This is a genomic window from Natronomonas aquatica, assembly GCF_024449025.1.
In the GTDB taxonomy this organism is placed as follows: domain Archaea; phylum Halobacteriota; class Halobacteria; order Halobacteriales; family Haloarculaceae; genus Natronomonas; species Natronomonas aquatica.
In genome coordinates this window covers 1-57311 of record NZ_JAHLKM010000009.1, presented here as the reverse complement: position 1 = coordinate 57311, position 57311 = coordinate 1, and the positions used below count along the sequence as shown (strand labels likewise).

Annotated in this window: 51 protein-coding genes, 1 tRNA gene and 2 pseudogenes (1 of these 54 running past the window's edge); 23 read left to right on the top strand and 31 right to left on the bottom strand. The window is 64.2% G+C overall.

Translation table 11 applies throughout. The features are described from left to right. The 5 genes from KM295_RS08855 to KM295_RS08835 all read left to right on the top strand — a co-directional run. On the top strand, window positions 1-1967 hold the 3' portion of the coding sequence (locus KM295_RS08855; protein WP_256029583.1) for a VWA domain-containing protein. 133 nt of this gene lie to the left of the window's left edge; 1967 of the gene's 2100 nt are visible here — the last part of the coding sequence; its start codon lies off the left edge, out of view; the stop codon is at window positions 1965-1967. Window positions 1968-2024: 57 nt separating this feature from the next. After that, on the top strand, window positions 2025-2210 hold the full coding sequence (locus tag KM295_RS08850; protein WP_256029582.1) for a CbtB domain-containing protein: 186 nt from the start codon (window positions 2025-2027) through the stop codon (window positions 2208-2210). A 3-nt stretch (window positions 2211-2213) separates the two neighbouring features. Continuing rightward, window positions 2214-2948 carry a CbtA family protein gene (locus KM295_RS08845; RefSeq protein ID WP_256029581.1) on the top strand — a complete coding sequence of 245 codons (735 nt, stop codon included), beginning with the start codon at window positions 2214-2216 and terminating at the stop codon, window positions 2946-2948. Beyond that, entirely contained in the window at window positions 2948-3280 is a 333-nt protein-coding gene (locus tag KM295_RS08840) for a (2Fe-2S) ferredoxin domain-containing protein (RefSeq protein ID WP_256029580.1), read from the top strand. The genes KM295_RS08845 and KM295_RS08840 overlap by 1 nt, the downstream gene beginning before the upstream one ends. A gap of 63 nt (window positions 3281-3343) precedes the next feature. Continuing rightward, window positions 3344-4540: an MFS transporter gene (locus KM295_RS08835; protein WP_256029579.1), complete on the top strand. Its 1197-nt coding sequence runs from the start codon at window positions 3344-3346 to the stop codon at window positions 4538-4540. A 53-nt stretch (window positions 4541-4593) separates the two neighbouring features. On the opposite strand, the gene KM295_RS08830 is transcribed toward KM295_RS08835, so the two are convergent. From KM295_RS08830 to lipA, 7 genes and pseudogenes are all read right to left on the bottom strand, one after another. Further along, window positions 4594-5007 carry a putative toxin-antitoxin system toxin component, PIN family gene (locus KM295_RS08830; protein WP_256029578.1) on the bottom strand — a complete coding sequence of 138 codons (414 nt, stop codon included), beginning with the start codon at window positions 5005-5007 and terminating at the stop codon, window positions 4594-4596. Further along, entirely contained in the window at window positions 4991-5266 is a 276-nt protein-coding gene (locus KM295_RS08825) for an AbrB/MazE/SpoVT family DNA-binding domain-containing protein (RefSeq protein WP_256029577.1), read from the bottom strand. The genes KM295_RS08830 and KM295_RS08825 overlap by 17 nt, the downstream gene beginning before the upstream one ends. A gap of 168 nt (window positions 5267-5434) precedes the next feature. Beyond that, window positions 5435-6178 carry a DNA polymerase sliding clamp gene (locus KM295_RS08820; protein WP_256029576.1) on the bottom strand — a complete coding sequence of 248 codons (744 nt, stop codon included), beginning with the start codon at window positions 6176-6178 and terminating at the stop codon, window positions 5435-5437. Between the two features lie 100 nt (window positions 6179-6278). Next, on the bottom strand, window positions 6279-7805 hold the full coding sequence (locus KM295_RS08815) for a 2-oxo acid dehydrogenase subunit E2 (RefSeq protein WP_256029575.1): 1527 nt from the start codon (window positions 7803-7805) through the stop codon (window positions 6279-6281). 1 nt (window position 7806) lies between these two features. Further along, the gene (locus KM295_RS08810; protein ID WP_256029574.1) at window positions 7807-8805 is read right to left on the bottom strand and encodes an alpha-ketoacid dehydrogenase subunit beta; all 999 of its coding nucleotides are present in this window, start codon (window positions 8803-8805) and stop codon (window positions 7807-7809) included. Between the two features lie 10 nt (window positions 8806-8815). Next, window positions 8816-9575 (bottom strand): annotated as a pseudogene (locus KM295_RS08805) (thiamine pyrophosphate-dependent enzyme). Between the two features lie 113 nt (window positions 9576-9688). Further along, the gene (gene lipA, locus KM295_RS08800) at window positions 9689-10609 is read right to left on the bottom strand and encodes a lipoyl synthase (RefSeq protein WP_256029573.1); all 921 of its coding nucleotides are present in this window, start codon (window positions 10607-10609) and stop codon (window positions 9689-9691) included. 109 nt (window positions 10610-10718) lie between these two features. Between lipA and KM295_RS08795 the strand changes: the two genes are divergently transcribed. Then, entirely contained in the window at window positions 10719-13106 is a 2388-nt protein-coding gene (locus KM295_RS08795; RefSeq protein ID WP_256029572.1) for a DEAD/DEAH box helicase, read from the top strand. Window positions 13107-13217: 111 nt separating this feature from the next. Continuing rightward, window positions 13218-13802: a response regulator transcription factor gene (locus KM295_RS08790; RefSeq protein ID WP_256029571.1), complete on the top strand. Its 585-nt coding sequence runs from the start codon at window positions 13218-13220 to the stop codon at window positions 13800-13802. Here KM295_RS08790 and KM295_RS08785 read toward each other — a convergent pair. The 6 genes from KM295_RS08785 to KM295_RS08760 form a co-directional block, all read right to left on the bottom strand. Continuing rightward, window positions 13796-14461: a cytochrome c biogenesis CcdA family protein gene (locus KM295_RS08785; protein ID WP_256029570.1), complete on the bottom strand. Its 666-nt coding sequence runs from the start codon at window positions 14459-14461 to the stop codon at window positions 13796-13798. The genes KM295_RS08790 and KM295_RS08785 overlap by 7 nt on opposite strands. A 2-nt stretch (window positions 14462-14463) precedes the next feature. After that, window positions 14464-15033, bottom strand: a complete 570-nt coding sequence (locus tag KM295_RS08780; protein WP_256029569.1) for a TlpA family protein disulfide reductase — start codon at window positions 15031-15033, stop codon at window positions 14464-14466. Between the two features lies 1 nt (window position 15034). Next, the gene (locus KM295_RS08775) at window positions 15035-15712 is read right to left on the bottom strand and encodes an SCO family protein (protein ID WP_256029568.1); all 678 of its coding nucleotides are present in this window, start codon (window positions 15710-15712) and stop codon (window positions 15035-15037) included. Window positions 15713-15769: 57 nt separating this feature from the next. Next, complete coding sequence (locus tag KM295_RS08770) at window positions 15770-17758, bottom strand: helix-hairpin-helix domain-containing protein (protein WP_256029567.1); 1989 nt, start codon at window positions 17756-17758, stop codon at window positions 15770-15772. 32 nt (window positions 17759-17790) lie between these two features. Continuing rightward, complete coding sequence (locus KM295_RS08765) at window positions 17791-21975, bottom strand: DNA-directed DNA polymerase II large subunit (RefSeq protein WP_256029566.1); 4185 nt, start codon at window positions 21973-21975, stop codon at window positions 17791-17793. A gap of 187 nt (window positions 21976-22162) precedes the next feature. Further along, window positions 22163-22330 (bottom strand): DUF7556 family protein, encoded by a 168-nt coding sequence (locus tag KM295_RS08760; protein ID WP_256029565.1) that lies wholly within the window; start codon window positions 22328-22330, stop codon window positions 22163-22165. A 183-nt stretch (window positions 22331-22513) separates the two neighbouring features. Between KM295_RS08760 and KM295_RS08755 the strand changes: the two genes are divergently transcribed. Both KM295_RS08755 and KM295_RS08750 read left to right on the top strand, forming a co-directional pair. After that, window positions 22514-23809 carry a TIGR00341 family protein gene (locus KM295_RS08755; protein WP_256029564.1) on the top strand — a complete coding sequence of 432 codons (1296 nt, stop codon included), beginning with the start codon at window positions 22514-22516 and terminating at the stop codon, window positions 23807-23809. 93 nt (window positions 23810-23902) lie between these two features. Next, window positions 23903-24655, top strand: a complete 753-nt coding sequence (locus KM295_RS08750) for an SIMPL domain-containing protein (RefSeq protein WP_256029563.1) — start codon at window positions 23903-23905, stop codon at window positions 24653-24655. A gap of 11 nt (window positions 24656-24666) precedes the next feature. Here KM295_RS08750 and KM295_RS08745 read toward each other — a convergent pair whose 3' ends face one another. Then, entirely contained in the window at window positions 24667-25644 is a 978-nt protein-coding gene (locus KM295_RS08745; protein ID WP_256029562.1) for an NOG1 family protein, read from the bottom strand. 337 nt (window positions 25645-25981) lie between these two features. Next, complete coding sequence (gene hjc / locus KM295_RS08740; protein ID WP_256029561.1) at window positions 25982-26497, bottom strand: Holliday junction resolvase Hjc; 516 nt, start codon at window positions 26495-26497, stop codon at window positions 25982-25984. A 128-nt stretch (window positions 26498-26625) separates the two neighbouring features. On the opposite strand from hjc, the gene KM295_RS08735 reads away from it, so the two are divergent. Next, on the top strand, window positions 26626-27501 hold the full coding sequence (locus KM295_RS08735) for a phosphorylase family protein (RefSeq protein ID WP_256029560.1): 876 nt from the start codon (window positions 26626-26628) through the stop codon (window positions 27499-27501). Between the two features lie 115 nt (window positions 27502-27616). Here the strand turns inward: KM295_RS08735 and KM295_RS08730 are convergent, their stop codons facing one another. The 5 genes from KM295_RS08730 to KM295_RS08710 form a co-directional block, all read right to left on the bottom strand. Next, on the bottom strand, window positions 27617-27907 hold the full coding sequence (locus KM295_RS08730) for a hypothetical protein (RefSeq protein ID WP_256029559.1): 291 nt from the start codon (window positions 27905-27907) through the stop codon (window positions 27617-27619). Window positions 27908-28084: 177 nt separating this feature from the next. Continuing rightward, window positions 28085-28477, bottom strand: a complete 393-nt coding sequence (locus KM295_RS08725) for a cupin domain-containing protein (protein WP_256029558.1) — start codon at window positions 28475-28477, stop codon at window positions 28085-28087. 72 nt (window positions 28478-28549) lie between these two features. Next, window positions 28550-29443, bottom strand: coding sequence for an esterase/lipase family protein (locus KM295_RS08720; protein WP_256029557.1), 894 nt, complete (start codon window positions 29441-29443; stop codon window positions 28550-28552). 161 nt (window positions 29444-29604) lie between these two features. After that, on the bottom strand, window positions 29605-30930 hold the full coding sequence (locus tag KM295_RS08715; RefSeq protein ID WP_256029556.1) for an alpha/beta fold hydrolase: 1326 nt from the start codon (window positions 30928-30930) through the stop codon (window positions 29605-29607). Next, complete coding sequence (locus tag KM295_RS08710; protein WP_256029555.1) at window positions 30927-31523, bottom strand: poly(R)-hydroxyalkanoic acid synthase subunit PhaE; 597 nt, start codon at window positions 31521-31523, stop codon at window positions 30927-30929. The genes KM295_RS08715 and KM295_RS08710 overlap by 4 nt, the downstream gene beginning before the upstream one ends. 113 nt (window positions 31524-31636) lie before the next feature. Here KM295_RS08710 and KM295_RS08705 point away from each other — a divergent pair, with 113 nt between their 5' ends. After that, on the top strand, window positions 31637-32812 hold the full coding sequence (locus tag KM295_RS08705) for a sensor histidine kinase (RefSeq protein WP_256029554.1): 1176 nt from the start codon (window positions 31637-31639) through the stop codon (window positions 32810-32812). A gap of 192 nt (window positions 32813-33004) precedes the next feature. On the opposite strand, the gene KM295_RS08700 is transcribed toward KM295_RS08705, so the two are convergent. Further along, entirely contained in the window at window positions 33005-34372 is a 1368-nt protein-coding gene (locus KM295_RS08700) for a sodium-dependent transporter (RefSeq protein WP_256029553.1), read from the bottom strand. Between the two features lie 377 nt (window positions 34373-34749). Between KM295_RS08700 and nthB the strand changes: the two genes are divergently transcribed. The 4 genes from nthB (at window position 34750) to KM295_RS08680 (ending at window position 37669) form a co-directional block, all read left to right on the top strand. Continuing rightward, window positions 34750-35436: a nitrile hydratase subunit beta gene (nthB, locus tag KM295_RS08695; RefSeq protein WP_256029552.1), complete on the top strand. Its 687-nt coding sequence runs from the start codon at window positions 34750-34752 to the stop codon at window positions 35434-35436. Next, on the top strand, window positions 35433-36488 hold the full coding sequence (nthA, locus tag KM295_RS08690) for a nitrile hydratase subunit alpha (RefSeq protein ID WP_256029551.1): 1056 nt from the start codon (window positions 35433-35435) through the stop codon (window positions 36486-36488). The genes nthB and nthA overlap by 4 nt, the downstream gene beginning before the upstream one ends. Before the next feature lie 141 nt (window positions 36489-36629). Further along, window positions 36630-37169 carry a DUF7342 family protein gene (locus tag KM295_RS08685; RefSeq protein WP_256029550.1) on the top strand — a complete coding sequence of 180 codons (540 nt, stop codon included), beginning with the start codon at window positions 36630-36632 and terminating at the stop codon, window positions 37167-37169. Then, window positions 37169-37669: a hypothetical protein gene (locus tag KM295_RS08680; RefSeq protein WP_256029549.1), complete on the top strand. Its 501-nt coding sequence runs from the start codon at window positions 37169-37171 to the stop codon at window positions 37667-37669. Before KM295_RS08685 ends, KM295_RS08680 begins: the two co-directional genes overlap by 1 nt. A 686-nt stretch (window positions 37670-38355) precedes the next feature. Here KM295_RS08680 and KM295_RS08675 read toward each other — a convergent pair. Further along, window positions 38356-39327 carry a DUF7983 family protein gene (locus tag KM295_RS08675; protein WP_256029548.1) on the bottom strand — a complete coding sequence of 324 codons (972 nt, stop codon included), beginning with the start codon at window positions 39325-39327 and terminating at the stop codon, window positions 38356-38358. A 110-nt stretch (window positions 39328-39437) separates the two neighbouring features. On the opposite strand from KM295_RS08675, the gene KM295_RS08670 reads away from it, so the two are divergent. The 4 genes and pseudogenes from KM295_RS08670 to KM295_RS08655 all read left to right on the top strand — a co-directional run bounded on the left by KM295_RS08670 (window position 39438) and on the right by KM295_RS08655 (window position 43141). Beyond that, entirely contained in the window at window positions 39438-41798 is a 2361-nt protein-coding gene (locus KM295_RS08670; protein WP_256029547.1) for a DEAD/DEAH box helicase, read from the top strand. Window positions 41799-41821: 23 nt separating this feature from the next. Beyond that, window positions 41822-42064, top strand: a pseudogene (locus KM295_RS17055) (SWIM zinc finger family protein); the annotation flags it as partial. Continuing rightward, complete coding sequence (locus KM295_RS17050; RefSeq protein WP_418904774.1) at window positions 42030-42554, top strand: hypothetical protein; 525 nt, start codon at window positions 42030-42032, stop codon at window positions 42552-42554. The pseudogene KM295_RS17055 and the gene KM295_RS17050, both read left to right, overlap by 35 nt. Before the next feature lie 74 nt (window positions 42555-42628). Then, on the top strand, window positions 42629-43141 hold the full coding sequence (locus KM295_RS08655; RefSeq protein WP_256029546.1) for an ERCC4 domain-containing protein: 513 nt from the start codon (window positions 42629-42631) through the stop codon (window positions 43139-43141). Here the strand turns inward: KM295_RS08655 and KM295_RS08650 are convergent, their stop codons facing one another. From KM295_RS08650 to KM295_RS08640, 3 genes are all read right to left on the bottom strand, one after another. Beyond that, the gene (locus KM295_RS08650; protein ID WP_256029545.1) at window positions 43142-44539 is read right to left on the bottom strand and encodes an ATP-binding protein; all 1398 of its coding nucleotides are present in this window, start codon (window positions 44537-44539) and stop codon (window positions 43142-43144) included. 305 nt (window positions 44540-44844) lie between these two features. Then, a tRNA-Phe gene (locus tag KM295_RS08645) sits at window positions 44845-44918 on the bottom strand. A 735-nt stretch (window positions 44919-45653) separates the two neighbouring features. After that, on the bottom strand, window positions 45654-45980 hold the full coding sequence (locus KM295_RS08640) for a hypothetical protein (RefSeq protein WP_256029544.1): 327 nt from the start codon (window positions 45978-45980) through the stop codon (window positions 45654-45656). A gap of 317 nt (window positions 45981-46297) precedes the next feature. Between KM295_RS08640 and KM295_RS08635 the strand changes: the two genes are divergently transcribed. Beyond that, window positions 46298-47071, top strand: a complete 774-nt coding sequence (locus tag KM295_RS08635; protein ID WP_418904773.1) for a bacteriorhodopsin — start codon at window positions 46298-46300, stop codon at window positions 47069-47071. Between the two features lie 54 nt (window positions 47072-47125). Next, entirely contained in the window at window positions 47126-47353 is a 228-nt protein-coding gene (locus tag KM295_RS08630; protein ID WP_256029543.1) for a hypothetical protein, read from the top strand. Between the two features lie 73 nt (window positions 47354-47426). On the opposite strand, the gene KM295_RS08625 is transcribed toward KM295_RS08630, so the two are convergent. The 5 genes from KM295_RS08625 to KM295_RS08605 form a co-directional block, all read right to left on the bottom strand. After that, window positions 47427-49529 (bottom strand): AAA family ATPase, encoded by a 2103-nt coding sequence (locus KM295_RS08625; protein WP_256029542.1) that lies wholly within the window; start codon window positions 49527-49529, stop codon window positions 47427-47429. Next, complete coding sequence (locus tag KM295_RS08620; RefSeq protein ID WP_256029541.1) at window positions 49526-49732, bottom strand: hypothetical protein; 207 nt, start codon at window positions 49730-49732, stop codon at window positions 49526-49528. The genes KM295_RS08625 and KM295_RS08620 overlap by 4 nt, the downstream gene beginning before the upstream one ends. A 59-nt stretch (window positions 49733-49791) precedes the next feature. Further along, window positions 49792-49968 carry a hypothetical protein gene (locus tag KM295_RS08615; protein ID WP_256029540.1) on the bottom strand — a complete coding sequence of 59 codons (177 nt, stop codon included), beginning with the start codon at window positions 49966-49968 and terminating at the stop codon, window positions 49792-49794. A gap of 242 nt (window positions 49969-50210) precedes the next feature. Continuing rightward, a complete protein-coding gene (locus KM295_RS08610; protein WP_256029601.1) occupies window positions 50211-50774 on the bottom strand; it encodes a bacteriorhodopsin in 564 nt (187 codons plus the stop codon). A gap of 326 nt (window positions 50775-51100) precedes the next feature. Then, entirely contained in the window at window positions 51101-52441 is a 1341-nt protein-coding gene (locus KM295_RS08605) for an aminotransferase family protein (RefSeq protein ID WP_256029539.1), read from the bottom strand. 389 nt (window positions 52442-52830) lie between these two features. Between KM295_RS08605 and KM295_RS08600 the strand changes: the two genes are divergently transcribed. Next, on the top strand, window positions 52831-54243 hold the full coding sequence (locus tag KM295_RS08600; RefSeq protein WP_256029538.1) for an aspartate aminotransferase family protein: 1413 nt from the start codon (window positions 52831-52833) through the stop codon (window positions 54241-54243). Between the two features lie 267 nt (window positions 54244-54510). On the opposite strand, the gene KM295_RS08595 is transcribed toward KM295_RS08600, so the two are convergent. Beyond that, window positions 54511-55281 carry an SDR family NAD(P)-dependent oxidoreductase gene (locus KM295_RS08595; protein WP_256029537.1) on the bottom strand — a complete coding sequence of 257 codons (771 nt, stop codon included), beginning with the start codon at window positions 55279-55281 and terminating at the stop codon, window positions 54511-54513. 616 nt (window positions 55282-55897) lie between these two features. Here KM295_RS08595 and KM295_RS08590 point away from each other — a divergent pair. Further along, window positions 55898-57235, top strand: coding sequence for an aspartate aminotransferase family protein (locus tag KM295_RS08590; protein ID WP_256029536.1), 1338 nt, complete (start codon window positions 55898-55900; stop codon window positions 57233-57235). Window positions 57236-57311 lie beyond the last annotated feature (76 nt).

Sequence of the window (57311 nt, the reverse complement as noted above, 5' to 3'; positions counted from 1 at the left end):
AGGGGACGGCCAAATCGACGCTCGTCCGGGGGCTGGCGGATCTCCTGCCCGATCAGCGGGCCATCGCCGACTGCCCGTATAGCTGTCCGCCCGACGACCGGTCCCGACAGTGCGAGTCGTGTCGCGAGCGGGCGACGTTTCCCGTCGAGACCCGTTCCGTCCCGCTCGTGACGCTCCCGCTGGGGGCCACCAGAGAGCGCGTCGTCGGGACGCTCTCGGTCTCGGACGCGCTGGCCGGCGAGGCCTCCTTCGACCCCGGACTGCTCGCCCGCGCCAACCGGGGGCTGTTGTACGTCGACGAGGTGAACCTGCTGGACGATCACCTCGTGGACGTGTTGCTGGACGCCGCGGCCTCCGGCGAGAACCGCGTCGAGCGCGACGGCGTCAGCGTCTCCCATCCCGCCGAGTTCACGCTCGTCGGGACGATGAACCCCGAAGAGGGCGATCTCCGGCCCCAGCTCCGGGATCGCTTCGCGCTCTCGGTCGAAATCGAGGGCGAACGCGACATCGAGGACCGCATCGCCATCATCGACAGCGACCTGGAGGGTTCGGCGCCGGTCGAGGACGACACCGACCGCCACCACGAGCGTCTGCGTTCGGCCCGGGATCTCCTCGAGGCGGTTTCGCTGGCCGACGAACAGAAACGCGAGATCGCCGCCCTCTGTCTCGACGCGGGCGTCGACGGCCACCGGGCGGACATCGCGACCGCCCGGGCGGCCCGTGCGCTCGCGGCCCTCGACGGTCGCCCGACGGTCACCGACGGCGACATCCGGCGGGCGGCCGAGTACGCCCTGGCCCACCGGATGCGGTCGACCCCCTTCGAGGACGCCCCCGACGCCGCGGACGTGATCGACGATCGGTTCGACGACGAGGAAAGCGGGGCCGACGACCCGGAGCGAGAGAACGGAGATGCCGGTGAAGCCGACAACGGAGATACTGATGGGTCTGCCGGCGAAGCAGGCTCCGAGACCGATCCGTCCGGACCCGATGATCGCGATACCGACGCCGGCTCTGACTCCGATACCGATGGCGGCGATCCCGCCGATGAAGACGAAGAGAACAGCATGGAACCGCCGAGAGCCGAGGGTGCCACAGAGACGTCGTCCGAGTCCGGAGTCGGGGACGAGGCCGGCTCCGGAAACGAGGACGACGCCGACGGAGGGGACGGTAGCGAGGACGCCAAGCCCCTCGTTCCGGGCCAGCCCCGCGGGCCCGCCGACGCCGCCGCGCCGGAGATTGACCCTCCCGAGGCCGAGTCCGGAACCGGATCCGGCCGGGCGCAGGCGGCGCCCTCGACCGGAAACAGGGGGCCTCGCGTCCGGACGGAGACGGCCGACCCCGACGGCCCGATCGACGCCGCCGCCTCGGTTCGGGCCGCCGCGACCCGCGGGGGCGACCGCATCGAGAAACGCGACCTCCGGCAGTCGGTCCGGGCCGGGGCCGGCGACGCCCTCGTCGTCTTCGCGGTCGACGCCAGCGCCTCGATGCGTCCCGCGATGGCGGCGGCCAAAGGCGTCACGCTCGAACTGCTGGAGGGCGCCTACACCGAACGCGACAGCGTCGCCGTCGTCGCCTTCGCCGGCGACGGCGCGGAGGTCGTCCTCCCGCCGACCGACTCGGTATCGCTGGCTGCCCGCCACCTCAAGGACCTCCCGACCGGCGATACGACGCCGCTGCCGGCCGGCCTCCGGACCGCGGCGTCGGTGATCGACCGGGCCGCCCCCGAGACCGCGGTCGCCGTCGTCGTCTCCGACGGCCGGGCCAACGCGGCGGCGAACCCGACGGCGGAGACCCGAGAGGCCGCCGAATCCCTCGCTTCGACCGGTGCGGGCGTGGTCTGTGTCGAGGCGAGCGAGGAACGCGGCTTGCTCGCCGACGTCGTCGAGGCGACGGACGGGACGCTCGTTCCGCTCGATTCCCTGACGCCCGAACGCGTCGAGGCGGCGCTCGCCCGCTCGCGGGAGTGACTCTCACGCTCGACCCAAAGCTTTACAACCTCAGTTTCAGTAAGACAAGTATAATTTATGAACGCGAACGACACCGTCTCCGATCGGTTCGAACTCGCTCGCGGCGAACTGACGATGGCACAGATCGCGGCCGGACTGGCTTTCGGCGCCGCGATCGTCTTCGCGCTGTTGTTCCTCCAGGAGCCGCTCGCCCACGACGCGACCCACAGCTTCCGGCACGCCGCCGGCGTCGTCTGTCACTGAGGGATGATCCACGAGTACTTCCAGCGCGGCGTCGCTGCCGGGGTGATCGCGGGCCTCGCCTACGGGCTGTATATGATGTTTGTCGGCAATCCCCTCAGTGAGTACGTCGAAGCGGCGGCCGGCGGCCACGAGGGTGGCCACGCCCACGGGGGCGCCGGCAGTCTCGTCCCCGAGACGACGACGGCGGCCGTCAGCGCGACGAGCGGCGTGCTGTGGGCGGTCCTTCTCGGCGGCGCCTTCGCCGTCGCGCTCTATCTTCTCGAGCCGGCCCTCCCCGGGCGCGGCGACGTGAAAGCCTACGTTCTCGCCGGTGTGGGCTTTTTCAGCGTCTCCGTGACGCCGTGGCTCGTCTTCCCGCCCGCGGCCCCCGGTGCGGTTTATCAGTACCCGATCGACACCCGGATCGCCGTCTATCTCGGACTCGTCGTCGTCGGGGTCGGCCTCTCGGCGGCCGCCATCGGCGCCTACAAGCGCTTCGCACCGCGTCACGTCGGGCTGGGGGTCCTTGCCGGTTCGGCACCGATCCTCGTCGCCGTCGTCGTCCTGCCGGTTCTGGCACCGACCGCCGCGACACATCCGGATCTCCCCGCCGATCTCGTCGCCGCCTACCGGGGACTCGTCGTCCTCAGTCAGGCGGCGCTGTGGCTGTTGCTCGCCGGGGCGTTCACCCGACTGCGGCGGTGGGCCGACGGTGACCGGTCGGCTGCCTCGACCGAAAAGGCGCTTTCGAACCTCTGATGGAACGACGCACCGACCAACAGACGACCAGGCTCGCGGCTCACGTCTTCGTCTGTACCAACGAACGCGACTCCGAGTACGTCGCCTGCGCCGAGGTCGACGGCGAGGCGACGCTTTCGGCGGTCCGGTCGTGGCTCCGCGAACGCGACGCCTTCTGGTCGCCGATCGGCGTCTCGGCGACCGACTGTCTCGGCCTCTGCAGCGAGGGCGGGACCGCGATCACGATCCAGCCGCGAAACGAGTGGTACGCCGAGGTCCGACCGGAAGACGTTCCGGACCTCCTGGCGGACGCCTTCGGTCCGGACGCCGACCGGGTGACACGACCCGAGTGAACTCCGGAAGTTAGCAAGATTCAAGCCCCCGACGGGGGGAGTTCGGAACGGTTGATCCCACCCGTGCGCTACGTCTCTGCCCCCAAATCTGTAGCTCTCGATCTCTGGAGCGAGGGCCGCGGACCGATGCTGATCGCCATCGCGTTCGGCTGGTTCCTCTCGATCAGCGTCCGGATGATCTATCCGTCCCTGCTGCCCTATCTGCGCACCGCCTACGGGCTGTCTCTCACGACCGCCGGGCTCCTGTTGTCCGTCCTGTGGGTCGCCTACGGTCTCGGCCAACTCCCCGGCGGGCTGCTCGCCGACCGGGTCGGGGAACGGCTCCTGTTGATACTGAGTTCGCTGATCGCCGCCGGCATGCTCACGCTCGTCGTCGTCGCGGACTCGCCCGTCGTCCTGTTCGTCGGGACGTCGCTTTTCGGCCTGGGGACGGCGATGTACGGCGTCTCCCGGTTTACGATCCTGAAAGACATCTACCCCGACCGGCTCGGGACCGCGACCGGCGTGACGATGGCGGCGGGGGACATCGGCAACGCGGTGATGCCGCCCGCCGCCGGGATCCTCGCGGCCACCGTCGCCTGGCAGTACGGCTTCAGCTTCGCGGTCCCGCTTTTCCTTCTGGCGGCGGCGGGGCTGTGGCTTTTCCTCCCGGCGCGATCCGCCGTGCCGTCCCCGACCGACAGCGCGTTCGATCCCGGGGAGATCGTCTCGATGCTGCGCCAGCGGGTCGTCGTCCACGCGGCCGTCCTGCTCGTGCTATGGGAGGCGATCCTGCAGGCGTTCATCGGTTTCTATCCGACCTACCTCATCGACGTCGAGGGGCTCTCCGCGTCCGTCGCGACCGGGCTGTTCGGACTGTTCTTCGCGTTCGGCGGGCTGGTAAAGCTCCTCTCGGGGCGGGCCTACGACCGGATCGGCGTCCGGTACCCGCTGGCGGCGCTTATGAGCGTCACCGCGGTCGGCATCGCCGCGATCCCGTTCGCGTCGGGGCTCCCGTCGTTCGTCGCGATCACGGTCCTCGCGAGCGGTATCCTGGGGAGCGAGACGGTCGTCATCTCGGATCTGACCGGGCGGCTTTCGGAGAACTCGCGGGGGGCGAAACTCGGGAGCCTGCGGACCTTCTACATCATGCTCGGCGCGCTGAGTCCCGTCGTCTTCGGCGGGGCCGCCGATCTAGGGCACTTCGACGAGGCGTTCCTCGGGGTCGCCGTACTGACCGGCGGGGTCGTCCTGTACGTGCTGTACTATATCGACTACTAACCGATCGAGGGCCTCCAAAGACATAGACTCACACCGTACTTACACTGAGGCGTTCACGCTGATTCGAGCTGTTCGTAGAACGTTCGAGGATCGACGATCTCGATACCGCGGAACGAATCCAATTCGAGGAGGTGCCGATCACCGGAGACAACGTAATCGACGTTGCCAGCAACAGCGGCTTCGAGGAACTTGTCATCGTCCGGATCGGCTTCAACAGCGGTGATCTCTTCGTCCGGTTCGACGAACTCCGCGAAGTAGCGGATCGTCTCGACCTCCTGTTGGACTTCGTCCTCGTCCATTCCGAAACGATCCGGATACTTGAGGAGCGTTTCGCGAAATTCCATAAGCGTCGCGACGGAGACAATGATCTGATACTCGCCGCTGAAACCTTTGACAGCGATGTCGTGTGGGACGCCGGTCGCGATAACGCTGGAGATGAGTACGTTCGTATCAAGAACCGCCTTCATCGAAAGATCCTCGCGCTTGATGTACTAATTCACTGACCTCCTCCATCGAAAGATCGACCGTCTCAGATCGCTCCTCGACCCGCTGTTGGAACTCCTCGACGGACGGGAGTTCGAGTTTCTTCAGGACGAGCCCGTAGTCGGTCGGGACGACCATCAGCTTCGTCCCCTTCTCGAGCCCGAACTGTTTACGCAGCCGGCTCGGGATCGTGATCTGTCCCTTCGAGGTCACGGTGGTTACTTCGGGATCGTCGGTACTCATTGAGGTGTCCTCGCGTAAGAATTCCTTACGCACCGGCTTGAATCCACCGGTCGTTACACTCAAACAGGGCACAGAAAGCGAGAGCGGTCGACTAGGAACGACCGGATCGATGGCCTTGAAGCCCTCGGTAATATCTCGAACTGTACTAATCGGCTCGATACCCCCTTATCAGTCGCTCTGGATGCGCGGCGCGAGCATGAACGTCACGTGGCCGTCGCCCTCCGCGAACCCGAAGTGGAGTTTCACGGGGAACTCCTCGCCGAGTTCCATCGTCACCTCGGCGTCCTTCGGGATCGCCTTGTTCATGTCCTTCAGGTAATCCAGAGAGAACAGCGACCGGGCCTCCCCGGCGGTGAGATCGATCAGGTCCTCCTGGCCGAGTTCGAGGTGGACGTCGTCGGTGTCGCCCTCGGCGTCGACGTAGAACTGTTCGGCGTCGGCGTCGACGCCCAGAGCGATGTGATCCGAGACCATGTCGGCGGCAGTGACCGCCCGGGAGATGTCTTTGCCCTCGATGACGATCTCCGCGGAGAGATCCAGATCCGGGAGATCCGGCTCCTGTCGGATCGAGTCGGGATCGATGAGCGCGAGGGTGTACTCCAGCCCGTCCAGCGAGATGTGGAGCTTGCGCGTCTCCTCGTCGAGTTCCAGATGGACCAGCTGGCCCGAGTCGGCCATCCCGACGATGTCCTCGAGGCGATCGAGGTTGACGCCGATGATCCCGCCGTCGGTCTCGTAGGATTCGAAGGCGCTCGCCGAAAGCTCCATGTCGACCATCCCGACGTTCGCCGGATCGACCGCCCGGATCGCCAGCCCCTCCTCCTCGAGGCGGATCTTGCACTCGTCGACGAGCACGCTGACGGAGTCGAGCGCCGCCCCGAGCGTGTCCGCGCTCACGATAGCCTTGAACATATACGTCTCCCTTCTGCCCGCCCCCTAAAAAATCGTCCTATTGTGTTTCTCGTTCGCACGCGCTCGAACGCCGCCGTGTGTCGCCGATCCGCCCCGAGTCTCACTCCAAGAGCAGAAGCTCCGGCGAGCGCAGATGCTCCTTGACGGTGTTGACGAACTGTGCGGCGTCGGCGCCGTCGACGACGCGGTGATCGACCGCAAGCGACATCGTCATCACGTGGCGGGGGACGATCTCCCCGTCGACGACGCGCGGTTTCTCCTTGATCGCGCCGAGCCCGAGGATCGCCGTCTCGGGGTAATTGATGATCGGGTTGGCGTACTCGCCGCCGATCGCGCCGAAGTTCGTGATCGAGAAGGTCCCGCCCCGCATCTCATCGGGAGAGATCGACCGGTCGCGGGCCTTCCCGATCAACTCGTTCATCTCGTCGGCGATCTCGAGCAGGCCCTTCCGGTCGGCGCTTTCGACGACCGGCACCATCAGGCCGGCGTCGGTCGCCGTCGCGACGCCGACGTTGTACTCCCCGCGGAGGACGATCTCCTCGTTTTCCTCGTCGAGCTGGGAGTTGAGGATCGGGTACTCCCTGAGCCCGGCCACGACAGCCTTGATAACGAACGGCATATACGAGAGGTCGCTCCCCCGCTCTTCGGCGCGGTCCTTGAGCCGTCCCCTGGCTTCGACGAGGGCGGTCACGTCGACCTCGTCGTGGTGGGTGGCGTGGGGGACGGTCGATTTCGAGCGCTCCATCTGCTGGCCGATGGTCCGTCTGATTCCCCGGTAGGGGATCCGCTCGTCCTCGCCGGCGGCGCCGGCGGTTCCCCGGTCGGCTCCCGCCTCGCTTCCCGCCGAGACGGCCTCGGCGTCGGCCGCCTGCGCCCGCTTTTGGGCCTCCGCGTAGGCATCGATCTCGGCGGGCGTGACGAACGGCTCGCCGTCCCTCGTCCGGTCGGTCGGGACCGAGTCGATGTCGATCCCCTCCTCGTCGGCGAGCTTTCTGGTCGCCGGCGCCGCGAGCGTCCGGTCGCGGTCGGCGGCCTCGGCCGGTTGGACGTCTTCGCCCGCTTCGTCCTCGTCGACCGCCCTGACTGCCGATTCCGTCGCGTCGGTCGCCGTCGATCCCGCCGTTTCGGGTTCGCTTTCGGCGTCGGCGTCGGCCGCCTCGGCGGCGGCACGAACGTCACCTTCGGTGATCCGCCCGCCCGGCCCGCTGCCCTCGACGGCCTCGATGTCGACCTCGAGTTCGCGGGCGAGCCGCCGCGTCGAGGGCGCGGCGAAGGTCCGGCCGCCCGTCTCGGTGTCGGCGTCGGCGTCCGCGTCGGCCGGTTCCGCGCTCGTCTCGGCCTCCTGTTCGGCTTCCGTTTCGGCGTCCGCTTCTATCTCCTCTTTCTCGCCGTCGACGTCGAACGTGATTATCACCGTCCCGACCGGCACCATCTCGCCCTCCTCGGCGAGGATCTCCCTGACGGTCCCGTTCACCGGCGCGGGCACCTCGACGACCGCTTTGTCCGTTTCGACCTCCGCGACCGGCTGGTCCTCGGAAACCCGGTCGCCTTCCTCGACAAGCCAGCTGACGATCTCGGCCTCGGTCAACCCCTCGCCGACGTCCGGAAGCTTGAATTCGCGGACCATCTCAGGCCCCCACCGCCTCTCTGATGGCGTCCTCGATCCGCGTGTCCTCCGGCAGGTAGTAGTCCTCCAGGGCGTACAGGGGATAGGGGACGTCGAAGCCGGTGACGCGTTCGATCGGTGCCTCCTGGTAGTACAGCGCCTCCTCGTTGATCGTCGCGGTGATCTCGCCGGCGAGCCCGCCCGTCTTGGGCGCCTCGTGGACGATGACTGCCCGCCCCGTCTTTTTGAACGATTCGACGATCGCCTCCCGGTCCATCGGCGACAGCGTCCGCATGTCGACGACCTCACACTCGATGCCGTCACCGGCGACCGACTCGGCCGCCGCAATTGTCGGCCGCGTCATCGCGCCCCAGGTGAACACCGACACGTCCGAGCCCTCCCGTCGAACCGCGGCCTCCCCGAGTTCGACCGTGTAGGGTTCCTCGGGGACGTCCTCGCGGAACGCCCGGTAGATGAGCTTCGGTTCGAGGAAGATCACCGGATCGGGATCTCTGATCGAGGCGGCCAACAGCCCCTTGGTGTCGTAGGGGGTCGAGGGGATGACCACTTTCAGGCCGGCCTCGTGGACGTAAATGGCCTCCTTCGATTCGGCGTGGTGTTCGGGTGCCCGGATGCCGCCGCCGTAGGGGGCTCGAACGACCATCGGACAGGTGAACTGCCCCCGCGATCGGGTCCGCAGTCGGGCGGCATGCGAGACGATCTGATCGAAGGCGGGGTACATGAACCCCGAAAACTGGATCTCCGGGACCGGTCGGAGGCCGTAGGCCGCCATCCCGATCGCCGTGCCGACGATCCCCGACTCGGCGAGCGGCGTGTCGATGACCCGGTCTTCGCCGAACTCCTCTATGAGCCCTTCGGTCGCCCGGAAGACACCGCCGTTCTCGCCGACGTCCTCCCCGATGACGAGGACGTCGTCGTCGCGTTCCATCTCGCTTTTCAGTCCATCGCGGACGGCCTGTACCAGCGTCAGATTCTGTGTGCTCGCTTCCTGTGTGCTCATGATCGTACTCTCACTCCAGTAGTGTCTCGTCGCCGTAGCGGTCTCCCAGCCCTTCGAGGTGTGCGGCCTGCTCGTCGAGTTCCTCGGTCCGTTCGGCGCAGACGTGATCGAACATCGCCGCCGCGACTCGCTCGTCGTCGAGGATCCCACGCTCTCCGAGGACCGTCTCCAGCCGCGCGATCGGGTCCTTCTTTTTCTAGCGTCCGGCCTCCGCCTCCTCGCGGTAGACCGACGGATCGTCGGCCGTCGTGTGCGCGCCGGGGTGGTACTGGACCGCCTCGACCAGCGTCGGTCGCCGCGTCGGGGTGTTTCGCCTTCTGTGCCAGCGTCGCCGAGGCGGTCTGTTTCTCCCGCGGCACCGAAATTGCCCACTGGTCGTCGTTACAGAAGAAGACGGCCGGCAGGACGTTCGACCCGGTGTGTCGGCTGCCGCGCTCGTCGCCCATCCAGTACTGGAGCGCCCGCTCGAGGCCGACGTCGCGCAGGTAGACGGCGGCGTGTTCGCGGTAGCTCGGAACCACCCAGTCATCGTCCGCGAGCGCCATCGCGCTGCCGACCCGTGCGGCCTCCTGTCCGGACAGCGGTGGAGACGTCCCCATCCGGCCCTGTCGCTGGAGGCTCACTGCCCGCTGATCGAACAGGCGGGCGAGCCGCATCGTACGGTACATCTCGACGAGTACCTCGTCGTCGAGGTCCGGGACTGTCGCTCCCTCGACGGCCGATCCTTCCTCGTCGAGTACCCGAACCTGATCCCGTTCGGGCGTACTCATGGCTCGCTCTGTCGTCGCATACGTCATCTGTCTGCGCCCGGTAGCATAGTAGTTATGTCGACCTGCGCTCCGGCGGGACGCCGTCGGTCGACGTTCCCTCACGGCTCGTCACGTCACCGGGCGGCGGCGCGGGCCGCCTCGACGCTCTTTCCGTCCCGCAACAGCGCCTCGACGAAGAGTTCACCCGCCTTGAACGAGGACCGCACCATCGGCCCCGACGCACAGTACAGAAAGCCCAACTCCTCCTCGGCGACGGCCTTCCAGACGTCGAAGGTGTCGGGGTGGACGTACTCGAAGACCTCCAGGTGCGACCGGGAGGGCTGGAGGTACTGGCCGAAGGTGACGATGTCGACCCCGATCTCTTCGAGGTCCGACAGCGTCCGGTAGACCTCGTGGTCGTACTCGCCGACGCCGAGCATGAGGCTCGTCTTGGCGTAGGCCTCCGAGTCGACGATCCGTTCGAGCACCGAAAGCGACTGCTCGTAGCCGGCCCGGCGGTCCCGGACGGGCCACTGGAGCCGTTCGACCGTCTCGACGTTGTGGGCGACGACGTCCGCCCCGGCCTCGACGATCGAATCGACCGCCTCGAGATCGCCCTGGAAGTCGGGGATCAGCGTCTCGACCAGGATCTCGGGGTCGTGCCGTTTGATCGCCCGAACCGTCTCAGCGAAGTGGGCGGCGCCGCCGTCCTCGAGATCGTCCCGGTCGACGGAGGTCAACACGACGTACTCCAGCCCGATCTCGGCGACCGCGCTGGCGACGTTTTCGGGCTCCTCGGGATCCAGCGGTTCCATCCCGCCGGTTTCGACGTCACAGAAGTTACAGCCCCGCGAGCAGCGATCGCCCATCAGCATGAACGTCGCCGTCCCGGGGCCGTTCCGGCCGCTCCAGCAGTCCCCGAGGTTGGGGCAGTTCGCCTCCTCACAGACGGTATGGAGGTTCCGGTCCCGCAGCGTCGATTTGATCTCCGTGAACCGCTCGCCGCTCGGCGGGCGGGACTTCAGCCACTCCGGCTTGCGCGGCCGACTGCTCATACTTCCCCCTTCGGGCCGCCGCACAAAAACGTACGGTCCTGGTGTGTCTCGACGGCACCACTCGCCCGCGACGGAAACGCCTATAGCCCCGGCACCCTCCGTTTCCCCCGTGGCAGGTCGCACCGAATACGAGACCGGAGTCGCCGTCGACGCCGTCCTCCCGGAGTTCGCCGACGCCTTCCCCTTCGAGACGTTCAACCGGATGCAATCGGAAGCGTTGCCGGCGATCGTCGACGGCGACGACAACGACAACGTCGTCGTCAGCGCGCCGACCGCGAGCGGCAAGACGGCGCTCGCCGAGGCTGCCATCTGCCGGACGCTCGAGGCGGGCGGGACCGCGCTCTTTTTGGCGCCGCTGCGGGCGCTGACGAACGAGAAGGAATCCGAATGGGAGCGCTTCGAGTCGCTGGGGTACTCGGTCTACGTCGTCACCGGCGAACGCGAGTTGACGCCCAGCCGCGCCGAGCGGGCCGACATCCTCGTGATGACGCCCGAGAAGGCCGACTCCGCGACCCGGAAACACGACTCTCCCCGCTATTCGTTCATCACGGACGTCGACTGCTGTGTCATCGACGAGGTTCACCTGCTCGATTCGGACCGCCGCGGGGCCGTCCTCGAGGTGACGATATCGCGGCTCCGGCGGCTCTGTGCGCCCCGGATCGTCGCGCTGTCGGCGACGATGCAGAACGTCGACGACGTCGCCGAGTGGCTCGACGCCCCGCCGGCGTGTACCTTCGCGTTCGGTGACTCCTACCGGCCGGTGCCGCTGTCGGCGTCCGTCGAGACCTACGCCCACGGCGACAACGCCTTCGCCGACAAGTACCGCCGGCTCTATCGAGCGCTGGATCTCGCGGGGCCGCACATCGAGGACGGCGGGCAGGCGCTGGTCTTCGTCGCCTCCAGACAGGACACCGTCCGGGCCGCCGAGAAAGCCAGAGACGAACTCGCAGAACGGGACATCGAGATCAGTTCACGGGGCGATTACGAGTACCACACCGAGGCCCGGGAGCTGGAAAACGACACGCTCAGACAGTCGGTCGTCGACGGCGTCGGCTTCCATCACGCCGGGCTCGCCAAGGACGACAAGGACCGCGTCGAGGCGTGGTTCAAGGCCGGGAAGATCCAGCTTCTGTTCTCGACGTCGACGCTGGCGTGGGGGGTCAACCTGCCGGCGCGGTGTGTCGCCATCCGTGATACCAAACTGCACGACCCCCTCGAGGGCGAGGTCGATATGAGCCCGCTGGATATCCTCCAGATGCTCGGCCGGGCCGGCCGCCCGGGCTATGATGACGCGGGCTACGCCCACGTGATCTGCGACGGGAGCGACGCCGATCGGTACCGGCGGCTGCTCGCGGACGGCAAGCCGATCGAGTCCCGGCTGGCCGAGGAGTTAGACACCCACCTGAACGCCGAGATCGCCCTCGGCGTCGTCGACGACATCGAGGACGTGATGGCGTGGCTCGAAACGACGTTCTACTACACGCGGGCCGCCAGCGCGCCCGATCAGTACGACGACAGCGCCTCGCTCCGGGACCGTGTCTCCTCGACGCTGCAGCGGCTGGTCGATGGGGGGTTCGTCGATCAGTCGGGGCTGGAGATCGAGCCCACGGCGCTCGGCCGGCTCACCTCGCAGTTCTATCTGCGGCTCGACACCGCCGAGGCGTTTCATGCGCTGTGTGAGCGCACAAACGACGGGACGGCGATCGACGAGGCGGCCGTCCTCCGGACCGTCGCCGACGCCACGGAGTTCGACAGCGTCTCGGCGCGCAGAGACGAACGCGAGACGTTCGGGGCCGTCCTCGGCGGCGAGAGCGAGGACCTCGATCCCGGGAACAGGAAGGTGCTCGCGATCCTCCGGGCCGGGATGGCCGGGACGACCCCCGCGGAACTGCAAAGCGACGCGTGGGTCATCCGACGGAATGCGTTGCGGTTCCTGGCGGCGCTGCGGGCCTTCTGCGAGCGGTTCGCCGCCCCCCGGGACGCCAACCTCGTCCGGCGGATCGAGGCCCGGGTCGAACACGGGGTCTCGAGTGAGGCCGTCGGGCTGGTCGCTATCGGGGGCGTCGGCTCGGGGCGCGCCCACAAGCTGGCCCGTGAGGGGCTGACGGATCCGGCCGACGTCCGGGCGGCCGGCGTCGAGGGACTGGTCTCGGCGGGCCTCTCGGAGGGCGTTGCCGAGCGGATCCTCGAACAGGCCCGCGAGTTGCCGGCCCTCTCGATCGAGTGGGACGGCGTCCCCGACGCTATCGGGGCCGGCGAGAACACGATGGCCGAAGTGACGGTCCGAAACGACGGGGACGGCGACCCAGCCGGTCTCCGGGTGACGGTCAACGGCGTCGAGATGACCGCCGAAACGCGATATCTCGGCGAGACGACGCTGCCGGTCGGCGTCTTCGGCGGCGACGTCGAGGAACTCACCTACGAACTCGGGGTCGCGTTCCCCGAACTCCCGCTTTTGCCCGTCTCCGATCGCCGGACGGTCCGGGTCGATCCCTGACCGGCGGGCGCGTCCGGCCTCCGAGGTTTCCGTTCGCGGCTGTTTCGAGCGCTGAAACGGATGTCACTCGTATGTACGTCGAACGCGTCAATCCGGTATGGGGCGTTCATAATGGGTCACGGACCGACCGTCCTCGTCGTCGACGACGAGCCCGATCTCGCGGATCTGTACGCGGCCTGGATCGACGAGCAGTACGATATCAGGACCGCCTACGGGGGAGACGAAGCCTTCGACGCCCTCTGTTCGGGGATCGACGTCGCGCTCATCGACCGACTGATGCCGCGGACGTCGGGCGACGAACTGCTCTCGCACATCCGCGAGTCGGGCTACGACTGTCGGGTCGCGATCGTGACGGCCGTCGAGCCGGATTTCGATATCATCGGGATGGGGTTCGACGAGTACCTCGTCAAGCCGATCCGACGGGCGGAGATCAACGAGGTACTCGACTCCCTTGTGTCCCGATCGGAGTACGACGAAAAGCTACAGGAGTTTTTCGCCTTGGCCTCGAAACGGGCGGCGCTGCGGACTGAAAAGAACCCCCGCGAACTCGAAGAGAGCAACGCCTACGCGGAGCTAACCGCGGAGTTCGAGCGGCTCCGGGTCGAACTCGAGCGGACAGCCGACCAGCTCCGTCCCCGCGATCTCGAGGTAGAGATGCGACAGTTGCCCCAGACGACGTCCGGGTCGGATCAGTAGACGACCAAAGCGAGATACAGCTGTCCGATCCCCGCGAGTATCATCACGACGCCCGCGATCTTTTTCAGGCGCCCGGAATAGGTCATCAGCCGCCCGGCGTTCGTGAGCAGGCCCATCCCGGTTGCGACGGTGGTCGCGACCATCAGTGCGGCGACCGTCCCGGCGTAGGTGCCGACCAGCACGGCGGCGGATCCCGCCGGCAGCGTGAGCGCCCGCGCCATGATCGGGAGGAAAAACGGGGCCGAACAGCCCGCCCCGGCCAGCGCATAGCCCGCCCCGAAGAGCCCGAACCCGAACACGCTCGCCCGCCGTTTCGGCAGCGGTACGGATATCGACAGCCCGCGACCGGTCACGACCAGCAGGCCGAAGACGATGAGCAGCGCGCCGACGAGCGCCTCGAATACCGTGATATCGGAGAGCGCCGACTGGCCGACCCGGACGGCCGCCCCCGAGAGGGCGAGAAACGTCGCGAGGACGCCGATCCCCGCCGCCAGCCCGCGGGTCCCCGAACTGACGATCGAGACCTCCTCGGCGTCGGCCTGGTTCAGATAGAACCCGACGTAGCCGGGCAAAAGCGGGTACGCACACGGCGAAAAGAACGTGGCGATGCCGGCGGTGAGCGCGAACGGGACGTTGGTCGCGAGTGTCGCGTCGATCATCCCTAGAGAACGGCCTCGATCTCGGCGACGAGCTCGTCGGCGGTGTGGATGCCGGATTCGGACCACCGGAGCCGTCCGGCGGCGTCGATCACCGCCGCAGTCGGGTAGCCGCTGACGTTCGCTCTGGCGGCCAGTTCGGCGGTCGGATCCGCCCCGACCAGCCAGCCGCCGTCGTGTTCGGTCCACCACTCGGCGATCTCGGCTTCGGTCACCGACCGGCCGACGGCCTCGGTCGTGACCGAGACGAACAGAACCCGATCGCCGACCCGATCGTTGGCGTCCCCGAGTGCCGGCATCTGCTCGACGCACGGCGGACACCAGGTCCCGAAGAAGTCGACGAACGTCGGTCGGTCGGAGGCGGGGACCGCCACCTCGCCGTCCCGGCTCCCGGGTGCCTCGATCGTGTCGATCGTCATCGGTTCGACCGTCTCGGTGCCCTCGTCACTCGCCGTCGGATCGCCGGCGTCGTCGGACCCGCCGATCCCTGTGGGTGTCGCCCCGGCCGCGAACAGGGCTGCGCCGCCGATCGCGGCCGCACTCGCGACCCCGGCGACGAGTTCTCGGCGCCGCATCCTACGCGGTCACCACCCGCTCGAAGTCGGCTACGATGCGCTCGATGTCGACGGTCGAGCCGCTCGGGTACGCCCGCTCGACGACGCCCTGTTTGTTCGCGAGCAGTATGAGCCCGTAGTGGGGGAACGTGTACTCGAGGTTCTCGTAATCGCTGTCGTAGACCTTCTCGATTTTCAGCCCGAACTCCTCCTCGATAGCTGTCTGTCCGGCCTCGTAGCTCTCGGGCCGGAGGAAATGCCAGTTGCCGGCCTCGAGGTTCACACCCTGCTGGGTGGCGTACTCCTCGAGGACGGGCGCCGTGTCCCGCTCGGGGTCGAAGGTGATCGGGAGGAACGCGCTGTTCTCGATGTAACCCTCCTCGGCGGCGACTTCCTGGGCGCGCCGGAGCCGGAGGATGAGCGCCGGACAGACGCCGTCAGGACAGTTCGTATAGAAGAACGTCAACAGCATGGCTCGCTCGCCCTCGAAATCGCTCGTCGCGATCTCCTCGCCGGCGATCGGGTCGGAGAACTCGACCGCCGGCAGTTCGTCGCCGTGGCTCGGGTGGGCGGCCGCGCTCAGGTCCTGCTCGGGGGGATCGAGCACCGTCCGACCGCTTCCCCCCAGCACGCCGAGACAGCCGGCGGTCGCAACGGCGCCGGCGGCAGCGATCGATCGTAGCGAATCGCGGCGGTTCATATCCGAAGATACGGCCTGGCGCCAATGTGTGTTTTGGTCCGTTCGTCTAGGGATAGTTCAATCGCCTTCGGCGTCGAACTTCCCAAGCAGCTCGGAGTAGAACGGCGCCCCCTCGTTTTCGGCTAGCTTCTCGACGATGAGCTCCGGCGTCGACCGTGCCAGCTGGTTCTTGACCGGCGATCGGTTCACCCGCAGTTCGCCGTTTTCGAGCCCGATCGCCTCGATCCCGTCGACGGTCACGTCGACGTCCGCGGCCTCCCTGATCTCGCCGGCCAGATGCGAGACGAACACCGCCGTCGAGTCGCTCTCGGTCAACGATTCGAGGATCCCGGCGACGATCACGGCGCTGGCGCCCGGTTCAGTGATCGACTCGAGTTCGTCGACCAACACCAGCCGGGTCCGGTCGCTTTCGACCAGCGCGCCGAACTCCCGCAGCGTCGCCTCGAAGGCACCCGCATCGAGTGTGCCCTGCGTCTTGGCCTGATAGTGCAGCGCCTCGAAGCGCTGTACCCGGGCCCGTTCGGCCGGCACGGGCAGTCCCATCTGGGCCGCCACGACGACGACGCCGAGCAGATCTAGCGTCGAGGTCTTGCCGCCGCTGTTGACCCCCGAGAGCAACGAGACGCCCTCGACGGTGTAATCGACCGGTTCGACGTCCTCGAAGGGGACGTCCAGAAGCGGCGATCGCCCGCCCTCGATCTCGATGCCCTCGCCCTCGATCGCCGGGAACGTACACTCGAAGTCGCGCGCGAACCGCGAGACGGCGAGTTCGACGTCCAACTCCAGGGCGGCTCCGACGAGCGCCTCGGCCGGGTCCCGGAGCTCCCCGAGCCGTTCGGCCAGCTCCTGTTTCAGCCGGGCCGCACGGCGGTCGCGCTCGGCGATCAGTTCCTCCCGCAGTCGTTCGATCACTCGCTCGTCGTGTTCGACCGGGAACGTCGGTTCCTCGTTGAACGCGCCCCGTGCGAGCGACTCGTGGTCCGGAAGTTCGAGCGCACCCAGCAGCCGCTTTCGGGCCGATTCGATCGCGGCGGCGTACTCGTCGGCCAGTTCCCGTTCGAGAAGCGAATCGACGCCCGCGCCACGCTCGACGAGCGACAGCAGGTCCGTCCCCTCGATCGTCACGTCCCGCTTTTCGATCGCCTCCCGGAGCCGGTCGTTGGCCGCGTTTTCGGCCATCGAAACCGCGGCGTCGAGGTCGTCGATCGCGGTCCCGAGCCGCCGGAGCTGTTCGTCGCCGGTCACGCTTCCGTCCCCCTCGAGCCGTTCGAGAGCCCCCTCCAGGGCGTCGAGATCACAGGGCGCCTCCAGCCCCGCGGCGCGGTGGACGGCCGCCGCCGCCCGGAGCCGGTCGCCGTTCCGCGCGAAGAAAGCGAGCGCCCGTTCGGGGACGATCTCGGTCGGATCCGAGAGGGCGTCCGGCCGAACCCGGACGTCGCCGTCGATCTCGACGCCCGAAAACGCCTCGTCGAGGACGATAACCGTCGAGTATCCCCGGGCGAGATCCGCGATCCCGCGGGCGTCCTCGATCAACTCGACGCTCACTTCCGGAATGGCCTCCCGGGCTTCCGAGAACGTCTCGGCGTCGTTCGTCGCCAGACACCGATCTCTGACCTGTACGTCCCGGGGCGCCTCCAGCGGTTCGACGCCCGAAAGCGCTTCGAGGATTTCGGGACTCGGCTCCCGTTCGACCGCCCGCTCGGTAAACGCCCGGACCTCCGCGATCCGGTCGGCCGAGGCGCTCGGATAGAACGTCTCGAGCCGCTTTTCGCCGTACGCCGTGACTGCCCGGGCTTTGAGGGATTCGAGGATCGATCCGTAGAGTTCCTCGGCCCGATCCGTCGCAAGAAACTCCCCGGAATCGTCGTGGCGGTGTCTGATCGCCGCCCGGACGATCCGTGCGGCGCGACCGTCGGAGATCCCCGGCGCGCGTGCGATCTCTGCGACGTTTTCGGCTTCGAGAGCCTCCCGTGGATCGTCGAGTTCGGCCAGCCGTTCGGCCGTCTTCGCGCCGACGCCGTCGATCGCTTTCAGGTCCTCGAACATATCTCACGGAGCCTCCGGGTTCCCGACCATCTTTACATGAAGTCCGCGATCCCGCTTTGTTTGTTGGTGTCGTCCTCGAAGATCGATTCGACGGACCGATCGAGGATCTCGAGGCGCTGTCTCGTGTACTCCCGACAGCCGTACTCCTCGGCGACCCGGATCGCGGTGTCGATGTATTTTTTGACCGATCCCTCGTGGACGGTGAGGTTGACCCGGCCGCCGCACGCCCGACACTCCCCGGTCAGCGGTACCCGGCGGAACTTCTCGCCGCAATCGAGACACCGCGTCTCCTGTCTGGAGAAGGCCCGGAGGTTCCCGATGATATCGGGCAAAAAGTGGTACTCGATGACCCGTTCGGCGACGTCGGTCTCGTCGACGGCCCGCAGTTTCCTGGCGAGTTCCAGTTGGGCGTTCATCTTCTCCATCATGTCGCCCAGCGTCTTGTAGGCCGACAGGTCCGGCCCCGCGGCGATGTCCTCGGTGTCGTGGGTGTGATCGAAGCCGCGGTACTCCTCGTCGGTCCCGAGGGTATCCTCGCCGAGTTGGATCAGCTCCTCGACCGCGTCGGGGTCGGCCATCTCTCTGGTCGCCTCGTAGAACTCCCGGGGATACGAGGAGACGATGTCCATGTTGTGGGCCTCGTCGTCGATTTCGGCGGGGTCGATCCTCGAGGACATGACGAGGGGTGCGTCCATGCGACCACCTCTCTGATCTGGCAAGAAAGTCTTAGAGAAATTTATAAGACCGTCCATGAGGAGCATGACGCAGTCCTCGTCCCCGTCGCATTGGCCTGTATATATTCCATTAGCGGAAACTGTGTTTGTATATTTAACTGTAAGACAATAAGTATTTTCTATGTCTGATTTATTATATTTTACCGAGGTGATGGTATCGAATTCGTTCCCGCCGTCCGTCCGAACCGGTTCCGGTACCCGACCTGTTGATCCCGGGGATGTCGCTGTCTCCCATCTCTGTGTGTGTACCGGAAGCGGGTCACCGACCTCGAGTTCGCTTGCCGGTATCCGTTCGATACTGGCAGGCGAGTCCCCGTCACCACCTTCGTCAAGCCGTAACATCGTGTGATCGGGTGTGACCCGAAGCGTCCGTCCGCTTTCGGTCCCGATTTGGAGCATGTGTTCTGGCGCGACGTGTTTCGAGACGGCCGTGACTGGACGAATTACGTCTCGCCCCTCCTCGGTCACCGACGGGACGTACACGTCGCCGTCCAGTTCCTGCACCAACGTTCCGAAGTCGTCCTTTTCGGGGTTCTCCAGCCGCGATTCGACAAGTGTCTCGATCTCCTCGTAGTGCCACCCGTCGTCGTCCTGATACCAGAGTTTCGTCTCGGGATGGAAGCAGTTCCGCCGCTTCGCCGCGTGAAAGTACGGATGGGCGTATCCGACCGCCGCCGACGTAAACCCGATCACTCGACCGACAACAGCGGCGGAGGTGTGTGGCGCCATCCCGAAGACCAACTCGCCGACCAGATCCTCGCGCGTTTCGAGTTCGTAGAACGGCTCCAGCCCGTAGTACTGCTCCAACAGATCGTCGACGAAGTCGGCGGTTCGCATCATGTGTTCGGCCGCACCGTCCGAGAGCACGATGTCCTGTACACGTAGCTCGACGAGCTGGTCCTCGTGTGTCAGCGGCTCGCCGTGAATATCAGTCCCGTAGCCGAGCGATTTCAGCTGGCCGACGGAGACGTCCAGTTCCGCCGCCCGGACGGACGTCACCGGCAGGTCGGTCATGTCGTATCTGACGGTTCCGTCTTTGAACGAGGAAACCCCGTTTTTCGCCCGCAAAATACCTTTCTCGATCGGCTCCGGAACCTTGTGTTCCGAGGAGAGCCCCTTGACGCCTTTCAGGACGTCGAAGGCGTTCTCGCGTTCGCCGACGTTCTCCAGCGCCGAGCGGTACTCCCCGTGGACGTCGATCGTCGTCCGCTGGACGGCGTCGGCCTCGCTCTCACAGCGGGGACAGATCGCCCGCCCGGCCTCGTCGGGTTCGACGTCGATATCGCAGCTGTGACAGACGTAATGCGGCTCGGTCACGTCGTTGCACTCCGGACACCGCGCCCTGAAGGTCGAGGTTTCACACGACCGACACCGCCGCCGTCCGACCTGCGCTTCGAGTTCGCCGGGGGTATCCCGCATCGAGTCGGTGTGGCTCGCCGCGTCGGCGACGTTCCGCTGGGCCCCGCCGGCCTCGCCGATCGGGAACAGCGTGTGGACGGCCGGCGAGAGATCCCGCTTTTCGGACTTCTCGGGGCGGCCCATCCGGGAACCGATCCGGGTGGGGGCCCGCTCGCGGACCTCGAAGGGGGCCACCTCGTTGACGGCCCTGTGGGCGTTCCCGCCGTCGTCCCACTCACGGGCCGCCGCCGACAGCGTCCTCCAGGTCGGCTCCAGATCGTCGGTGAGCCCGAGCGAGCGGACCAAAGGCACCGCGTCCGGGACCGTCAGCGTCTCTTCGCCCTGGGTGTGTTCGACCAAAAGGACCTCCAGGGCCTCCCGGACCGGATCGGTGTTCGGGACCACGAGCGTTCGCGCTTCGGTCGTCTCCGGGGTCCCGACGGCGGCCCCGTCGGCCTCGACCCACTCGCCGCCGCTTGCGGCCTCGGCCAGCGCCCGGAAGCGCTCGATATCGAGGTCGTGCCAGAGGTAGGTGTACGCCGGATGCAGGGGAACGTCGTACTCTTCGACCCACGCGAGCGCCCGCCCGGCGCTCGGATGTTCGAGGTCGACCCGGGGGGCGTCTTCGAGCGCCTGCACGTCCGCTCCCGCCGCGGCCATGTCCTCGCGCCACCACTCGACGGTGTAGCTCGCCGGCGCAAGCGGGTGGTTGTTCTCGACGAACTCGCCGTAGTTGACGAGGTACTCGCCCGCATCGAGGATCGCCTCGACACCGTTGCGGACCGCCAGCGCCTCCTCGGGATCGTCGATCCGGCGGACGTCCCCGTTTGCGAGTTTGACCGTCGGCCCTTCGATCGTATCGACGGGGATCACGCCCGCCGCCTTGCCGGGCCGTTCGGTCTTGATCTGCGTGCCGGCCGCGAGGAAGTCATCGACCAGGTGCATCGTCGCCGGGTGGACCCCGGCGGTCGCGAAGCCGTGGTTGCGCGCCCGGCCGTACCGGAGACGGAACCCCCCCTCCTCGGAGGGGTGGCCGAACACCGGCCGCCCGGCGATCAGATCCCGGAGGAACTTCGTCTCCGGATCGGGACGGGGCGGGTCCTCGATATCGGCCGGGCCAGTTTCGGTCCCCTCGCCCGTTTCGCCGTCGCTTTCGTCCGCCTCGCCGTCGGAGTCGTCCCCTTCGTGGGTCCCGTCCTCGCCCTCGATTTCCTCACTCTCACCCTCACCCTTCGATTCCTTGTACGTCCCGTCGATGAGATCCTGGAGCCAGGGCCAATCGATCTCCTCCAGCTGGGAGGTGTACCGCTGGATCTTCGGCGCCTTCTGGGCGATCCCCTCGCCCAACACGAGACACATTCCACCGCGGGCGTTGTTGGTATCGACCCGTTCGAGGTCCCGAAAGCCCGAGACCTCCTCGTCGCCCGTCGGCTCCCCGTCGAGCATGATCGGCAGGTGTTCGGCGATAAACTTCGCCTCGGCGTCTTTGGGGGCGTACTGCAGCCCCGTCTCGTCGTCGTACAGCGACAGCTCCTCGGCGTAGCGTTCGACCTCCTCCGATCGGGGGTGATACTTCTCGATCCCCACGAGCGTGCGGGTGTAGTCGGCGACGAGCACCGAAAGCGCCTGGGCGGTCCCGCCGGCCGAGCGGATCGGCCCGGCGTAGTAGATGTTGATGAACTCCGTGCCGTCGTCGTTTTCGAGGATCTCGACGCGATCGATCCCCTCGATCGGTGCGGCGACGACGCCCTCGGTCAAGAGTGCGACGGCCGTCCGGACGGCCCCCTCGACTTTCCCGGCACGGGTCTCGTAGTCGCCGACGGTCCCCTCGGCGAAGTCGGCGGCCAACTCCAGTGCCGCCTCCTCCCGCGAGAGGTCGGGGTCGGCCTCCATCTCCCGGACCCGCGCCGCGACCCCCTCGATCCCGAGGATGTTCTCGACGCGGTCGGCCATGTCCCTGGCGATCGGGATCTCGACGCTCTCGGTCGGGTCGCCGCCGCGTTCGCGGGCCGTCCGTGCCACCGCGAGCGCGTCCTCGAGGTCGGCTTCCAGCCGCTCGAAATACCGCTCGTCGTCGGGACGCATCTACAGGGGCCAACGCCGGCGCTCGGGCTCGGTCACGTCGTCGCGTTCGCGTTCGAGCCGACCGCGAGGACGGCGGTCGGGGTCGACACGTCGGTAGCGCATATCCCGAGCAACAACCCCGGGGAGCAAAAGCCGTTCGCCTCCCGGCACGCTCGCCGGGCCGAAACCTGACCGTCCGCGATCCCGGCTACCGCCACTCGCCGACGACGACCGTCGCGTCCGTCGACATCGCGAGGTACGCCTCGTCGCTGCAGAGTTCAGCGATGATAAGCCGTTCCCCGTCGTCGCCGTCGTCGACCGAAGCCATGACCTCGCACTCGGAGACCGTCGCGGGGGTTGCCGGGTTCTGCGGCATATGTGTTAATTGTTGTCAGTGAGTATATAATGGTAACGATGTGATCACGTAACATAGTCGAAGCCGGCGGGAGCATACACCCCGTTCGGATCGTCACATTCACCGCATTGTCCCGAACCGGACACCGGTCGGCTCAACGGTACAACGGTTGGCTTTATCGCCCTCCGGTTCGACGCCACCGGTGTGCGACTCGTTCAGGTGACGATCCCGACCGGGAAACGCGAGACGGTGCTGGAACTCCTGGATGAGGAGGGGATCGACTACGTCGTCACCGACGAGACCAGCGGCCGGACCTACACCGCAGTCGCGTACTTTCCGCTCCCGACCAACGCCGTCGAGCCGGTCTTAGAGAAGCTCCGGGAGATCGGCCTCGAACGGGAGGCCTACACCGTCGTCGTCAGCGCCGAGACGGTCGAATCCGAGCAGTTCGACGCGCTCAAAGAGACCTACGCCGAGGATACGAACGAAGAGCGCATCGCGAGACAGGAACTGGAAGCCCGAGCCGAGGAACTCGCGGCCGCCCTGCCGACCTACGTGACGATGACTGTCGTCTCTGCGATCATCGCGACGGCCGGACTCCTCTTGGACTCGCCGGCGACCGTCGTCGGTTCGATGGTCATCGCCCCTCTCATCGGCCCGGCGATGGCCGCCGCCGTCGGCAGCGTCATCGACGACGGCGAACTCTTCCGGCGGGGTATCGGTCTGCAGGTTCTCGGCATCGTCCTTGCGGTCATCTCCGCGACAGTTTTCGCCCTTTTCGTCCAGACGGCGAACCTCGTTCCGCCGGGGCTGGATCCGCTCACGCTCTCGGAGGTCGAAGAGCGACTCTCCCCGAGCGTCCTCTCTTTGGCGGTGGCGCTGGGCGCCGGCGTCGCCGGCGCGATGAGCCTCATGACGGGCGTCTCGGCGGCGCTGGTCGGCGTCATGATCGCCGTCGCGTTGATCCCGCCGGCGGCGACGGTCGGCATCGGCCTCGCGTACGGGGTCCCGTCTTTGGCCGTCGGATCGGCCGTCCTCGTCGCGGTAAACGTCCTTTCGATCAACCTCGCCGCCCTCGTCGTGCTGTGGTACGGCGGTTATCGACCCGAACAGTTCTTCAGACACGACCGGGCGAAGATCGCCACGCTGAAACGCGTCGCCGCGCTCGTCGGTGCGATCGCGCTCCTCTCTGTGTTCCTCGGTGGCGTGACGTACGACTCCTATCAAACCGCCCAGACCGAACAGGAGATCCGCGAGGGCGTCGCGACCGAACTCGAGGACCCCGCCTACTCGGGGTACGAACTCCTCGAACTCGAGGTGAGGACCGAGACCGAGAACCTCCTGTTCCGACACCCGACGACGGTCGCCGTCACGGTCGGCGTTCCGCCCGACGTGCCGCGTTCGGGGCTCGCCGACGGGATCGAATCCCGCCTCGCCGACGAGTACGAACTCGCCGTCGACGTTCAGGTGCGCTACCTCGAGATCCAGTGGAGCCGCTAGCGGACGGTCGGCGTTCTCGGGCTGCCGGGCATGGGTCAAACGGCCGCTTGAGTTTTCGCTACTTATACGCTTTTTGATACCGTCCCCCTGGGTATGCAACGGGAACGACTCGCAGTGCTGGTAATCGTGGTCTCGCTTTTCGCACTTACCCTCGTCGGTGCCGCCATCGTCTCGCCGATCGGTGCCGACGCCCCGGCCGACGGCGCCGATCGAAGCATCACCGTCAGCGCAGTCGGCGGGGCGGACGCGGCCCCGGACCGGGCAGTCGTCCGGGTCGCCGCGACCGCGGCCGGCGACGACCCCGCCGCGGTCCGTGACGAACTGACCGCCGACGCCGACGCGCTCCGTTCGGCACTCGAATCGGCCGGCATCACCGAGGACGACTACGAGACGGTCTCCTACCGGATCGACGAGCCTCGCCGTCCCCGCGAGCCCGGTGCCGAGGATGAAACCCCGGCCTATCGGGGCGTCCACGCCTTCGAGATTACGTTGGATGACCCCGATCGGACCGGCGCTGTCGTCGACGCTGCCGCCGACAGCGACGCCGAGATCAACGACATCCGGTTCACGCTCTCGGAGGAACGCCGGAACGAACTCCGCGAGGAGGCGATCGGCGACGCCATGGGCGACGCCCGGACGCAGGCCGATACGATCGCCGACAACGGCGAACTCAGCGTGACGGGCGTCCACCGCGTCGACGCGGCACAGCGGAACTTCCGACCGGTCCGGCACGAGGCCGCGGCCGGTGACGGAGGCGCTCCTCCCGACACTGCGATCGAGAGCGGCGATGTCTCCGTCCAGTATCAGGTCACCGTGACGTACAACGCGACAGCCGGAACCCCGTAACCGTCGCTCGTCTACGACTCGAACGGGAGTTCGGGCTCGTAGCCGATCGCCCCGATCGCGGCGTCGACGACCCCCTCGACGCCCTCGCCCGTCTCGACGCTCATGTAGTGGTCGGCGTCGACGTCCCGCGAGCGGTCGGATTTGTTACAGACGGCCAGCACCGGCGCCTCGAAGGTCGCCTCGATCTCGGCGAGCAAATCGAGCTGACGATCGAGAGGGTACCCACAGTCGCCGCTGGCGTCGAGCAGCACCACGACCGCGTCGGCCAGGTGTGTCAGCGCCGAGACGGCCTGTGACTCGATCGCGTTCCGCTCCTCGGCCGGCCGATCGAGCAGTCCGGGCGTGTCGATCAACTGATACCGGATGCGGTCGCGCTCGAGGTGACCGATCCCGATCCGGGTGGTCGTGTAGGGATAGGCGGCCGTCTCGTTCGTGGCGTTCGTGACCCGGTTGACGAACGACGACTTGCCGACGTTCGGGTAGCCGGCGACGACGATCGCGGGCTCGTCGGCCCGGATGTCCGGCAGCGTCTTGAGGGCGTCGCGGGCCTCCCCGATCGCCAGGAGGTCCGCTTCCACCTGTTCGGTCACGTCCGCGAGCCGGGCGAAGGCCTGCTTGCGGAGCTTCCGGGCGGTGTCGGTGTCGGCGTTTCTGATCCGGCCCTGGTACTCCCCTTTGATCGAGTCAGTCTGCCGTGAGGCCCACATCACCTCCGAGAGGTGCTGTCTGAGCCGGTCGATCCCCTCGACGTCCGTGTCGGAAAGCGTCGCGTCCGCGAACTCATAATAGAAGTCGTCGACCGTATCGAAGTCGGGCCAGGAGGTGACCACGTTGCCGAGGTTATCGGAGAGGATGTTCGCCGCCGTCTGGAGCATCGACTCCTGGGCCTCCTTGCCGGATTTTGCCCGCCCCGCCCGCGCCGCCCGCGAGAACGCCTTGTCGACCAGCTCCTCCGACCGGGGCGTCGTCGGAAGGTCTTCGAAGTGCATACCCCAGTTTGTGCGCGATGACTTATAAACCGCGTGTCTCGGGCCGAGTCCGGCGATTTCGGGTGATCCGTCGATCGAGACCGGGTCGGTTCGTTTCAATAACGGCGCTCGCTGAACACGCTGAAACGGCGTTTATCGAGATATCGATCGGTGGGCCCACGTAAGATCGGGAGGACGAACTCGGCGGATCGGTACCATAGACGTTTGTGCCGAATGTATGGATGAACTGACGGGAGACTGAAACGGAAGCGGTTCGCGTTACTGTCGACTATTTTATGATTCGAAGTACGGGATTCGTGCCGTGTCTCCCGCACGCCCGCCGATTAGCCAGGGGCGTTCAAAACATTTCCAGGGCCTCGTCGACAGAGAGATCGCCGCGTTTTACCGCCTCCAGTATCTCGCGTTTGTTGTCGGCCTCGCTCCGGACTGAAATCTCTTCGAGAGTCACTTTCCGGGATTCGCCGGTGAACTCCGCGAAGTCGGTCCCCTCCGCGAGTGCCGTCTCCTTTTTTACCCGGTAGTTGCCGCCGTCGGTCTCGTAGAGATCGCCGGGATGGAAAAAGTACCACTCCTCCCGGTCGAACCGGACGCCGACGCGGGGTTTCGCGCCGAAGTTCCGCGCGAAGTACACCAGCGCCTCGATCTCCTCGCCGGAGAGGTAGATCGGATCGCCCGCCGAGGATTTCGCCTCGATCGCATAGAAGGTCTCGCCGTCGCCGGCCAGCACGTCCGGGAGTTCCCGCTCGGTCGCGCTGCCCGAGGCGGGCGCGCGCATCACCGCGAACCCCGCCTCGTCCAGCGCCGTGACGAGTTCACGTTCCCTGCGGTCGCCCTTCGCGTTCGGGTTCGCCATTACCGTCCGTTCGGGCGCCGGCACGCTTAAGCCCCGTCCTCCGTCGGCCCGTTCGGCTCTGTCTTCCCGCCTCCCCCGCCTCCTGGACCGACCGCCGCCTCTTTGTCAGAGCCACTCGAACTGACAGTATGACCCTCGACGTGGACGCTCTCGTGTTGCCGGCCTTCGACGACCTGGACGGGTTGCCCGGCGAGGCGGCCCCCTGGCGGGCGGCCTACGACCTCGAGGGGGCGATCGAAATCGACGGTGTCCCGACGCCGCTCCGGTACTCCGATCGGGGGCTGGCCGTCGTTCCGACGGGGATCGGCAAGGCCGCGGCCGCGACGACGACCGCCGCGCTGCTCTCGAGTGACCGCCTCGATCCCGCGGGAGCGCTCGTCCTCTCGGTCGGCGCCGCCGGCGGCCCGCCGACGCTTCCGGTCGGTTCGGTCGTCGTCGCCGACACGGTCGTCGACTGGGACGACAAGTGCCGGGTCGACCCGGCCGACGGGGAAGACGAGTACGATGACGAGGACGAAGACAAAGACTGGGACGGGGAGGGACCGATCGCGTTGAACCCCTACACCGACGAGCAGGGCGTCTTCGATCTCGACGCCGAACTGGTCGCGGAGGCACGGACGCTCGCCGAGGGGGCCGACCTCGCGGCCGTGGGCGCCGGGGCTAGCGATGCGCCCCGTGTCGTCGGCGGGACCAACCTCTGTGGCGACGAGATCTGGCACGGCCACGACCTCGCCGAACAGGCCGAACGGCTCGTCGAGACCCGCGCGCCCGGCCCCTACCGGGCGACGGAGATGGAGGACGCGGGGACCGCGGCGGCGCTCCAGCGGTTCGGCCGCCTCGATCGGTACCTCTCGATCCGCGGGATCTCGAACCACGACCGACCAAAACCGGGCATCTCGGCCCGGGAGTCGCTCTTCGCGCCGACCTTCGAGGACGGCTTCGAGGCCGGGATCGCAAACGCCGTTTCGGTCGCCCGGACGGTCGTCGACGACCGCCTGGACTGATCGCGGCCGGCGGTCGTTCGTTCCGTCGGCTCCCTCCTGCCCCGTTTCGTCCACTCCGCTTCGACGTCGCGGTTAGCCAACACGACCATATCGCCTACCTCGAAGTCCGTTCTGTTCACGCCGTGTCCGGATCCGGCGTCTCTTCGAGCGGCTCGACACGGAACACGTACTCAGCGTAACTCCCATCGAGATTCGTGGGACTCTCTTCGGCGGTATGCTCCCGACAGAGATGGGCCTCCGCCTCAACGGCACCGTGCCCGGTCTCTTCCTGATACCGTTCGAGGACGACAAACGTCGCCCGCTCGGTGCAGCCGCGACGGTGACACTCGGGGGGCGACGGGCTCCCGTTTTCGCGTCGGTTGTCCCCATCCGCTTGCGTCTCTCGTCCGCTTTCCGTGTCTGCCATCCTTTCTCTATAGGGAAGCAATCGCGATAATGCTGTGGGCGTTCGCGATCCCGGTGGTGCATACGCGCGTTACACAGGTCCTGGCAGATCTTGGAGAACGAGCGTACGAGACGTTCTCTATGACACGCCGAGAACGGGGCGCCGGGGTCCCCGCGGTGGCCCCTCCCTCACCATCCGTTATAAATCGGGGAACTCGCGCTGGTATTCCGTCCCGTCGAGGCGGTCCTCCCGGAGCGGCCAGAACGCCAGCAGTGTCGCGTGTTCGCCTTCGATTGGCCGCGCTGTGTGTGGGATCTCCGGCGGGATCGTCAGCGCGTCGTGGGGTTCGAGTTCGACCCACTCGCCGTCGACGTGGAACTCCAGACGTCCCTCGAGCAGCATGTTCGTCTGCTCGTAAGGATGGGTGTGGGGGTCGGCTTCCGGCTTTTCGGGGCTGATGCGAGAAAAGCCGATCAGCTGATCGATCCCCCGGAAGACCACCTGCTGGAAGCCCTCCTCGTCGCGGTACGGCGTCACGTCGCCGAGGTTGTACACCGACGGGATCTCCGAGCGGTCGTAATCGCGTGGCATGCGGTCCCGGTACAGCTATCGCGGTCATAAGTGTGTGGAACGCGACCGAACCGCCGATCGACGGCCGGCCGGTCACCGGGCGAGGCCGACCTGGTGGCGCAGATCGTAGGGGTGTTCCCCGGTGAGCCACTCGAAGAGGTACTCCTTGGTGGCCCGGGCCGTCCGGACGCCGTCGTGGCCCGTCTCGAGGACGACGTTCGTCGCTCCCTCGAGTTCGGGGCTCTCCGGGCACCGCCAGTAGAGGGCGTCGTCGGCCCCGCGGACGGTGTAGTACTCGACGTCGCCCGGGGTCTCGACGCGGTTGAGCCACGCGAGCGGGTGGTCCTCGTACTCGTCGTAGTCGGCCCGCAGGAAGGGGCTCACCCGGTAGTCCTCGCCGTCGAGTCCGGCCTCGACACACCAGGTGTTGAACACCGTGCCGTGGTTCGGGCCGGCCAGCCCGACGACCGTCTCGACCCACTCGTAGCGGCCGCGGGCCGCCAGCCAGAACCGCGTCCCCGTGACGCCGAGGCTGTGGCCGACGACCGCGACGGTGTCGGAGCCGGTGTGTTCGCGGACCCGACCGACGAAGTCATCGAGCTGGTCGGCCATCTCCGGGTGGGTCGAGGCCCCCTCGCGGAACGTGATCGCCCACAGGTCGTCGCCGCCGTAGCCGCGCTCGAGGAAGAACTCCGCGTGGGCCTCCCAGTCGCAGGCGTCCCGCTGGAGGCCGTGGACGAACACGATCGGCGTGGGCTCTCCCTCCGCGCCGGGCGCTTTCGCCGGGGCGTCGACGCCGTGGAACGCCCGCCCGCCCCAGCCGCCGTAGGCGCCGTCGGTCGACCACGGCAGCCTCGAGTCGTCGGTCCGGTCGCGATCACAGCCGATCGCACACCCGCCGTTGCGCCGGTTGTGTCGGATCCGCCGGAGGATCCGGAACAGCGCCGGCGAGAACGGCCATCCCCCCGTCGTATTTGGCGTGAACATCGTTTTTATTGGTCCTCCGCCGTCACGACGCCCCGGGAACTGTCCGTCTCCGCCGTTTCCCGCCCGGCTCTCGTTTCACACACGTTACCCCTACGTAGCGATCCTACATTATTTATATGCTGTGGTAAAAGATACCAACCGTTTCGGCTGCCGGGTGTCGATCAGCGCCTCTCCTCCCGTGCCTGCCCGATCAACCCTTCGAGACGCCCCTGGGGGACGTCGGCGTCGTCGGCGACGGTGTCCGGGTCGGCCTCCGCGAGGTCCGCCACGGTTTCGACGCCGGCCTCCCGAAGTCGCCCGGCGTAGGTCGGGCCGATCCCCTCGATCCGGCGGAGCTCGCTTTCGGCGTCGGCCGCCGTCGTGTCTCCCGTTTTTTCGCCCCCCGAACGCTCCTCGTACCAGTCACAGACCGCCGGCCACAGTTCGGCGTGTGCACGCCCCGAGACGGCCAGCCCCATGTGCCCGGTGTCGGCCTTGAAGACGGTCGTATCGTCCGGGAGCCTCCCGGTGAACTCCCGTGGTGCCGCCGGCGGGACGACGCTGTCGTAGTTGCCGATGATCTGTGCGATCGGCATATCCAGGTTCCCGAGGTCGGCGTGTCTGCCGTCGATGTACATCTCGTTGTTGTAGATCCGCTGTTCGTGGTACGTCGCATCGATGAAGTCGACCAACATTCGGCCGGGGATGTCGATGCTCTCCTCGATCCACCGCTCCATGCGGGCGAAGTTCTCGACGAAGTCCTCGTCCTCGATCCCGTCGAAAAAGCGCAGGTACTTCGTGAGGCTGTTCTGGACGGGTTCGCGCGCCGAGAAGGCCGCATCGACGATGTCCGCCGGGACGTTCCCGTAGGCGTCGACGAGCGACTCGGGATCGAAGAAGTCCTCGCCGACCCACTGGTCGACGACGCTGTCCGTATCGCGAAGGTTCACCGCCGTGGCCATCAGCCCGAGGCTCCGGACCTTCTCGGGGTACAGCGCGGCGTACAGCACTGAAAACGCCCCGCCCATGCAGTAGCCGAAGAGGCTGATCGACTCCTGGCCGGAGCGTTCCCTGACGACGTCGACGCAGTTGTCGAGATACCGGTCGACGTAGTCCTCGAAGGTGAGCGTGTGGTCCAAAAGCGAGGGCTCGTTCCAGTCGATCATGTAGACGTCGAAGCCACGATCGAGGAACGCCCGTATCACGGACCGATCGGGCTGGAGATCGAGAATAAAGGGCCTGTTGAACAGCGCATAGACGAACAGGATCGGGACGTCGTGTCGTTCGTCGGTCCGCGGCTCGTAGTGGAGAAGTTCGAGTTTGTTCTCCTCGTAGACGACCTCGCTGGATGTTTTTCCGACGTCCACGTCGGCGACCCGCCTGTTGGCGTCGTCGACCTGGGCGAGCTTTTCGAGGAAGTCGGCGGCGTTCTCCCACGTCTGTCGTTGGAGGTCGAAGGCGGCTTCGATATCCGCCGCCCCCTCCGTCGCGTTCTCCGGGTCCGTCATGCCGGTTCCTCGAGGTGCTCGAGGACACGGTCAAGTTTCGTCTCGACGTCCTCGAGCCGCCCGAGCTCCCGCTGGAGTTTCTTCTGGCGGCGTTCGAGTTCGACGAGCCGTTCGCCGACCTCCCGGACGTCGCGTTCGGTCGCAAAGCCGAACTCCCGGAGCGTCGCCTGGGCACTTTCGTCGACCGTCTCCCGTACGTCGAGGGCGTCCTCGACGCTCCGGCCGGTCATCGAGGAGAACGCGTCGGTCGAGATCACTTCCTTGAACGCCTCGTTGGCGCTGTCGAGCCACAGGTCTCGCACCTCCTCGGGATCGATCTCTCCGCCGCGGGCGGCGGCGGCCATCTTCTCGGCTGTCTCCTCGGCGGCCTCCATCCATACCGAGTGTGCCCGCGTGTTTCCCTCGGACCCCTCCCTCGAGAACTGTTCTTCGTTGATCGACTCGAAGGCGTCGAAGGCGTCGACCCACGATTCGACGAACTCCGCTTGGGCCTCCGTGCTGGCCTCCATCCCCTCGACCATCCGTTCGTTCATCCGTGCGACGATCTCGTTCCACTGCTCCGGCGTGCGGTCGGGATCGGATCCATCGGCCATGAGGAGTGTTACCTATCCTCCATATTTAGGGATTAGGTTTCCCGCCCAGCGTCCGGATGGCCTAAGGGTATCCCCCCTCAAACCCGAACGATGACAGCGAACGAGACGACGCCATGAGGGCCCGGCTTTCCCGAGGACACAGCGCGGGCGCGATCGCCGCAGTGGGGGTAGCGACCGCGCTGTCGCACCTCTATCATGCCGTCCGCGAACCCGCGATCCACTCTCTGATGGTCGGCGTGATCGTCCCGATTGCCCTGTCGGCGCTTCTGATCGGCGCCGGGGTCCGGCTCTACCGGAGCGACCTCCCGACGTCGGGGATGCGCCGCGTGGCGGGCTGGACCTGGGTCGGAGCCCTCGTCGGCATCGTCTTCGGCTACCCCGTGATCCCGTATCAGGCGGCCCACGGGATCACGATGGTCGACGTGCCGTTCGTGGTCGTCAACTGGATGACGACCGGGGGCATCGCCGGGTTCCTGATCGGGCTCTACGACGCCCGACAGGAGCAGTACCGCGACGCACTGGAGGCCGAACGCGCCGAACTCGAGGCGCGGGAACAGGAGCTAGAGCGACAAAACGAACGGCTCGATCACTTCGCGAGCGTCATTTCTCACGACTTGCGGAACCCCCTCACCGTGGCTACCGGCCGTCTGGAACTGCTACAGGAGGAACACGAAAGCGAGCACATCGAGGCCGTCACGACGGCGATCGACCGGATGGACACACTCATCGATGAGCTTCTGACGCTCGCTCGACAGGACAAATCGATCGACGACACCGAACCGGTTTCGCTGGCGTCGGTCGCGGACCGCTGTTGGACCATGATTACGGCCCCCGAGGCGACGCTCGCCGTCGAGGACGATCCCACCGTCATCGCCGACGCGAGCCGGCTCCAGCAACTGTTCGAGAACCTGTTTCGGAACGCCGTGGAGCATGGCTCCACGGGCAGTCGGACGGGGTCCGACGACAGCGTCGAACACGGTTCGACGAGCAATCGGCCGCAGGCCGATGACGCCGTCGAGCACGGCGGGGACGGGATCACCGTCACTGTCGGTGCCCTCCCGGACGGCTCGGGGTTCTACGTCGAGGACGACGGCCGGGGGCTCCCCGAGGACGACGTCGACCGGCTCTTCGATCCCGGCGAGTCCACCTCGGCGGACGGCACCGGCCTCGGGCTGGCGATTGTCGACGGCATCGTCGACGCCCACGGCTGGGAGATCTCCGCCACCGAAAGCGACGCCGGCGGCGCCCGCTTCGAGATCACCGGCGTCGAGACGGAGACGGCGTCCTGACACGGTCTTGGGACACGAAACGACGGGGTCGACGTTTTCGCTCGCACAACCTGCCCCACAGCACACCTCAGACCGCCGTTTGCCGGGGCGAACCACTGGTCAGAATCTAAACTTCCGTGACACATCTGTTATCGAATGCCACGAGACGGTGGCGTTCGGACGGTTCCCCGCAGGCGAGACAACGGCCCTCGGCTACCTCGAGGCGAGGAAGTCAGCAAAGGGCCCCTGTAGGAACTCCAGGTATCCGGTAACACCGAGATACAGCGAAACGATCAGGACGGCGACGACCGGGATCCGAACCATCCAGATCCAGAGCGTGCCGACGGCGCCGAGGTCTCCGATTCCCTCCCGGAGTTCCTCGACCGCCTCGTCCGCGTGGAGCCAGGTGATGGCGACCATCAGCAGGATCCCGCCCAGCACGAGCAGGATCTGTGCGGCGAGCATGTCATAGAGGTCGACGAACACCGTATCGACGGTGACGGGGACCCCCAGAAGGAAGATGCCGGCCCCGACGATCACGGTCGCCCTCGCCCGGTCCATACCGAACTCGTCGATCGCATAGGAGACGACGACCTCGATGAGGCTGATCGCCGAGGACAGCGCGGCGATGGCGACCGTGGCGAAAAAGAGGGTGCCGACGACGCGACCGAACGGAAGGCTACCGAGGGCATCCGCGACGCTGATGAAAAGCGCCCCGGGCCCGGAGGTCTCCGGATCCAGCCCCGCCGTGAACAGGATCGGGAAGACGATCAGCCCGGTCAGGACCGAGACGGAGGTGTTCAACACGACGATGCTCGTGCCGTCGATCGCGAGGTTCTCGTCGGAACCGAGATACGACGCGTACGTTATCATCACGCCCATCCCGAGAGACAGCGTGAAAAAGCCCTGCCCGGCCGCGGCCGGCACCAGGCTTTGCCAGTTCGCGACGATGTACTCGAAGTTTGGCGAGAGATAATACGCGTACGCTTCCCCGGCCCCCGGGAGGCTGAACGCGTACACCGAAAGCACCCCGAAGATCACGAAGATGGCCGGGACCATCACCTTGACACCGATCTCGATCCCCCGCTGGATGCCGAACGCCACGATGCCGACGACGAGCAGCATGAATATCGCATGAAAGAGAAGCGCGTCCCATCCGGACGCGATCTCGGCGAAGAACTGGGCGGCGACCGGCGGTTCACCCTGTGCGGCGTCGCCGACGTACCCGCCGGTAGCGCTCCCGACGACGTATCGGAGCACCCACCCGCCGATCACGCTGTAATACGAGAGGATGACGAACCCGATGAGGACGAACAGGCCACCGAGGTACTGCCACACGCCGCCGGCGAACTCCCGGATCGCACCGACCGCGTTCAGGCCGGTCTTCCGTCCGACGACGAACTCCGCGAGCATCGCCGGGAAGCCGATCAGCAACACGAAGGCGAGGTACATGACCATGAAGGCTGCGCCTCCCTCCTGGCCGACCTGGAACGGAAACCGCCAGATGTTACCTAGTCCCACTGCGCTTCCGACCGCCGCGAGAATGAACCCGATCCGGGTTCCCCACGTTTCACGTCCCATGTATGTGCTGAACGAACCTGCTGTTAATACTCCGTCGCTATCGGGTTGCGATCCGTGACCTACCTACTCTACTCTACTCTACTCTACTCTACTCTACTCTACTCTACTCTACTCTACTCTACTCTACTCTACTCTACTCTACTCGCTCACGAAATCGAGGATGTCCGTACGATCTCGAGGCTTTCGTGTGAACTGTGGGTGTAACGCAGCCCCCGGGTTGTGGCTCTCCGGAAGACGAACGGAGCGAGTCATTCGACTTTCCCCGAGCGAAGTGAGCGGGACCGGGGACAGTTCCTGTGGCTTCCCGTGGTGCTTCGAAGAGTACCCTCCGGGTACGCACCAAAGCTATTTGCGCCGACGGGTCGAACCCGGTTCGCATGAACGGCATCCACGATATGGGCGGGATACACGGCTTCGGGGCCGTCCCCGTCGACGACGCCCAGTTCCATGCGGACTGGGAGCGCGTCGTCTTCGCGTTAGTGCGTACGATCCGGCCACAGGGGATCTACAACATCGACGAGAGCCGCCACGGCATCGAACGGATGGCGCCAGCGGACTACCTCGCGGCGACGTACTTCGAGCGCTGGCTGGCGAGCCTCGAGCGAAACCTCGTCAAAAAAGGCCACCTCACTGAAGACGAGATCGAGGCCGCCCACCAGCGCGCGCGAGACCTCGAAAACCCCGCGGATCTCGTTCCCGAACGGCTGGATCCCGACCTCGCCGAGCGAGTCAGAGAAGCGTTCCGACGGCCGGCATCGTTCGACCGGCCGGACGACGAGCCCCAGTTCGCCGAAGGAGACGCGGTTCGAGTGCGCAACAACCATCCCGAGGGACACACCCGCTGTCCGCGCTACGTCCGGCGAACGACCGGTAAAATCCGATCCCTCCACGGGAACCACGTCTTCCCGGACGCCAGCGCCCACGGCGAGGAACGCGACGAGCCGCTGTACACCGTCGCCTTCGACGCCGACGAGGTGTGGGGCCCCGATGCCGAAGATCCCGACGATACGATTCACGTCGATCTCTGGGAACCGTATCTGCGACCTACGGAGGACGAACGATGACCGACGATCACGACCACGATCACGACCACGACCACGATTCCGGACACGACCACGACGAAACGGCCGCCGATCCACGTCCCCGCGTTCGGGCGATCCAATCGTTGCTCGTCGAGAAAGGGATCGTCTCGACGGACGCGATCGACGAGGCGATAGCCGCCTACGAACGCGATATCGGCCCACAGAACGGAGCCCGGGTCGTCGCCCGGGCGTGGACCGACCCCGCCTTCGAGGAGCGGCTCCTCGAGGACGCCCCGGCCGCGATCGATGAGTTCGATTTCGACGTCGGTATCCAGCATATCGAGGTGAAGAAAAACACCGCCGATGTCCACAACGCCGTCGTCTGTACCCTGTGTTCGTGCTACCCGTGGTCGCTGCTCGGGCTCCCCCCGACGTGGTACAAGACGCCGTCCTATCGGTCCCGAATGGTCCGCGAGCCGCGAGCCGTCCTCGATGAGTTCGGGCTCGAAATCGACGGTGGAATCGACATCGATGTCTGGGATTCCAGCTCCGAAATCAGGTACATGGTCCTGCCGAGACGCCCCGATGGAACGGAGGGATACGACGAGGACGAACTCGCGAATCTTGTCACGCGTGACTCGATGATCGGCGTCGAACGGCTCGATCACGGGACGACGGACGCGGGATCGAAAGCCGACGGGGGACACGCGGATCCCGACGGCGCCTTCGCGGACCTCCTCGGCGTCGACGCGGAGCCGACGTTCTCGGAGCCCTGGCAGGCACGCGCCTTCGGCGTAACCGTCGCCCTGTACGATGGGGGCGGCAGTTTCGACTGGTCGGCCTTCCAGCGGCGGTTGATCGAGGCGGTCGAGGCGACACCCACCGGCGCCTACGCGACCGACGACGACCGCGACCGAGGGGCCGACGCTGCGGCAACCGAACGCATCTACTACGACCAGTGGCATACGGCACTCGAACGGCTGCTCGTCTCTCATGCTATGCTTGAACCCGACGCGATCGACGCTCGAGCAGCCGCGTTCGCGGCCGGTGATCGGACGGCCGAGGAGTTCATCGAGGGCGACCGGGCCCACTGACCGATCGGTATTCTGCTTGGTCGCAGAGGAACGTCGCCTCCCAGCATCTGAACCGCCTTCCACCGAAGGACAAATCACGCCCCGTCTGAATATCTGAACCAAGATAAATTATTTGAACAGGGCCGTCCAAGACCTAGTCGAATGGCTGAATCGAAACCAGAATCGTGGACGGAGACAACGAGCGGGCGTGAGCGCGTCCGGCACGTCGTGGAGCTACTGGACGAACCAACGCCGGTGCAAGAGATCGCGGACCGAGCCGAAGTTTCCCGCGCAACAGCCGACGATGAACTAAAGCGACTGGAGAGCGACGACTGGGCCACGGAAACGACTGTCGACGGGACGAAAGCCTACGATCTGAATCCCGTACGGATGCTCTTCGACGAGGTGACCGACCTGATCGAGGTTCATTCGCGTGACGAACTGGAGAGCCAGCTCACAGAGTTAAAGGAGGAACAAGAAGAGCTGGCTGCGGAGTACGAGGTCAGTTCGCTCGATGAGTTCCGGGAACAACTCGCGGACGAGGACTTCTCGACAGAGGAGCTTCGTGAGCGTCGCAACGTGATCGCCACGTGGGAGGCGATCAACACGGAACTCGGGCTCGTGAAACATGCCCTCCAACTGTACGATGACGTCGTGGAACTCTCGTCACCGCGGACTGACTCTCCCTCGACACTCGCCTAATGGCCGTCTTCCTCGCTAACCGGGCGAACTTGCAGAGCAAGCGGCTCCACGACAGTATCCAGAATCGGCTTAGCGGTGCGTTCGAGAACGTTCGACGGCGACGTGCTGAGCCGCGTGAAGCCGGCTCATACCGGGTCGTCGCTGAGGTAGACCCACGGCAGTTCCTCGATCACGACGAGTATTCGGTAACGGCTGCGCGGATCGAGACCGGGTTTCAATTGCAGACCGGCGAGCCGCACGGATACTACTGGTTCAACTGGATCGAGCCAGACCGAAGTCTGCTGGTGGGTTGGCATCAGGACGACACGCACGACGACCTTGGGCCAGTTCATCTGCAAGTGAACGACGGCGCGACACCCGTCACGCACGAACCAGCGCCGTTCATCGACTCACATCCGCTGGACGTCGTTGAGCGCAGACTCACCTCGCTTCCAGACGCGGTCCGCGCGGTCGAATGGGAACAGGGACGACCCGTCGGACCTGGTTCTGTACGTGAGTAGGGTGAGTTCTGAGCGACTCCAGACGTCAGATAATCACTTGTGATAGCGATACGAGCGCATACCCCCGTCTTCCCGTGAGTGACGAGGGTTCCGACCGCAGTCGGAACCGAGGAGCGAGCAGGCGGGGGACGAGCGGACACTCCAGCAAACAACATATCGGCGTCGGCTGCTGGATTTCTCACCGCAATCATTTTTTGTGGCCGCTTATAGTATATGATGCTACGGATTCGGTGAGATGCCGGTTCCGAACTACAAGGAGCGGGGAACAAGCGGTGATTCCCACGGCGATGACACGGAATCCGATGGGGCCTCATTGACCGGGCCATAGCCCTACAGCGAGGGAGACAAACGAGAGTTCCTCCGGTATGCTGCCGGTTCCCTCTGAGTGCGGGTTGGAACCTCGAACGCCACCCTTGGCGGAAATCCGATGGTCGGATTCCTCCGCGTTCACACCGAGGAGGAGGTCAATTAGTATCTGTTCACAAGTGCGTATTCGAAACTCTCTGCGCAGTAACACTTGGATGGATCGCGGTACCACCACAGTCGCAGCCCGCGGCTGAGGAATCGGCTTCAACAAACCCAGGAAAATGGTCCGCACAGCACCGCAGGCATTTGAACTGTGAGTGTAATGCCGCCTCCCAGCATTTGGACCATTTTATTACTGAAGGGCATCTGATCGAACCGATTCAGCTCTGCATCTGGGTCCCGGTACTGAAACTGGTGAGGTCGTCGATACGGTCTTCGAGTTCCTCGATCTCCCGTCGCAGATCGTCGGTTTCCGCCTCTTCGCTCGCTGCCAGCCGGTCTTTCAGCCCCTGGAGGCGTGACTCTTTGACCTCCTCGTCGACCTCTGCTTTCCGGACGTACTCGCTCTTGTCGATCTCGTAAACATCGCTCTCGGAGAGCTCTGTTACGTCGAGCGCCTCGTCGACCTTGTTCGCGTCGACGGTCGTCAGTCGTTTGCGCTCGATCCCGGCAGCCTCGAAGGCATTCAACACGAGTTCGTCGTCCTTGAGCGAGCGGTTGCGGCGAGCGGTTCGCTGGACGGACCCGTACTGACCGTGGACCGGCTGGTCGTGATGCAGCCGGTCGAGCAACACATCCGCGATGTTCTGCCTGAACTCGTTTGCGTTCCGCTGGACATCCGAACACAGCGTGTAGAGATTCACCAGCGCGTTCGTCTCCAGCTCCGTGAGATCGGACACATGGTGGCGTTCGAGTGCGTCGATAAGCAGCAACGCGTCGGAGTAGACATCGAGTCCGTCGGGTTCGACGCGCTCCGTGTCGTCCGTCTCTGCGTCGTCACTCACCAGTTGCGTGGCGGTCTCGCCGTCTTGTTCCGTGATGGTCCCTCGCTGTTCGTCGATCTCGAACCGGGGGTGGAGGCTCAATACGGCGGGATACGGATCTGCGTCTGGTGGCAGGCGGTCGAGGCCGAATTTATTGTTTGTTTCCTGTATCCGACGGTAGAGCGTCTCGAACTGATCGCGCTGTAGCGGCCGCCTGTCCCCCGTCTCGGTGAACCTGACGACGACACGGTGTTCCTGCACGTCTGTGATCCGGAACCGGTCGTGAGAGAGCGGTGTGATGAGTTCCGCACCGTCAGACAGGTCGTCGAGTTCGTCGAGCAACGTGTGCCAACTGACGCTGAACGGCATGGATACCGCTATGCCACCATCGAATAAAAGGGTCGGGTGACCGGTGAACTCACTGGGCCAGACCGGGAGAGCCGTATCGATATATGCGGTCCCGTCCCTATCTTCCCACAGTGGACGAGTTCGCCGAGTGGGTGCAGGACCGGGACTACTACCACGACCAGATACAGTTCCAGCGGGAGGTACCCGCACGTAGACCTGTCACCCAATCCTGTACGATGAACCCCAAGGTCACGGACCTGCTTGGCGACTGGGGCATCGGCGAACTCTACGCACACCAGACCGACGCCATCGAAGCAGTCCGGACCGGCCAGAACGTCGTGCTGGCCACGCCGACGGCCAGCGGCAAGAGCCTGACGTACACGATTCCTGCGCTCGAACGCGCACGTGACCACGACGGTCGGATGCTGTATATCGGGCCACAGGTCGCGTTGATCAACGATCAGGAGGCGACACTCTCTGATTTTGCTGCGCCGTTTGACGACGTTTCCGTGACCCAGTATACGGGGGCACTCGCTTCGGACGAACGCCAGCAGGCCCGTGACGACGAACCGTGCATGGTTCTGACGACGCCGGATATGCTCCACTGTGGACTGCTCAGCCACGCGACCGACATCTGGCGAGACTTCTTCGAGTCACTGGAACTCGTCGTCGTCGACGAGGTGCACGAGTACCGCGGTGTCTTCGGCAGTCACGTCGGTCTGGTCTGCCGCCGGTTAGCCCGAATGTGTGACCGTCTCGGTGCCGACCCGCAGTTCGTGTGTTGTTCCGCGACAATCGGAAATCCACGGGAACACGCAGCGACGATTACCGGGCAACCAACCGACTCGTTCGTCCTCGTCGACCAGGACACCAGCGAAACCGGGCCGACACACTGGCTGTTCTGGCAACCACCGAAATACGACGAAGGCGATGCACCAGCTGGTGCAGGACAACGCCGCTCCCACCACGGCGAAACCATGCGACTGTTCGTCGACCTCGTCCAGCGGGGATACCAGACAGTGGCGTTTACGCGCGCCAGACAGACGGCCGAACGCTACGCCACCATCAGCAGCGACACACTCACAGAGCACGGCGAAAGCAATCTTGCCGAGAACGTCACGGCCTACCACGCTGGATTGCGTGACGACCGCCGAGCGGCAATCGAGACAGCACTGCACACGGACGAGTGTGCCGGCGTCTGGAGTACGAGCGCACTGGAACTGGGCGTCGACATCGGAAGTCTCGATGCCGTACTACTGGACGGGTATCCCGGGACGCAGATGTCGACGTTCCAGCGAGCCGGCCGCGCTGGCCGGGGGACGGAACCGAGTCTCGTCGCGCTCGTCGCCAGCGAGGACCAACTCGATCAGTACGTGATCAAGCACCCGCAGGAACTGTTCGAGCAGACACCCGAGCGTGCCGTCGCCAACCCATCGAATCCGCACCTCCTCCAACTGCACGCTCACGCTGCGGCCGTCGAACAGCCGCTTCGAACCGCCGACGAACAGTATTTCGGCCCGACGTTCCCCGACATCGTCAGTGGCCTCACCGAGGAGGGCGAACTGTCCCGACGGCAAACAGCCGATGGCCTCGAATGGCAACGAACCGCCAGCGGACGAGCGGTGAATCCCTACAACCAGGGGCTCCGAACGATCACCGAACGCACTGTCGTCCTTCGGGTTCGAGGCGGTCAGTCCGACAGACTCGGGGAACTCCCGTTCGACGCTGCGCTCCGGGACGTTCACCCGGGCGCGATCTACCATCATCAGGGCCAGAACTACGAAGTCCAGTCACTCGACCTGGACCGCGACGCGGCGTGGCTCACGCCGACGGAGAGTGACCACCAGACCCGCGTTCAGTACGAGGAGTCGATGACTATCGAGGAAGACGTTGCCACCAAGCCACTGGCGACGCGCGACGACGTTACGGTCCACTTCGCGGACGTGACTCGGCGCAAGCAGGTCACCGGATTCCAGCGGCGTGACCACCGAACAGGCGAGATACTGAGCGAGGAGCCACTCGACCTGCCCGAGACGACACTGTCAACGCAAGCGTTGTACGTGACACTTCCGCCGGGACTCGAACGACTGATGCAGACGATGTCCGGCTCATTCGAGGGTGGACTCCACGCCGTCCAGCACGCCCTCGTCGCCACGTTTCCACTCGTTATCCTCTGTGACCGTCGGGATGTCGGGAGCGTCTCGACGACGGACCACCCGCAGGCAGAGACAAGTGCGCTGTTCATCTACGACAGCTACCGCGGTGGTGTCGGACTCGCTCGTAATGGATACGACCACATCGAGGGACTGTTCCAACACACGTGGGAACTGCTCGCCGATTGCGGGTGTTCGGACGGCTGTCCGGCGTGTATCCAGTCACCACACTGTGGCCGAGCAAACGAACCGCTGGACAAGCGCCTCGCGGCGACGCTCACGATGGCACTGGCCGATCCGAGCCGACAGGCCGACGACGGGACACCGAAATCAGATTAATTCCCCACGTCGAACGACGAGGCATGAACGTCGATAGAGAGACCATCCGAAATCGGAGTTCCGATGCCGTGTTCGAGCGCGGCGAGAACTACCGCGACGAAAGGCGGATTCAGCGGCTCGACCGGTTCGACGACCTCGTTACCGCGGCTGTCAGTGGCTCGAATCTGTACGACGTGACTGTAGATTTCAGCGGACGGGGCATCGATACGCGGTGTACCTGTCCCTACGACGGTGGTGGCGACTGCAAGCACGTCGTCGCGGTTCTGCCAAGAGCACGACTCGGACGCGTACCGTCGCACGCTGAAAGATCTCTTTCTCGACCATACCGAGTGGGCAGCCTACGACGACCTGAAAGATGTCTGTGACGATCAAAAGTGGCAGTCACTCTACGAGGAGTTCGAGCGACAGTTCGCGGACGACCGGCAGAAGCTCATCGCCATGTACGTCCACGAAGGTGACCTCGAAAAAGCGTTTGCGGAACTGAAAGACAGCGACGATCTCTCGTCAGTGCGCCGGTATCGGGACCCGGTCGCAACCGTCGATCCGGTCGAATACTTCGAGTGCTACCACGAACTGCTCGTCCCGTTTGCCGCTGGCGAGACGGGACGGCGTCACTACCGAACGATTGCTGACCACCTCGAAGGGATGCAGCAACTCGTCCCCGAAGAGCGGTTCGAGGAGTTCGTCGACTTCCTGAAGGAGAAACACTCGAACCGCCCGGCGTTTCTCGACGAACTGGAGAAGGCCGGGTTTTGAGCGACGCCGTACTGTCATCGAGGAGTGTGGCTTCGGCGAACATTTACCCGTGATACCGAGCCCAGCCTCAACCGATGACCGAGCGACGAGAGCGGCGTCCGATTCCGACGACAGTCCTGCGGGACACGCGCGAACAGCGTCCGTGGACGTTCGATACACTCCCGGTAGAGACACGAGATGTGACGCTCTCGACAGGAGACTACGCCGTCCCGAGATACTGTACCCACGACCCGGAACTCGACACGTATCGCCCCCACTTCGCAGTCGAACGCAAGTCCGGCTGCGACTTCCTCACTGCGATTACCTGGGAGCGAGACCGATTCGAGCGTGAACTACAGCGAGCAGCCGAATGGTCACATCCCCTACCCGTTGTTGTCGAGACATCGTGGCAAACGCTGCTCGGTAATCGCGGGTGCATGGCGAGACGGGACATCCATCCTGCTCAGGTCGTCGGGACGGTCACGGCGTGGGCCCGCCACTACAACGTCGCGTTTCACTTCGTCGAGACACGCCGACGAGCCACGCTGTGTGCGTTCCTGTTGCTCGTACGGCACAGTCTGGCGCGACGACTTGCAGATACTTCGTAATCACTCACTGTCACCTGGCACGATTTCGCTGGGTGTGAACAGTGACACGTCGTCGCGTTCCGCAGCCACCTGTTGCAGGCCATCGGAAAACCCGGATCGACAGAAACAGCAGTACTGCTCTGTCCGGTCGCTTTCGTTGGATGGCGACCACTGGACCTCCGATGCTGTCCGTTCGAGTTCGGCCAAGTCTCCCTCGGTCATCTCGCGGTTAGTGTACTTACACTCTCCTGCGACGAGTGTCCCATCACTCGCGAGTCCCACAACATCGAGTTCGTGTTGCTTGTGCCACCAGTAGCCGATGCCATGGTACGTCTCGGGGATCAGTGACGGAAGCGCGTTCTGACAGACTCGCTCGAACATCGTCCCCATGTAGTCGGTGAAGGTCGGTTCGACCATCTCTTCGTAGGCGTCCTCGCCGAGCTGGACGAGCTCTCCCTGCTGGCCGTAGACGTACCGGAACCAGAACCGGAACAGCGGTTCCTTCAGCCGGTAACGACTCTTCCGCGTCGAGTTAGGATTGGCGGTCACGGGAATATCGCGTTCGACGAGACGTAGTCGACGGAGCTTCGAGAGGTACGAACCCAGCGTGTTGGAGTCGACCCCGGCGAAGCCAGCGATTTCGTTGGCAGCCCGTTTGCCGGTCGCGATTGCCCGGAGAATCGTGTAGTAGGTCTGCGGTTCCCGGATTCCGAACTCCGCCCGCAACAGGAACTCCGGTTCGTTGTGAAGAACACCATGTTCCGAGAGTACTTGCGACTGAACGTTCTCGGCTAGCGAGCGGGATGGGTCGAGCGCCTGAAGATAGTACGGCGTTCCGCCGAAGACACTCCAGGCTTGGATGATCTCGTCCGGGTCGTCACCAGGGTAGAACTGCCGTGCATCCGCGAGGTCAAGTGGCGGAAGGTCGATGGTCGCCGTCCGACGGCCGTACAGCGGGCTGCCACCGCTGAGGACCTTGTCTTCCATGATGCTGATCGACGAGCCGACGAGCACGAGTGTCGTGTCCGTCTCCTCGAGCTGCGTGTCCCAGACGCGCTGTATTTTCGACGGGAGCGAGTCGTCAGATTCGACGAGATAGGGAAATTCGTCCAGGACGACGATTGCGTCTTCGCGACCGAGTGCCCGGAGCAATGCCTCCCAGTCGCGCTGAATGTCCCCCAAGAGTGGAAACGTCTCCCTGGCCGTGTCGACGAAGTTAGCGAGTTGTGCGGCCGCGGTCTCCTCGGTTGCCTGCCAGTAGACGGCGTCCGCACGTTCCCGGACTGCCTCGCGAACGAGCGCACTCTTGCCGAGTCGTCGTCTCCCGTAGACGACGATCAGTTCGGCACTGTCGTTCTCGAACTGCGAGTTTAGCAATTCGAGTTCGTCCCCGCGGTTGACGAACCGCTGGCTGGCCATACCTCCTGTATCACCCCGACAATCATCATTCTTCTGGTTATCTAAATCATGATTTTACTAATACCGATTTTAGAATTGGGTCGAACAGTCCCGGACCCCATGGTCGAGAGAACAGTCATGGTATCGACGGCGGTCCCACTTTTCACGCGACGCAACCGAGTGAGCAACGCGACCGAGTGTTGCGAGTCTTGAAAAGTGAAACCTCGTCACGAGCGAAGTGAAGTAACGGCGGTTCAATTCGACAATAGAATCCCGTGATGTCGAAACGCACTCCCAGCTCACAGGCATTTGAACTGTGAGTGTAATGCCGCCTCCCGGATTTGAACCGGGGACAGCTCGATCTTCAGTCGAGTGCTCTCCCAGTCTGAGCTAAGGCGGCCTGCGGTTCCGACGACGCGTAGGCTATCAAAAAGGGTTTCGAAAACCGGTGATGGCATCGATATTGGGGATCTGACTGGCTGATTGTGGCGAGACCGACGGGCTCGCACGTCTCAGCGGCTTTCGATGATTACGGATAATCGAGGAGAAAGCCCCGTGTTTTAGCGCGGGGATGAATCCGGCGCTAAAATGACAACCGACAGACTCAAACCGCCCGACAGCGTACACGATAGTAAGCACAACCGGACAAAAACTGGCGGTTGGATTGGGGTCCGCCCGGCCCGACGAAAGGCCACCACACCATTCTCGAGAGGGCGTCACCGAAGCCATGGTAACACGGCAACGAAAAAGCAACCCTCGCTCGCTTGTGCCTGCCCACCGTGGCATGAAGGGCAGGTAGGCCGATGGCACGGCCCGTGCCCGGACGCAGGGAATATCTGCGACTGGGGGCATCCCCGCCGTCTCTCCGGGATGAACGGGATGGACGGTACAAGCGGATACCGCGTCCGAATGGACGTTGAATCCGCCACACCCCTCACGGGGCCGACGTATCGCGCACGAACCCGGTACTCCCCTTGTGGGAGGAAGTTGCCCTCGGGGACGTGGGATCGGCCCGCTGTCCCACGAAGGAGTCCTCGCCCTTCAGCGTGGGGAGAATGTCAAGGGACCACACGCTGTTGTGATCACAGCCGACAGATGCGTCCCTCGGCGCTCACTCTTGCCCTTCGAGAGCCCATTAGTACTCGTGGAACACCCGCTGACAGTCCGTACATTTTATTTTTGCTGGTCGGAACCAGGGATCGACCTTAATCACGGGCCCGTGACAATCGGGACAAACGCCCATCGAGTTTCCGTCAGCCACACGCGCCGAGAGGTCCAGCAACAGTGATTCCAGTTCTTCGATCTGCTCTCGCTGTTCTTCGACGGTCTCTGTGAGCTCTTCGACGGTCTGGGCTTCCTCTACGGCCTCGGCGTCGAGCACAGCATCAGACTGTTCCTCAGTGGTGCTCCGCGTCTCTGTGTCTGTCTCTGCTGTATCCACTTCTTGGGTTTCATCTGACATGTACGACAGTACGTGATTATATGGGTTGAATCTATTGGTGGTGGTAATCACCAAGGGTGATCCTGTTGGTCGTAACTCAGCAGCTGAGTCGTAATATAGTAGTCAGTAGAACTGTTTATACACCACTCACAGCCGGATGGCCAGCGACAGCCACGCTGGCCGGACACTCGCGAGTGGACCTGCACTGACTTCTACCGACTACTATAGACAGTAGTGATCATCCGGTGGGTTGTGACCTCTTTATCGCCTCCCGAGAGAGGGTATCACACTCGTTTGGTAATTGATTTATATAATCATGTGTCCTAATACAATATGTAATGCCGACAGATACTGTCTGGGCGCTGCAGATGTCGAGCCTTGGCGTTGAAGGTGAAGGCATCTGGCTTGCCCTCGGAACGGTGGGAATGCTCCTCGGGATGGTTTACTTCATGGCAAAAGGATGGGACGTCCAAGATCCCGAAGCCGAAGAATTCTACGTCATCACCATCCTGATCGCAGGAATCGCGGCGTCGTCGTACCTGTCGATGTTCTTCGGGTTCGGCCTGACCGAAGTCGAGCTCGTGAACGGGCAGGTACTCGATATTTACTGGGCCCGATACGCTGACTGGTTGTTCACCACACCGCTTTTGTTGCTCGATATCGGCCTCTTGGCTGGCGCCAAGAACCGCGATATCGCGACGCTCATCGGGATCGACGCCTTCATGATCGTCACGGGGCTGTTCGCGACGCTGATGACGGTTCCGGTCGCGCGCTACGCCTTCTGGACGATCAGCACGATCGCGATGCTGTTCGTGCTGTACTTCCTGGTAGTCGTCGTCGGGGAGGCAGCAGCGGAAGCCGACGAGGATACTCAATCGACGTTCAAAGTGCTACGGAACGTCATCCTCGTCGCCTGGGCCGTCTACCCGGTCGCGTGGCTCGTGGGCACGGAAGGACTCGGCCTTCTTAGCCTGTACGGAGAGACGCTCATCTTCATGATCCTGGACCTGTTCGCCAAGATCGGGTTCGGGTTCATCCTCCTCCGGAGCCGGGCCGTCGTCGGTGGCGACTCCGCCCCGACGCCGTCTGCGGAAGAAGCGACCGCGGACTAACAACCCTGTCGCGCGCTTTTTATTGTGCGAGGCTCAGTATGCCATTAGCTACACATGAGTGAACCGGGCGAACCCCCCCCACGGAAGAGTTACCGATCGCTGGCCGGATTGGTCGCTTCCTCAGCCCTGGCCATCGTCGGTCTGTTTGTCCTGCCCGTGTTCCAGGCGGTTGGACTGGCGTTCCGTCCGGCCTTCTGGCTGGTGTTGGGTATCGAAGCAATCGCGCTCGCGGGCGTGGTCATCTCTATACTGACACTGCACCGAGAACGGACGTTGGAGTGAACGACGCGTATTGATTCGCTCACGGCTGGCATCGTTCGCTCCTTGCGAAACGGGATTTCGCCCGGAAGATCACTCACCCGAGCTGATCGAGCGAGTCGTACCGAGTACGAGTTTCCGGCGACAAAGACGGATCGACCGTCTCGAGTGCTCGTTTCAGATCTCGCTCTCGGATCCGCACCGTCGGGTTGGTGGCTGCCGTACGGCCCTGTGAACGCTCACGAATCCGTGACTCGATCGCCAACAGCCCGGCCTCCCTCACGATGGCGGCGATGTCGCTGCCGGTGTAGCCTTCGGTTTGCTCTGCGAGCGCGCGAACGTCGATATCGTAGTCCCCTGTCACCCGTCCGCGTAAATGGATCCGGAATATTTCGGCTCTCGCCGCCGCGTCCGGCATCGGTACCGAAACGAGACGGTCGAACCGTCCGGGTCGCAAGAGCGCGTCGTCGAGCCGTCCTGGCCGGTTGGTCGCCCCAACGACGGTGACCGCCCCCCGCCGTTCGACGCCGTCCAGTTCGGTCAGTAGTTGAGAGACGACCCGGTCTGTCGCCGGCGAGTTGTTCTCCTCGGCGCGTGTCATGCCGATCGCATCTACCTCATCGAAAAACAGCACTGTCGGCGCGTTCGATCGAGCCTGCTCAAACACGCGGCGCACAGCGCGCTCGCTTTCGCCAACGTACCTGTTCATCAGTTCCGGGCCGTTGATTGCCGTGAAGTTAGCGTTGCTCGTCGACGAGACTGCGCGTGCGAGCATGGTTTTTCCGGTTCCTGGCGGCCCGTAGAGCAAGATTCCGCTCGGCGGATCGATGTCGATCGCTTCGAACAGCTCCGGGTTCGTCAGCGGCCATTTGACGGCGCGTATCAACTCGCGTTTCGCCTCATCGAGACCGCCGATATCGTCGAACGTCGTCGTCGGGATGTCAGTAGTGGACTGGTCGAACCCACTTGGTTCGGTCAGCTCGAGTGCTTCCTCGAAATCCGCCTCCGAGATAGCCAGCGGTTCGGCGTCGGTTCGTTGCGCCGCTAGTTCGGCCGCTGTCAGCCATAGGGAAACGAGATCTCCCGGGACGTATCCGAACGCCCGGCTGCCGATCTCGGCCACGTCAACGGATGCTCCGACCGACATATTTGACGCCAGTGTTGAAAGGATGGCCCCCCGGTCAGATCGCCCCGGTTCCGGTACGGTAACCGTTTTCGAAAGCCGGGTTCCCTGACGGAGGTCGACCGGAACCGCGGACAGGTCCGTCACCTCGGCGACGACGGCGACTTCCCCTACCGTTTTCATCCGATCGACCCATTCCCGGATGGCCGCCACCGTCGCCGCATTCGCTTCGTCGAGCACCGTGTCGAAAGCATCGAGGTGGATGACTCCCCGGCCACTCCCCCGGGCTGTGGTCGCGACGGAACGGAGGTGATCCGCCGCCGTCTCCCCACTGCTCGAGAGCAGTCGCTGCGGTAAGACTCGATGAATGGAGGCGTTGGTGGCCCAGGCCGCATAGCGCAGGAGATGTGTCTTGCCTACCCCATGGGGGCCCGCTAGCAGCATCCCGACACGACGGGGCGCGATTTCCCCTGTACGTCCCTCGTTACCGAAAGCGCCCACAAGCGACTTTTCGATCTTCTCTGCCGTGTCCTCGTATCCACCGACAGCCGATCTCGGGACTGGCGTCGTTGCTTCCGAAGTCTCGACCGGCGCGGGACCATCCTCGATACGTACGTCCGTTTCGGTCGTAACAAATACCGGACCGGACGGATCCGTCGACAGTACCCGGAAGGGGATACTCAACGACCCGTCGAAGAACGAAACCGACACGGTTTCGCCGTCCGTCAGCGGCGCGTCACCAACAGCGTCTCTCAGCAACTGGGCGCCACCCTGAATTGACAACCGAGGCACCGGCGCAAGGCGTATTCTGCTGGCGGTGTCGGGACTGACGGCCCCGACAGCGACCGTCTCGCCCCCTTCGACACCGAGCCGTCCGCTTAGTTCGGAGGAAATCAACACGCGGTCTTTCCCGATACTGTCATCGAGTTCGGGCGTTGTCACTACTTCGTTCCCCACCCCGTATTCGAGGCGGATCACGTCATCGTCGTCGAGGTCGATCACGTCGGCGACCGACACCGGGAGTACAGTCGCACCGTCGGATTCCCTGATTGCGACTGTGAGATCGACCGTTCTCATGATCCGTCGTTACGTAGCACTTCGGGCACCATGCTCCCGTACAGCAGATAGCGCACGGTCATGAATGCGATAATTGCCAGCGGTGCCGCCAGTATGCTGATGTATATCGTGACTCGGAGCGAGTACCCGATAATGTTACTCGAAACCAAGACAGCGATCGCCGCGGCCATCGGGACTCTGTCTTCAGGTTTAAGTCCGGTCATCCGATCACACCCGAACCGAGCGTATTCTCGTGTCGTATCATTCTTTCGCCGTCGATGTATTATTGTCGTGCCAGGAGGCGGCTCACCGAGCGTCCGAGTAATCCGATCATTACAGCGATCGAACCCAGGATAAACAACTGGATCACGCTGCCGTTGATAGCGGCGTAAACACCGACGCCGAAGACGAGCACGCCAACTGAGACGTGTAACCCGAACACGATGTTTGGAAGGTTCATCTTGATCTCATGTTATGACACAGTTGAATCGGCTCCGTTTTCCACTCTCCCGTGTCTGACGAGGTATCGAGGTATTCATATTTTATAATCGTCTGCATGGATCGCCCGACGTGAGATACTGCTTGGCATCCACAACCGGTATCTCCGTGGATTGGTTCTGTACCCCGTGGATAGTCCTTATTACGATTTGACTCAGTAAATATCTTTAGCATTCGTCCACTTCTCCGCGTTCCATTCGACCGTCACGGTCGCGGCTGCTCGGTCGGATCGAAAAGCCGGTCCACCGATACGCGATCGGCGTTCCACCCGGTCCAATCCACGGTCGCCTGTCCGGTCGTGCCGGCGCCCGTACCTGCGTCGTCGAACACGTCGCGGCTCGACAGCAGGACGATACCGAGGCCGACCTTCGCCACGAAATCGAGCAGCGTGACCCCGGCCGTTTCGGGGCAAAGGCCGATGACGCCGACTCTCTCCGTGCCGACGATCAACCACACCGGGTAGACCAGCCGGACGGCGATAACGGGATTCCCGAGGGCATCAAACGTCGATCGGGCGTCGTCGGAAAGCCGCTTTGCCCCCTCGGTCAGCGTTCCGAAGGGGAAATACAGCAACGCGATGAAAAAGGCCGTCGAGACGTCCCACCGGACGGTTCGGCTCCCGACGGAACCGAGAAACACGCCGGTCGCCGACAGCGTCGCCACGGCACCGGTACATATCATCAGCACGTCGAGGCCGACGAGCGAGGCCAGCCGGTTTTTGTTCGCTCCCTGGTTGCGCCATGGATGCGCCCACGTCTCGGAACGGATCTATTATAAAAAATCAGCCTAACTAGTGTGGTCACCCGGATCGTATGGCGGGTTGTTGATACTCTCTCCGTCCTGAAGGGCGAGGCATTCTAACGTAGGACCGCGGGCCGGTCCACGTCCTCGTCGGCAACTTTTCGCCCGCCCGGCGCTGTTTTCAGTGGTCGATGCCGCCTCGTACGTCAACGGTCACAATCTCGTCATCGACGGCGGATTGACGAACTGAGCCGCTTCGTACATGCCGACCGGCGAGGGGATCGGAACTCGCATTCAGCCCGGTGCGGGGCAAGGGGCGTAACGCCGGATAAAACGAGCCGTTCGGCGTCCGGTTACTCGTCCATCGCGCTGTCGGAGATCTCCAGAGCGTCGTCGAGCGCGGCGATCGCCTCGTCGACGTGGGCTTCGGTGATCGTCAGCGGCGGTGTGACCACGATCGTGTTCACTGACGTGTAAAAATACACGTCGTTTTCGAGCGCCCGGGCACCAACCTCGTCGAGGACGGTCTGCTTGCTCGATACCTTGTCGCTCCGTTCCTCGAAGGGGACCCGCTCTCGTTCGCTTTTCGTGAGTTCGATCCCCTGATGGAGGCCGACGCCGCGGCGTTCGCCGACGCTCGGGTGCCGGTCGGCCAGCGCTTCGAGTTCGGATTTCAGATACGAGCCCATCTCGCTGGCGTTCTCGACGAGTTCTTCCTCCTCGTAGGTGTCGATGGCCGCGATCCCGGCCGCGCAGGCGACCGGATGCCCCGAGAAGGTATGACCCTGATTGAGGAGGTTGTCCTCGAAGTACTCCCCGATCTCTTCGGTGACGGTCGTCGCGGCCAGCGGCTGGTACGATCCGGTCAGTCCCTTCGCCATCGTGATGATGTCGGGTTCGGCGTCGTACAGCGTCGAGGCGAACCACTCGCCGGTGCGGCCGAACCCGGTCATGACCTCGTCACAGATCAACAACGCGCCGTGGTCGCGGGCGATCTCCTGGAGCCGGGGGAGATAATCGTCCGGTGGGGTCAACACGCCGTTGGAGCCGACGAGCGGTTCGACCAGTACACCCGCGACAGTGCCGCCTTCCAGCTCCAGCATCTCGTCGATGTACTCGAGGCTCTCGTCGGGATCGAGACTCGAGCCGTAAGCGTACGGATCGGGCCCTTTGATCATGCCGGGGACTTCCGGTTGGATCTCGGGGCCCTGTGCGACGCGGCGGGGGTCGCCCGAAGCGGACAGCGAGGCGGCGGTCGCGCCGTGGTAGGATCGGTACCGCGAGAGGATCTTGTGTTTCCCCGTGTACGCCCGGGCGATCTTGAAGGCAACCTCGTTGGCTTCCGTCCCGCTCGTCGAGTAGAACGTCTTCTTGAGCGATCCGGGCGTGATATCGGCGAGTTTCTCCGAGAGTTTGGCACGCGGCTCCGTCGACCAGCCGGGACTGACGTAGGGTACCTCGCGGATCTGTTCGGAGACGGCGTCGGCGATGCGTTCGGCGTCGTAGCCGAGGCTGGTACAGACGTACTGGCTACTGAAGTCCAGGATCGAGTCGCCGTCGGCGGTTACGATCCGCGGCCCCTCGGTGTCGACGATCTGGGTGGGATCGAAGTCCCGCTGGCGCGTCCAGGTCCCCAGCGTGTACTCCCGGTCGAGTCGCTCGGTTTCGTTTCGTTCGGGTCGTTGCTTTTCCATGTTATTCTCACTATTCGGTTGTTCAAAAATTAACCTTTTGCTAATATATTCGAACCAAAACCGATACTATACGACATAGATCGGAGACGATTCGGATATATCGACGGCACAACCGTCCAGAAGTCACCGTATTTTCACCGGAATCGTACCGAATACCTTTCATGCCACAATACATCTCCTGGCCGACACAGGACGTTGTCGGTGAAGTCTCTCAACCGATATACTCGCCGAGTTCCCTACGAACACCATGGGTGTTCTTGAGGGGTATCGTCTACAACATCGGGGAGTACGTATCCTTCTGATTCCGACGCCATGTGGCGATTCAGTAGGCCCGACTTTCCGATCAGCGTCCAAACTTATTTATCGGTTGGTCGCAAGATTCAGCCAGTATGCCCGTCGGTCCGCCGATCCACGAGCTCCATTTCGAAGAGGCGCCGCACGTCGAGACGTCGATCCCCGGCCCGAAATCGAAGCAACTGCTCGAACGACAGGAACGAATCGACAGCGGCGCAGTCGCGTACCCGAAAGACCTCCCGATCGCGCCCGAAACGGGCCGCGGTTCGACGCTGAAAGACGCCGACGGAAACGTATTTCTCGATTTCTTCGCCGGGATCGGCGTCCTGAACGTCGGTCACTCGAATCCCCACGTCCTCGAGGCGGTAAACGAACAGACGAACGAACTCGTTCACACTATCGATTTTCCGACCGAGGCACGCCTCGATTTCATCGAGGCACTCGACGAAATCGCCCCTTCCGGCCTTCAGGGGCAAAACCGGATGGTGTTCGGCGGCCCGTCAGGCAGTGATGCGATCGAGGGCTCGATAAAGCTCGCGAGACACAACACCGGCCGCCACGGAATGTTGGCTTTCGAGGGCTCGTATCACGGCGGCACGGCCGGCGCTTTGAGTCTCACCGCGGGCAAGGCGTACAAGGAGGGATACGAGCCGCTGTTGGGTGACGTCGTCCACGCCCCGTACCCCTATCCGTTCCGCGAGGCGCTCGAGGACGACGGCGCGGCGGCGGTCTGTCCGCGCGAGGACTGCTGTGGGCGGATGTCCTGTGCCCGCTCGCTCGAGGCGGTCAAAGCGAAGTTCGAGGACCCCTACGGCGGCCACGAGACCCCCGGCGCGATCTGGGTCGAGCCGATCCAGGGCGAGGGCGGCGTCGTCGTTCCCCCCGAAGGCTTCCTCAAGGGGCTGCGTGACATCGCCGACGACAACGACGCGATGCTCATCTTCGACGAGATTCAGTCCGGCTTCGGGCGGACCGGCGAGTGGTGGGCATGTGAAGATTACGGCGTGACGCCCGACGCGATGACGATGGCCAAGGGGATCGGCGGTGCCGGACTTCCGCTCGGTGGGATGATGTACCACGAGAAATACGACACGTGGGACGCCGGCGGCCACATCGGGACGTTCCGGGGAAACATCCCTGCGATGCGGGGCGGCACGGCCGCGATCGAGTATATCCAGGCACACGGTCTGCTGGATCACGCGACGGAACTCGGCGAGTACATGCGATCCCGGCTCCGTGATGTCGATAGCCCGCACATCGGTGTGGTGCGCGGCAAGGGGCTGTTCATCGGCGCGGAGTTCATCGACGACGACGGCAACCCGGACAAGGAACTGGTCAAGGCGATCCGAAAGCGGTGTTACGAGAACGGCGTTCTCGTCTGGAAGGCCGGCCGGGACGGGAACGTCCTCCGGTTGCTTCCGCCGCTCGTCACGACGAAAGAGCAAGCCGAGACCGGGATGGACATCATCTGTGACGCGATCCGGACGGTCACAGAAAACGCCGGCTGATCCATCGCCCGGTTTCCCCGACGGGAATCCGGGTCGGTCCCGCGAAGCCGCCGAACGGATGGGGCGGCTCGGCGAGAATCACGTCGACGGTCGACTCGTGTTACTCCAGGGGGGATACCGGATGTTACTCCAGGGGGGATACCGGATCAGACATCGCACGCACGCAACGTTGGGAACGATCGAAGGGATTCTGGGTATCGAGGGCACTACGAACGGTGGTGGGATCTCGAGTGATCCGGCCGAAGCTGCCGCGAACCCGATCGCGGATCAAAAGACGTTGTCCGAGAATCCACCATCAACGGTGATTATCTCACCGGTCGTGTAGGATGCGGCGTCACTGGCCAGATATAGAGCCGCCCCGGCGATTTCCTCCCGATCCGCAACCCGACCCAGTAGCGTCCGCTCTTCGATACGCGCTCGTTTTTCCGTTCCCTCCGCGTATTGATCCCTGTTCTGATTCGTTATGACAAACCCCGGCGCGATGGCGTTAATTCGGATATCCGGTGCCAGTTCCTTCGCAGCGGCCCTCACGAACGAATTGGTCCCCCCCTTTGCTGCCGAGTACGCTAACAGGTTCGCTGCTGCCAATCGGGCCGAGATCGACGAAATATTGATGATACTCCCCGAATTCATCTCCCTTGTGAACTCCTGTACGGCACGATATACGCCGTCTAGTTGAACGTCGAAGACGTCGGCCCATTCCGACTCCGTTATCGTCTCCAAGGACGAGCGGGATACGGCACTGGCAGACGTGACCAAGATATCGACGCTACCGAAAGTCGAGAGCGTTTCGTCACGAAGGGATCGAAGCGAGTCTCTGTCGGTGATATCGCTCGTGATCTCGACCGTTTCGGCCCCGCGCTCTCGAATCGAGTCGGCCGTATCGCGGACCCGTTTCTGATCACGACTCGATGCCACGACATCCGCGCCGCTCTCGGCGAAACTGAGGGCGATCGCCTCCCCGATCCCGCTGGTTCCGCCGATTACAACGGCGGTCTTGTCCTCGACTGTAACGGGATTATGATTGTATTCTGTCATAATTTGACGATATTACGTATATCGTGTATATTCGCTTTAACACTACCGGGACCAGCGGACGCATGCTCCGAAACTGCGTCCGATCTCGTTCCACAAACTACGAGCACCGTACGTGAAGTACCTCTGGGGCAAGCCCCGAGGCTTCACCGTCTTGGGGCCGCACCGCACCCGCAGGCGAAATTTAATTCCTCCCGACCTTCTCCGTGAGGAGTCGGCTGGAATTCACACCCGAACACGCCGAAGTGTCCGTGGGAGTCGGTGGCTTCACGCCGCCCGTTGAAACCCCCGTCGCACCGCCGTAGCGGGTTTTGAGAGGGGCCACATTTCCAAACTGTCGAACGACCAGCGAAGGAAATGAGGTCTTCATTTCCATACTTTGAGAGGTTTGTTTCTGGTCGTTGTCGGCGTGTTAACGCTAGAAATACTTAAATTTGTGGCATATAGTGACGGCATTCACCCTCGGGGTCAAGCCCCGAGGCACTCTGCCTGTTAATCTGTAGAATCGGCGACCCGGGCGGTATCGAGCACTGCTTCCCACCACTCCGCATCCCTACCGTGACACGACCGACGGGTTCGCCCCAAAGGCTATAAAACACTTCGTATAAACACCCATGTTATGAGTTCACAAAAGACGAACGTAACTCTCTCAGATCTCGAGAAACGGTATCGGGAAACGAACGCGGAATCGTATTCCCTCTTTGAAGAAGCTATCTCCGTGCTCCCCGGAGGGGATACGCGGTCGGTTACGTACACCCAACCGTTCCCGACGTTCATCGAGAGTGCATCCGGCTGTCGGATGACGACGGAGGACGGAGACGAGGTAATCGACTTTCTGAACAACTACACGCAGGCGGTCCATGGACACAGTCCGGAGCCTGTCGTCGACGCCGTCGTCGAACGATTCAAGAAAGGAAACGGGCTCGGATCACCGACCCGAGATATAACGGAACTCGCCACGCGACTCGTCGATCGTTTCCCTTCGGTAGACTCCGTTCGGTTCGCCAATTCCGGTACAGAAGCGACGATGAACGCGACCCGAGCGGCTATCGCATACACCGAGCGGGATCACATATTGAAAGTGAAGGGCGGATACCACGGAACACACGACGCCGTCGAAGTCGGTATTACTGGCGACGGACGGGAACACCCCGGAATCCCGTCCTCCGTCGAAGAACGCGTGACGACCGTCCGATACAACGACCCGGACGCTCTCAAGGAGGTCTTCGAAGCACACGGCTCGGAGTTTGCCTGTTTCATCGTCGAACCGTTCCTCGGTGCGGCCGGAATGATCCCCGCGACGACCGAGTATCTCCAAACGGCCCGGGATCTTACCGAGGAGCACGACAGTCTCCTCGTATTCGACGAAGTCATGTCCGCCCGTGTTTCGGTGGGGGGAGCACAGGAAAAACGGGGTGTAATCCCCGATCTTACCACGTTCGGAAAAATCATCGGCGGTGGGCTCCCGGTCGGTGCGTTCGGTGGTCGCGAGGACGTAATGAACGTGTACCACCCCGAAGAGGGCAACGTGGGTCACTCGGGTACGTTCAACGGAAACCCTGCTACCATGGCCGGTGGCGTCGTAATGCTGGATCTGTTGGACGAGGACGCGATCCGCGAGATCAACCAGCATGGAGATCGAATCCGTGAGGAGGTACAGGGTATCGCCGACGATACCGATCTCCCGGTAACCGTTACCGGAGAGGGATCCGTGTTCCATATCCACTTCGCCGAGGGACCGGTAACCGACTTCGAGTCCGCCGGCTCCGGGCTGGAAGCTACCGACGACAGCGGCCCGAATCACTCGCTCGCATTTTATTTGGGGATGCGCGACCGCGGTATCTTCATGGCCCCCCGTGGGATGGGGAACATCTCGACGCCGATGACCGACGAGGAGATCGATTCGTTCGTTCGGGCGGCAGAGGGTGCCCTGAGAGACGTCGAAGCGATCGAGTGATACGGTCGTGCGTTAGTTTTTACCGGGAATTACGGGCAGAGATAGTTCCAGATATTCGGTTCAGCAACGGTGGAAA

Bases quoted from the DNA above. Each gene is read 5' to 3' on its own strand.
- KM295_RS08680 (WP_256029549.1), top strand. From the start codon at position 37,169: ATGGCCGTCTTCCTCGCTAACCGGGCGAACTTGCAGAGCAAGCGGCTC.
- KM295_RS08745 (WP_256029562.1), bottom strand. From the start codon at position 25,644: ATGCACTTCGAAGACCTTCCGACGACGCCCCGGTCGGAGGAGCTGGTC.
- KM295_RS08760 (WP_256029565.1), bottom strand. From the start codon at position 22,330: ATGCCGCAGAACCCGGCAACCCCCGCGACGGTCTCCGAGTGCGAGGTC.
- KM295_RS08785 (WP_256029570.1), bottom strand. From the start codon at position 14,461: ATGATCGACGCGACACTCGCGACCAACGTCCCGTTCGCGCTCACCGCC.
- KM295_RS08655 (WP_256029546.1), top strand. From the start codon at position 42,629: ATGACCGAGCGACGAGAGCGGCGTCCGATTCCGACGACAGTCCTGCGG.
- KM295_RS08715 (WP_256029556.1), bottom strand. From the start codon at position 30,930: ATGACGGACCCGGAGAACGCGACGGAGGGGGCGGCGGATATCGAAGCC.
- KM295_RS08640 (WP_256029544.1), bottom strand. From the start codon at position 45,980: ATGTCAGATGAAACCCAAGAAGTGGATACAGCAGAGACAGACACAGAG.
- lipA (WP_256029573.1), bottom strand. From the start codon at position 10,609: ATGAGCAGTCGGCCGCGCAAGCCGGAGTGGCTGAAGTCCCGCCCGCCG.
- KM295_RS08815 (WP_256029575.1), bottom strand. From the start codon at position 7,805: ATGGTCCGCGAATTCAAGCTTCCGGACGTCGGCGAGGGGTTGACCGAG.
- KM295_RS08635 (WP_418904773.1), top strand. From the start codon at position 46,298: ATGCCGACAGATACTGTCTGGGCGCTGCAGATGTCGAGCCTTGGCGTT.
- KM295_RS08600 (WP_256029538.1), top strand. From the start codon at position 52,831: ATGCCCGTCGGTCCGCCGATCCACGAGCTCCATTTCGAAGAGGCGCCG.
- KM295_RS08710 (WP_256029555.1), bottom strand. From the start codon at position 31,523: ATGGCCGATGGATCCGATCCCGACCGCACGCCGGAGCAGTGGAACGAG.
- KM295_RS08850 (WP_256029582.1), top strand. From the start codon at position 2,025: ATGAACGCGAACGACACCGTCTCCGATCGGTTCGAACTCGCTCGCGGC.
- KM295_RS08820 (WP_256029576.1), bottom strand. From the start codon at position 6,178: ATGTTCAAGGCTATCGTGAGCGCGGACACGCTCGGGGCGGCGCTCGAC.
- KM295_RS08620 (WP_256029541.1), bottom strand. From the start codon at position 49,732: ATGACCGGACTTAAACCTGAAGACAGAGTCCCGATGGCCGCGGCGATC.
- KM295_RS08830 (WP_256029578.1), bottom strand. From the start codon at position 5,007: ATGAAGGCGGTTCTTGATACGAACGTACTCATCTCCAGCGTTATCGCG.
- hjc (WP_256029561.1), bottom strand. From the start codon at position 26,497: ATGGCGAACCCGAACGCGAAGGGCGACCGCAGGGAACGTGAACTCGTC.
- KM295_RS08720 (WP_256029557.1), bottom strand. From the start codon at position 29,443: ATGTTCACGCCAAATACGACGGGGGGATGGCCGTTCTCGCCGGCGCTG.
- KM295_RS08750 (WP_256029563.1), top strand. From the start codon at position 23,903: ATGCAACGGGAACGACTCGCAGTGCTGGTAATCGTGGTCTCGCTTTTC.
- KM295_RS08825 (WP_256029577.1), bottom strand. From the start codon at position 5,266: ATGAGTACCGACGATCCCGAAGTAACCACCGTGACCTCGAAGGGACAG.
- KM295_RS08700 (WP_256029553.1), bottom strand. From the start codon at position 34,372: ATGGGACGTGAAACGTGGGGAACCCGGATCGGGTTCATTCTCGCGGCG.
- KM295_RS08770 (WP_256029567.1), bottom strand. From the start codon at position 17,758: ATGTTCGAGGACCTGAAAGCGATCGACGGCGTCGGCGCGAAGACGGCC.
- KM295_RS08705 (WP_256029554.1), top strand. From the start codon at position 31,637: ATGAGGGCCCGGCTTTCCCGAGGACACAGCGCGGGCGCGATCGCCGCA.
- KM295_RS08605 (WP_256029539.1), bottom strand. From the start codon at position 52,441: ATGGAAAAGCAACGACCCGAACGAAACGAAACCGAGCGACTCGACCGG.
- KM295_RS08615 (WP_256029540.1), bottom strand. From the start codon at position 49,968: ATGAACCTTCCAAACATCGTGTTCGGGTTACACGTCTCAGTTGGCGTG.
- KM295_RS08650 (WP_256029545.1), bottom strand. From the start codon at position 44,539: ATGGCCAGCCAGCGGTTCGTCAACCGCGGGGACGAACTCGAATTGCTA.
- KM295_RS08840 (WP_256029580.1), top strand. From the start codon at position 2,948: ATGGAACGACGCACCGACCAACAGACGACCAGGCTCGCGGCTCACGTC.
- KM295_RS08725 (WP_256029558.1), bottom strand. From the start codon at position 28,477: ATGCCACGCGATTACGACCGCTCGGAGATCCCGTCGGTGTACAACCTC.
- KM295_RS08780 (WP_256029569.1), bottom strand. From the start codon at position 15,033: ATGCGGCGCCGAGAACTCGTCGCCGGGGTCGCGAGTGCGGCCGCGATC.
- KM295_RS08595 (WP_256029537.1), bottom strand. From the start codon at position 55,281: ATGACAGAATACAATCATAATCCCGTTACAGTCGAGGACAAGACCGCC.
- KM295_RS08790 (WP_256029571.1), top strand. From the start codon at position 13,218: ATGGGTCACGGACCGACCGTCCTCGTCGTCGACGACGAGCCCGATCTC.
- nthA (WP_256029551.1), top strand. From the start codon at position 35,433: ATGACCGACGATCACGACCACGATCACGACCACGACCACGATTCCGGA.
- KM295_RS08775 (WP_256029568.1), bottom strand. From the start codon at position 15,712: ATGAACCGCCGCGATTCGCTACGATCGATCGCTGCCGCCGGCGCCGTT.
- KM295_RS08730 (WP_256029559.1), bottom strand. From the start codon at position 27,907: ATGGCAGACACGGAAAGCGGACGAGAGACGCAAGCGGATGGGGACAAC.
- KM295_RS08625 (WP_256029542.1), bottom strand. From the start codon at position 49,529: ATGAGAACGGTCGATCTCACAGTCGCAATCAGGGAATCCGACGGTGCG.
- KM295_RS08735 (WP_256029560.1), top strand. From the start codon at position 26,626: ATGACCCTCGACGTGGACGCTCTCGTGTTGCCGGCCTTCGACGACCTG.
- KM295_RS08590 (WP_256029536.1), top strand. From the start codon at position 55,898: ATGAGTTCACAAAAGACGAACGTAACTCTCTCAGATCTCGAGAAACGG.
- KM295_RS08630 (WP_256029543.1), top strand. From the start codon at position 47,126: ATGAGTGAACCGGGCGAACCCCCCCCACGGAAGAGTTACCGATCGCTG.
- KM295_RS08685 (WP_256029550.1), top strand. From the start codon at position 36,630: ATGGCTGAATCGAAACCAGAATCGTGGACGGAGACAACGAGCGGGCGT.
- KM295_RS08845 (WP_256029581.1), top strand. From the start codon at position 2,214: ATGATCCACGAGTACTTCCAGCGCGGCGTCGCTGCCGGGGTGATCGCG.
- nthB (WP_256029552.1), top strand. From the start codon at position 34,750: ATGAACGGCATCCACGATATGGGCGGGATACACGGCTTCGGGGCCGTC.
- KM295_RS08810 (WP_256029574.1), bottom strand. From the start codon at position 8,805: ATGAGCACACAGGAAGCGAGCACACAGAATCTGACGCTGGTACAGGCC.
- KM295_RS08675 (WP_256029548.1), bottom strand. From the start codon at position 39,327: ATGCCGTTCAGCGTCAGTTGGCACACGTTGCTCGACGAACTCGACGAC.
- KM295_RS08765 (WP_256029566.1), bottom strand. From the start codon at position 21,975: ATGCGTCCCGACGACGAGCGGTATTTCGAGCGGCTGGAAGCCGACCTC.